Source organism: Sphingobium sp. EM0848 (genome assembly GCF_013375555.1).
GTDB lineage: Bacteria > Pseudomonadota > Alphaproteobacteria > Sphingomonadales > Sphingomonadaceae > Sphingobium.
The window spans coordinates 1,125,172-1,182,194 of sequence record NZ_JABXWB010000005.1 but is presented as its reverse complement, the minus strand read 5'-3'; the positions used below and the strand labels follow the sequence as shown (position 1 = coordinate 1,182,194).

At 61.0% G+C, this 57,023-nt stretch carries 55 protein-coding genes (2 of these 55 only partly in view); 28 read left to right on the top strand and 27 right to left on the bottom strand.

The genetic code is table 11. From position 1 onward, the window contains the following. A protein-coding gene (locus tag HUK73_RS23500; protein ID WP_176594188.1) for a LysR substrate-binding domain-containing protein crosses the window boundary here: on the top strand, positions 1-267 show its final stretch. The gene continues 741 nt to the left of window position 1, outside the view; the window shows 267 of its 1,008 coding nt (coding positions 742-1,008); its start codon lies beyond the left edge, outside the window; it ends in the stop codon at positions 265-267. Here HUK73_RS23500 and HUK73_RS23495 read toward each other — a convergent pair. Continuing rightward, positions 196-1,023, bottom strand: coding sequence for an SDR family oxidoreductase (locus HUK73_RS23495; protein ID WP_255326518.1), 828 nt, complete (start codon positions 1,021-1,023; stop codon positions 196-198). The two genes, HUK73_RS23500 and HUK73_RS23495, sit on opposite strands and share 72 nt — an antisense overlap. A gap of 273 nt (positions 1,024-1,296) precedes the next feature. On the opposite strand from HUK73_RS23495, the gene HUK73_RS23490 reads away from it, so the two are divergent. Continuing rightward, positions 1,297-2,328 (top strand): fumarylacetoacetate hydrolase family protein, encoded by a 1,032-nt coding sequence (locus HUK73_RS23490; RefSeq protein ID WP_255326517.1) that lies wholly within the window; start codon positions 1,297-1,299, stop codon positions 2,326-2,328. Positions 2,329-2,358: 30 nt separating this feature from the next. Here HUK73_RS23490 and HUK73_RS23485 read toward each other — a convergent pair whose 3' ends face one another. The 3 genes from HUK73_RS23485 to HUK73_RS23475 form a co-directional block, all read right to left on the bottom strand. Beyond that, a complete protein-coding gene (locus tag HUK73_RS23485) occupies positions 2,359-3,429 on the bottom strand; it encodes an amidohydrolase family protein (RefSeq protein ID WP_218036699.1) in 1,071 nt (356 codons plus the stop codon). Beyond that, positions 3,426-3,815 (bottom strand): nuclear transport factor 2 family protein, encoded by a 390-nt coding sequence (locus tag HUK73_RS23480; protein WP_176594186.1) that lies wholly within the window; start codon positions 3,813-3,815, stop codon positions 3,426-3,428. The genes HUK73_RS23485 and HUK73_RS23480 overlap by 4 nt, the downstream gene beginning before the upstream one ends. Before the next feature lie 64 nt (positions 3,816-3,879). After that, positions 3,880-6,093, bottom strand: a complete 2,214-nt coding sequence (locus tag HUK73_RS23475; RefSeq protein ID WP_255326516.1) for a TonB-dependent receptor — start codon at positions 6,091-6,093, stop codon at positions 3,880-3,882. A gap of 388 nt (positions 6,094-6,481) precedes the next feature. On the opposite strand from HUK73_RS23475, the gene HUK73_RS23470 reads away from it, so the two are divergent. Continuing rightward, entirely contained in the window at positions 6,482-7,600 is a 1,119-nt protein-coding gene (locus HUK73_RS23470; protein ID WP_176594185.1) for an FAD-dependent monooxygenase, read from the top strand. Between the two features lie 48 nt (positions 7,601-7,648). Beyond that, a complete protein-coding gene (locus HUK73_RS23465; protein WP_176594184.1) occupies positions 7,649-8,785 on the top strand; it encodes a S9 family peptidase in 1,137 nt (378 codons plus the stop codon). Between the two features lie 182 nt (positions 8,786-8,967). Here the strand turns inward: HUK73_RS23465 and HUK73_RS23460 are convergent, their stop codons facing one another. After that, positions 8,968-9,159, bottom strand: a complete 192-nt coding sequence (locus HUK73_RS23460) for a hypothetical protein (protein WP_176594183.1) — start codon at positions 9,157-9,159, stop codon at positions 8,968-8,970. Positions 9,160-9,185: 26 nt separating this feature from the next. On the opposite strand from HUK73_RS23460, the gene HUK73_RS23455 reads away from it, so the two are divergent. Further along, positions 9,186-9,518 carry a DUF4337 family protein gene (locus HUK73_RS23455; protein WP_369805626.1) on the top strand — a complete coding sequence of 111 codons (333 nt, stop codon included), beginning with the start codon at positions 9,186-9,188 and terminating at the stop codon, positions 9,516-9,518. 51 nt (positions 9,519-9,569) lie between these two features. Here HUK73_RS23455 and acs read toward each other — a convergent pair whose 3' ends face one another. The 8 genes from acs to HUK73_RS23415 all read right to left on the bottom strand — a co-directional run bounded on the left by acs (position 9,570) and on the right by HUK73_RS23415 (position 17,071). Next, positions 9,570-11,513, bottom strand: a complete 1,944-nt coding sequence (gene acs / locus HUK73_RS23450; RefSeq protein ID WP_176594798.1) for an acetate--CoA ligase — start codon at positions 11,511-11,513, stop codon at positions 9,570-9,572. Positions 11,514-11,543: 30 nt separating this feature from the next. Then, positions 11,544-11,981 (bottom strand): pseudoazurin, encoded by a 438-nt coding sequence (locus HUK73_RS23445; RefSeq protein ID WP_176594797.1) that lies wholly within the window; start codon positions 11,979-11,981, stop codon positions 11,544-11,546. A 400-nt stretch (positions 11,982-12,381) separates the two neighbouring features. After that, entirely contained in the window at positions 12,382-12,885 is a 504-nt protein-coding gene (locus tag HUK73_RS23440; RefSeq protein WP_218036698.1) for an SRPBCC domain-containing protein, read from the bottom strand. Continuing rightward, on the bottom strand, positions 12,872-13,228 hold the full coding sequence (locus HUK73_RS23435) for a helix-turn-helix transcriptional regulator (protein WP_176594182.1): 357 nt from the start codon (positions 13,226-13,228) through the stop codon (positions 12,872-12,874). Before HUK73_RS23435 ends, HUK73_RS23440 begins: the two co-directional genes overlap by 14 nt. A gap of 219 nt (positions 13,229-13,447) precedes the next feature. Beyond that, on the bottom strand, positions 13,448-13,966 hold the full coding sequence (locus tag HUK73_RS23430) for an OmpA family protein (RefSeq protein ID WP_255326514.1): 519 nt from the start codon (positions 13,964-13,966) through the stop codon (positions 13,448-13,450). Positions 13,967-13,970: 4 nt separating this feature from the next. Further along, positions 13,971-15,200 (bottom strand): diguanylate cyclase, encoded by a 1,230-nt coding sequence (locus HUK73_RS23425; RefSeq protein WP_218036697.1) that lies wholly within the window; start codon positions 15,198-15,200, stop codon positions 13,971-13,973. A 3-nt stretch (positions 15,201-15,203) separates the two neighbouring features. Beyond that, positions 15,204-15,761: a YfiR family protein gene (locus tag HUK73_RS23420; protein ID WP_176594181.1), complete on the bottom strand. Its 558-nt coding sequence runs from the start codon at positions 15,759-15,761 to the stop codon at positions 15,204-15,206. A 269-nt stretch (positions 15,762-16,030) separates the two neighbouring features. Next, a complete protein-coding gene (locus HUK73_RS23415) occupies positions 16,031-17,071 on the bottom strand; it encodes a hypothetical protein (protein ID WP_176594180.1) in 1,041 nt (346 codons plus the stop codon). Positions 17,072-17,431: 360 nt separating this feature from the next. On the opposite strand from HUK73_RS23415, the gene HUK73_RS23410 reads away from it, so the two are divergent. The 10 genes from HUK73_RS23410 (at position 17,432) to ccoS (ending at position 26,961) form a co-directional block, all read left to right on the top strand. Continuing rightward, positions 17,432-17,824 (top strand): hypothetical protein, encoded by a 393-nt coding sequence (locus HUK73_RS23410; RefSeq protein ID WP_176594179.1) that lies wholly within the window; start codon positions 17,432-17,434, stop codon positions 17,822-17,824. Between the two features lie 576 nt (positions 17,825-18,400). Next, positions 18,401-19,063, top strand: a complete 663-nt coding sequence (locus HUK73_RS23405) for an OmpW family protein (protein ID WP_176594178.1) — start codon at positions 18,401-18,403, stop codon at positions 19,061-19,063. A gap of 232 nt (positions 19,064-19,295) precedes the next feature. After that, positions 19,296-20,954 (top strand): cytochrome-c oxidase, cbb3-type subunit I, encoded by a 1,659-nt coding sequence (ccoN, locus tag HUK73_RS23400; protein WP_176594177.1) that lies wholly within the window; start codon positions 19,296-19,298, stop codon positions 20,952-20,954. Positions 20,955-20,967: 13 nt separating this feature from the next. Next, on the top strand, positions 20,968-21,714 hold the full coding sequence (gene ccoO / locus HUK73_RS23395; RefSeq protein ID WP_176594176.1) for a cytochrome-c oxidase, cbb3-type subunit II: 747 nt from the start codon (positions 20,968-20,970) through the stop codon (positions 21,712-21,714). Continuing rightward, entirely contained in the window at positions 21,711-21,875 is a 165-nt protein-coding gene (locus HUK73_RS23390) for a cbb3-type cytochrome c oxidase subunit 3 (RefSeq protein ID WP_176594175.1), read from the top strand. Before ccoO ends, HUK73_RS23390 begins: the two co-directional genes overlap by 4 nt. After that, positions 21,868-22,770, top strand: coding sequence for a cytochrome-c oxidase, cbb3-type subunit III (gene ccoP / locus HUK73_RS23385; RefSeq protein ID WP_176594174.1), 903 nt, complete (start codon positions 21,868-21,870; stop codon positions 22,768-22,770). The genes HUK73_RS23390 and ccoP overlap by 8 nt, the downstream gene beginning before the upstream one ends. A gap of 3 nt (positions 22,771-22,773) precedes the next feature. Further along, the gene (ccoG, locus tag HUK73_RS23380; protein WP_176594173.1) at positions 22,774-24,213 is read left to right on the top strand and encodes a cytochrome c oxidase accessory protein CcoG; all 1,440 of its coding nucleotides are present in this window, start codon (positions 22,774-22,776) and stop codon (positions 24,211-24,213) included. Further along, positions 24,210-24,686, top strand: coding sequence for a FixH family protein (locus HUK73_RS23375; protein ID WP_176594172.1), 477 nt, complete (start codon positions 24,210-24,212; stop codon positions 24,684-24,686). Before ccoG ends, HUK73_RS23375 begins: the two co-directional genes overlap by 4 nt. Next, positions 24,686-26,821, top strand: a complete 2,136-nt coding sequence (locus HUK73_RS23370) for a heavy metal translocating P-type ATPase (protein ID WP_176594171.1) — start codon at positions 24,686-24,688, stop codon at positions 26,819-26,821. The genes HUK73_RS23375 and HUK73_RS23370 overlap by 1 nt, the downstream gene beginning before the upstream one ends. Beyond that, on the top strand, positions 26,818-26,961 hold the full coding sequence (gene ccoS / locus HUK73_RS23365; RefSeq protein ID WP_176594170.1) for a cbb3-type cytochrome oxidase assembly protein CcoS: 144 nt from the start codon (positions 26,818-26,820) through the stop codon (positions 26,959-26,961). Before HUK73_RS23370 ends, ccoS begins: the two co-directional genes overlap by 4 nt. A 173-nt stretch (positions 26,962-27,134) precedes the next feature. On the opposite strand, the gene HUK73_RS23360 is transcribed toward ccoS, so the two are convergent. The 7 genes from HUK73_RS23360 to HUK73_RS23330 form a co-directional block, all read right to left on the bottom strand. Next, positions 27,135-28,220, bottom strand: coding sequence for a Rieske 2Fe-2S domain-containing protein (locus HUK73_RS23360; protein WP_176594169.1), 1,086 nt, complete (start codon positions 28,218-28,220; stop codon positions 27,135-27,137). A gap of 34 nt (positions 28,221-28,254) precedes the next feature. Next, positions 28,255-29,448 (bottom strand): flavin-dependent monooxygenase, encoded by a 1,194-nt coding sequence (locus tag HUK73_RS23355; RefSeq protein WP_176594168.1) that lies wholly within the window; start codon positions 29,446-29,448, stop codon positions 28,255-28,257. A 25-nt stretch (positions 29,449-29,473) separates the two neighbouring features. Further along, a complete protein-coding gene (locus HUK73_RS23350) occupies positions 29,474-30,388 on the bottom strand; it encodes a VOC family protein (RefSeq protein ID WP_176594167.1) in 915 nt (304 codons plus the stop codon). A gap of 458 nt (positions 30,389-30,846) precedes the next feature. Next, entirely contained in the window at positions 30,847-31,311 is a 465-nt protein-coding gene (locus HUK73_RS23345) for a MaoC family dehydratase (protein ID WP_176594166.1), read from the bottom strand. After that, on the bottom strand, positions 31,311-33,152 hold the full coding sequence (locus HUK73_RS23340) for an acetyl/propionyl/methylcrotonyl-CoA carboxylase subunit alpha (RefSeq protein WP_176594165.1): 1,842 nt from the start codon (positions 33,150-33,152) through the stop codon (positions 31,311-31,313). Before HUK73_RS23340 ends, HUK73_RS23345 begins: the two co-directional genes overlap by 1 nt. A gap of 5 nt (positions 33,153-33,157) precedes the next feature. Beyond that, positions 33,158-34,759, bottom strand: a complete 1,602-nt coding sequence (locus HUK73_RS23335; RefSeq protein WP_176594164.1) for a carboxyl transferase domain-containing protein — start codon at positions 34,757-34,759, stop codon at positions 33,158-33,160. Further along, on the bottom strand, positions 34,756-35,901 hold the full coding sequence (locus HUK73_RS23330) for an isovaleryl-CoA dehydrogenase (protein WP_176594163.1): 1,146 nt from the start codon (positions 35,899-35,901) through the stop codon (positions 34,756-34,758). Before HUK73_RS23330 ends, HUK73_RS23335 begins: the two co-directional genes overlap by 4 nt. A 142-nt stretch (positions 35,902-36,043) precedes the next feature. On the opposite strand from HUK73_RS23330, the gene HUK73_RS23325 reads away from it, so the two are divergent. Then, positions 36,044-36,958 (top strand): LysR family transcriptional regulator, encoded by a 915-nt coding sequence (locus HUK73_RS23325; protein WP_176594162.1) that lies wholly within the window; start codon positions 36,044-36,046, stop codon positions 36,956-36,958. A gap of 62 nt (positions 36,959-37,020) precedes the next feature. Here the strand turns inward: HUK73_RS23325 and HUK73_RS23320 are convergent, their stop codons facing one another. Then, positions 37,021-37,602 (bottom strand): hypothetical protein, encoded by a 582-nt coding sequence (locus tag HUK73_RS23320; RefSeq protein ID WP_176594161.1) that lies wholly within the window; start codon positions 37,600-37,602, stop codon positions 37,021-37,023. Between the two features lie 11 nt (positions 37,603-37,613). On the opposite strand from HUK73_RS23320, the gene HUK73_RS27000 reads away from it, so the two are divergent. Then, positions 37,614-37,745 carry a hypothetical protein gene (locus HUK73_RS27000; RefSeq protein WP_255326513.1) on the top strand — a complete coding sequence of 44 codons (132 nt, stop codon included), beginning with the start codon at positions 37,614-37,616 and terminating at the stop codon, positions 37,743-37,745. Between the two features lie 320 nt (positions 37,746-38,065). Continuing rightward, positions 38,066-38,542 carry a UPF0158 family protein gene (locus HUK73_RS23315; protein WP_176594160.1) on the top strand — a complete coding sequence of 159 codons (477 nt, stop codon included), beginning with the start codon at positions 38,066-38,068 and terminating at the stop codon, positions 38,540-38,542. A gap of 145 nt (positions 38,543-38,687) precedes the next feature. Here HUK73_RS23315 and HUK73_RS23310 read toward each other — a convergent pair whose 3' ends face one another. Continuing rightward, entirely contained in the window at positions 38,688-38,909 is a 222-nt protein-coding gene (locus tag HUK73_RS23310) for a hypothetical protein (RefSeq protein WP_176594159.1), read from the bottom strand. Here HUK73_RS23310 and HUK73_RS23305 point away from each other — a divergent pair. Further along, positions 38,901-39,131, top strand: a complete 231-nt coding sequence (locus tag HUK73_RS23305) for a hypothetical protein (protein WP_176594158.1) — start codon at positions 38,901-38,903, stop codon at positions 39,129-39,131. The genes HUK73_RS23310 and HUK73_RS23305 overlap by 9 nt on opposite strands. A gap of 342 nt (positions 39,132-39,473) precedes the next feature. Next, on the top strand, positions 39,474-40,505 hold the full coding sequence (locus HUK73_RS23300; RefSeq protein ID WP_176592052.1) for an IS110 family transposase: 1,032 nt from the start codon (positions 39,474-39,476) through the stop codon (positions 40,503-40,505). A gap of 640 nt (positions 40,506-41,145) precedes the next feature. Here the strand turns inward: HUK73_RS23300 and HUK73_RS23295 are convergent. Beyond that, the gene (locus HUK73_RS23295) at positions 41,146-44,007 is read right to left on the bottom strand and encodes a M10 family metallopeptidase C-terminal domain-containing protein (RefSeq protein ID WP_176594157.1); all 2,862 of its coding nucleotides are present in this window, start codon (positions 44,005-44,007) and stop codon (positions 41,146-41,148) included. Positions 44,008-44,741: 734 nt separating this feature from the next. On the opposite strand from HUK73_RS23295, the gene HUK73_RS23290 reads away from it, so the two are divergent. Next, positions 44,742-44,879, top strand: a complete 138-nt coding sequence (locus tag HUK73_RS23290) for a hypothetical protein (protein WP_176594156.1) — start codon at positions 44,742-44,744, stop codon at positions 44,877-44,879. 28 nt (positions 44,880-44,907) lie between these two features. On the opposite strand, the gene HUK73_RS23285 is transcribed toward HUK73_RS23290, so the two are convergent. After that, positions 44,908-45,582, bottom strand: coding sequence for a response regulator transcription factor (locus HUK73_RS23285; RefSeq protein ID WP_176594155.1), 675 nt, complete (start codon positions 45,580-45,582; stop codon positions 44,908-44,910). 284 nt (positions 45,583-45,866) lie between these two features. On the opposite strand from HUK73_RS23285, the gene HUK73_RS23280 reads away from it, so the two are divergent. From HUK73_RS23280 to HUK73_RS23265, 4 genes are all read left to right on the top strand, one after another. Next, positions 45,867-47,357, top strand: coding sequence for a DUF1800 domain-containing protein (locus HUK73_RS23280; RefSeq protein ID WP_176594154.1), 1,491 nt, complete (start codon positions 45,867-45,869; stop codon positions 47,355-47,357). 13 nt (positions 47,358-47,370) lie between these two features. Beyond that, positions 47,371-48,591, top strand: coding sequence for a DUF1501 domain-containing protein (locus HUK73_RS23275; RefSeq protein ID WP_218036696.1), 1,221 nt, complete (start codon positions 47,371-47,373; stop codon positions 48,589-48,591). Positions 48,592-48,884: 293 nt separating this feature from the next. After that, the gene (locus tag HUK73_RS23270) at positions 48,885-50,045 is read left to right on the top strand and encodes a glycosyltransferase family 2 protein (protein ID WP_176594153.1); all 1,161 of its coding nucleotides are present in this window, start codon (positions 48,885-48,887) and stop codon (positions 50,043-50,045) included. Then, complete coding sequence (locus HUK73_RS23265) at positions 50,000-51,538, top strand: glycosyltransferase family 39 protein (protein WP_176594152.1); 1,539 nt, start codon at positions 50,000-50,002, stop codon at positions 51,536-51,538. Before HUK73_RS23270 ends, HUK73_RS23265 begins: the two co-directional genes overlap by 46 nt. 277 nt (positions 51,539-51,815) lie before the next feature. Here the strand turns inward: HUK73_RS23265 and HUK73_RS23260 are convergent, their stop codons facing one another. Beyond that, positions 51,816-52,535: an anti-sigma factor gene (locus HUK73_RS23260; protein WP_176594151.1), complete on the bottom strand. Its 720-nt coding sequence runs from the start codon at positions 52,533-52,535 to the stop codon at positions 51,816-51,818. After that, the gene (locus HUK73_RS23255) at positions 52,532-53,164 is read right to left on the bottom strand and encodes an RNA polymerase sigma factor (protein ID WP_176594150.1); all 633 of its coding nucleotides are present in this window, start codon (positions 53,162-53,164) and stop codon (positions 52,532-52,534) included. The genes HUK73_RS23260 and HUK73_RS23255 overlap by 4 nt, the downstream gene beginning before the upstream one ends. Here HUK73_RS23255 and HUK73_RS23250 point away from each other — a divergent pair. From HUK73_RS23250 to HUK73_RS23240, 3 genes are all read left to right on the top strand, one after another. After that, positions 53,163-54,425 carry a S8 family serine peptidase gene (locus HUK73_RS23250; protein WP_176594149.1) on the top strand — a complete coding sequence of 421 codons (1,263 nt, stop codon included), beginning with the start codon at positions 53,163-53,165 and terminating at the stop codon, positions 54,423-54,425. The two genes, HUK73_RS23255 and HUK73_RS23250, sit on opposite strands and share 2 nt — an antisense overlap. Before the next feature lie 662 nt (positions 54,426-55,087). After that, complete coding sequence (locus tag HUK73_RS23245; protein ID WP_176594148.1) at positions 55,088-56,329, top strand: ammonium transporter; 1,242 nt, start codon at positions 55,088-55,090, stop codon at positions 56,327-56,329. Positions 56,330-56,407: 78 nt separating this feature from the next. Beyond that, positions 56,408-56,671, top strand: coding sequence for a universal stress protein (locus tag HUK73_RS23240; RefSeq protein ID WP_255326512.1), 264 nt, complete (start codon positions 56,408-56,410; stop codon positions 56,669-56,671). 219 nt (positions 56,672-56,890) lie between these two features. Here the strand turns inward: HUK73_RS23240 and HUK73_RS23235 are convergent, their stop codons facing one another. Continuing rightward, positions 56,891-57,023, bottom strand: partial view of an ABC transporter ATP-binding protein gene (locus HUK73_RS23235; RefSeq protein WP_176594146.1) — the 3' end only. The gene runs 560 nt beyond the window's last position; 133 of the gene's 693 nt are visible here — the last part of the coding sequence; the start codon falls outside the window, past its right edge; its stop codon occupies positions 56,891-56,893.

Below are 57,023 nucleotides of genomic sequence, written 5' to 3'. Positions count from 1 at the left end.
ATCACCATCGCTCCATCCCTGCTGGTCGAGCGCTATGGTCAGACGCTGCCACTGCGCAGCATGGAAGCGCCGCTGGAACTGCCTTCCCTTCCGGAACGGCTGTTCTGGCACCCCCGCAATGATTTCGACCCCGGCCATCGCTGGTTCCGTGACCTTGTAACGCAGGTGACTGCTGAGGTGGTGGGAGTCAATGATCTAGCGCCCGCCGGAACGGGCGATCTGGAGGCGGGCAAAGTCGAGGAAGGTGCCGGGCTCCCGACCCAATAGCCAGCGCAGCACATTGGCGTTCCCGTTGAGCCCGAAGCGGTCATAATAGAGGAACAGCCGCTCGATCGCGCTCGCGGTCCAGTCGATCGACACCGCGTCCGACGCCAGAACCGGCGCCAGCATCTGCACCAGCCGGTCGAGTGGAATCCGCACCGGGAGGACCTCCCGTCCCGCAAGCCGGGTCAGCATCATGCTCATCTCCATACCGGTCAGATGCTGCGGCCCGCACAGGTCATAGGTGGCATAATCATGCCCTTCCTCGGTCGCGACCCTTGCGACCACCTCGCCCACATCGGCCATGTCGACAAAACCCAGCGATTGTTCGACCGAATAGGTCAGTTGCATGCGCCCGGTCTCTATTGCCGCCGCAACGTCGATATTCTGGAAATAATGCATCGGTCGCAGAATGGTGAAGGGCAGGCCCGAACCGATCAGATAATCTTCCACCGCCAGCTTGGCGCGATGGTTCATCAGATATTCGATCTGGGGATGGATCACCGAAATATAGATGAAATGGCCGATCCCGGCACGGCGGGCGGCATCGACGGCGAACTGGCCCATCGCCACCTCCTTGTCCTGCAGGGCAGGCGCGACATGGATCACGGTAGCGGCTTCCTCCATGCCTTCCGCAAGCGCCTCAATATCGAGCATACTGCCCTCGATCACCTCGCTGGCACCCCGCGCTGCCATCGCCACCGGATCGAGCGAACGGCCATAAGCGCGGAACGCCGCCCCGCGCGCCTGCAACGCGTCCATGACAGCGCCCTGTGTGCGACTGCCTGCACAATTAAGGAAAATTGGGCCGCCTGTCATATGTGCCTCCTCCGACGTGGAGGGGTTTCCAGCCCCCTCCATCCTTACCTGCCCATGCTCTAGGCCCGGCTGGTACGCGATAGAAAACGCAAAATCGGATAGGACCTATAGGATGAGTTGATGGATCGGCCATCGGGCCCGCCAATGGTAGCCATCCCATCTGGTGATTGGTACGCCCTGCCCCGCCGCCCTAGCCATCGTGCAGGAGGAGGCATCATGACGAACATGCAATTTCCGGCCGTGGGCATCGGCCGCTTCGTACAAGAGGGCGCCGCCCCCTTCGTGGCGCTCGTGGTCGATGGCGCCGCCTATCCGATCGCCAGCGCAGGCAAGGCCGACACCGTCGATCTGTTCGAGCGCTGGACCGAGGTGTGGCCGGAGTTGGAGCAGCGTGTCGCCGCCATCCGCAGCAGCGGCGAACGGGGCATCGCGCTCTCCGGCCTGCGCACGCTGCCGCCGGTCCAACCGCGCCAGATATTATGCGCGGGCGCCAATTACCGGCGCCATGTCATCGACATCATGACCGATCATGAGGCGGGTAGCGAACCGGGCCTTGACGCGGCGGAGCGGCGCATACGGGCCACCCGACTGATGGACCATCGTGCCCAGGCCGGTTCGCCCTTCGCCTTTGTGAAGCCCATTTCGGCGCTCGCGGGGCCCTATGACCCCCTCACCATTCCCGCCGACAGCATCCAGACCGACTGGGAACTGGAACTTGCGGTGGTCATCGGCCGCCCGGCGCGCCGCGTGACGCGCGAACGGGCAATGGATCATGTCGCGGGCTATACGATCGCCAATGACATCAGCGCGCGCGATCATATCACGCGGCCGGATATTCCCGGCATGGGGCTGGATTTCATCGCGGGCAAATCCTGTCCCGGCTTCCTGCCGCTGGGTCCGCTCATCGTCCCCACAGCGCTGATCCCCGATCCGCACGACCTGCAAATCACGTTGCGGCTGGACGAGCAGGTGATGCAGGATGAAGCGAGCGCGGACATGATCTTCCGCATTCCCCGGCTGATCGAATTTCTTTCCACTCACATCCAGCTAATGCCCGGAGACATTATCTGCACAGGTTCGCCGGCAGGCAACGGAACCCATTATAACCGCTTCCTGCGCGACGGCGATGTAATGCGGGGAGCGATTCAGGGGCTGGGCGAGCAGATCGTGCCCTGCCGTGTGGAAAGGACGGACGAAGATGCGGTACTGCACCGCCCCTTCGCCCCGCTTGGAAAGCCGGAAGTCTAAGGGAGTACCCGAGCCTGCCCCCTCCCGCCTTTACAGGTTCAGCAAGGTCCGGGCATTCTCCCCCAGTATCCGGCGCTGATCCTCTTCTGCAAGGTCCGCCAGCAGGCCGGCCGGATCATAATCCCCCATGTCAAAGGGATAGTCGCTGCCCAGCACGACCCGGTCGATGCCCACCTCCTCGATCAGGCGCCGTAATTGCCGGGGATCGTAGACCAGACTGTCGAACCAGATGCGGCGCAATATGTCGGTGGGGCGGCAGGAGCAGCCCTGCGCCTCAGGCCGCACCGCATGGGCATGGTCCGATCGCCCGGCATAGGCAGGCAGATAGCCGCCGCCATGCGCGGCGATGATCTTCACGCCGGGATGGCGATCCAGCGTACCGCCGAAGATCAGCTTGGAAAGGCAGACCGTGGTTTCGAAAGGCTGGCCGATGGTGTTCATCAGATAATGATCGGCCAGCCGCGTGCCCAGCGTCGTGCCCCAGGGGTGGATGAACACCACCGCACCCAGTTCATCGGCCTTTTGCCAGAAAGGATCGAAGAAGCGATCGGCAATGTCGCGCCCGCCGGCGAGCGAGGAAATCTCCACGCCCTTGAAATCATGGTCGCGCATCGCGCTTTCCAGCTGCTGCGCGGCAAGCGAGGGATGCTGGAGCGCAACCGTGCCCAGCCCGACGAAGCGATCCGGGTGATCGGCGCACAGGGCCGCAATTCCATCATTGATCCTGCCGACGACGGTGCGTGCCAGATCCTTCTCGGCCCAATAATGATATTGCGTGGGCGAAGGGCTGATCGCCTGGATATCCACCCCCATCGCATCCATGTCGGCAAGCCGCACCGACACATCGGTCAGACGCGGCATCAGGTCGGCCATCATCGCGGCATTGACCGCCAGAGAAGCCGCGCCCATCGCTTCGGCTTCAGCCACCGCCCGCGCGGTCCGATCCGGATGGTTCGCCACCAGCGCTTCCACCGCTGGAACGGCGAGGTGGCAATGCAGGTCGATGGTCGTCCACGGCAGCCGCGTGACCGGCGTGCCCACACGAACGGGATAATCGGCCATGCCGCAACGGTGCAGCACCGCGCCGCCGATAGCGTTCATATCTGCGTTTCCGGCAGGCTAGTGGACTGAAAGGCTTCCTGTATCCAGCGCCCTCCCCGCCAGGCCCAGACCTGCAACACCAGAGAGCGGGACAATATGGGTTCGGCCCTACCCTTGAGCGACAGCAGATTGCTCATCTCCCCGCTCATCACCGCCGCATCCCCGAACAGGCGGACGTCGAGCGGCCCGCGCGTCACCTCCAAAAAGGTCAACTCTCCCTCAATGTAACAGAAATAGCTGTCGAAATCGTCAGTCACGCCGCGCGTGTGCGTATGCGTGACCGTGCGTGAGATCATCGCGCGCAGGCTGTCATAATCCTGCTGCACCAGCGCCTCGCCACGCCTCCGTTCCGCAGCGATCACGCCGTCGATGCTATATTCCTCCACCCGTTTTTCTCCTACGGCAACAGGAAGGCCGGGACATCATCCCGGCCTTCTTCATCCTTGTTGATCAGAACTTGTAGCCGACACGCACGCCGTAAAGCCGGGGCGGCTTGAACGATCCGTTGATCGCATAGCCCGTCAGCGCTGCGGCGACGAACTTGTTGCTGATGACCTTCTTGTTGGTCAGGTTCTTCACGAACAGGCTGGCGCTCCAGTGCTGATCGGCGCTCTCATATTGCAGCGAGGCGTCGATCAACGCCACCGCGCCTTGCGACAGCGCCTTTTCGTTGAATTCCGTGAAGTAGATGCGGCCGCTATAGGTCAGATCGCCCCGCAACGAGAACCGGCCCGGCACGTTCAGGGGCAGATCGACCTCTGCACCTGCATTGATCGCCACCTTGGGCGCGTTGACCAGTCGATTGCCCTTCAGATCGACATTGCCATTTTCCGGCCGCGCCGGATTTTGCGTAATGAAGGACACGAATTTCGTATCCAGAAAGGTCAACGCCGCATTCAAGTTCACGCCCGGCACCGGCTGCGCACGCGTTTCGAGTTCAAGGCCCTTGACCCGAGCGGCCGCCGCATTCTGGGTGATGATCGAATTGCCGACGATCTTGTTCACCTGAAGATCGGTATAGTCGTAATAGAAGGCGCTGCCGTTGAATTGCAGGCGGCGATCGAGCAACGTCGTCTTGAAGCCCGCTTCATAGGACCAGACATATTCAGGATTGACCGGCGGATTGGGATTGCCCGCCAGCAGCACACCGCTCTTGAAGCCGCGCGTGACCGAGGCATAGAGCATCACATCCTCGCTGGGCCTGTAGTCGATGCCGAATTTGGGCGTCAGCGCATCCCATTTCTTCTTCGCGTTCACCGGAATGACCAGATTGGCGCCATTGGGCGGCGGCATGAAATTGAACACGGTGAGCGACCCGTTGGAATCGCGCTTGTCCTCGCTGTAGCGCAGGCCCGCCGTCAACCGCAGCCCGTCCAGCACCTCATAGGTCCATTCGGAGAAAGCGGCATAGGATTTGATCCCGATATCGCCATTCTCATGATAGGCGGGGTTCGCGAAACCCAGCAGCCGCCCGATATAGGGCCAGGTCAGGTCCAGTTCGGCATGCAGCGGCTCGTCATAATAGAACAGGCCGAAAACACCCTTCAGCCGGTCGCTGCTGTAATTGAGTTGCAGTTCCTGGGAAAATTGCTTCGCACGTTCTATGGTAACGACCGGGGAGAAGGCATCGAAAGAGGTGGTTTCCGGGTCGTTGCTGCTCCATCGATCCGAATGACGGTATCCAGTGATCGACTGGATCGTCAAATGATCGGTCAGATCAATTGCAATCTTGCCGGAAAATCCCCAAAATTCTCGCCGGTTTCGGGTAGGCACCTCGCTGGTGATATCGCGACTATTGATCAAAATGGTACCACCATTGGCAAGGCCCGGCATCGTTACGTCGGATCGATATGGCCCAAAGGCGTGGAAGGCGTAATTATGGTCGCGCTCGCGCGCATAATCGCCGCTCAGCGTGACATGCACGCTATCGCTGAGGTCCGCCTCGATAGTGCCGCGAACGGCGGTGCTGTTTTGATTGTCGATCTGCTCACCCAGCGTCACATTGCGGCCATAGCCATCATGTTCGATATGCTGGAAGGCCAGCCGCGCACGCACATTCCCGCCCTTGTCCAGCGGGCCGCTGATCGCGCCGTCCACCGTCAGCGCATCGTAATTGCCGTAGGACAGATTGAGATAGCCGCTGAAGTCGCGGGTCGGCTTGCGGGTGATCAGGTTGACGCTGCCGCCGGTCGCGTTGCGGCCATAAAGCGTGCCCTGGGGCCCGCGCAGCACCTCCATCCGTTCGATGTCAAAGAAGGAAGCAAGCTGCGCCGAAGGGCGGCCGATCACCACGCCATCGACCTGAAAGGCAACGCTCGGGTCCTGTCCGTTGGAAATCGAGGTCAGGCCGATGCCGCGAATGAACAGCCGGTTATAGCCCGCATGCTGCGCCACGGAGACACCCGGCGACAACTTGGCCAGATCAGCGACCGAGCTGACCTGCCGGCGCTCCAATTCCTGGGCACCGATGGCTGACACGGCCATCGGCACGTCCTGCAGCTTTCCTTCGCGCTTCTGCGCGGTGACGACAATATCGGCGAGCCCGCCATTGGCCCCGTCGGCCTGTGCCGAGACGTCCTGATCCGCCGCCTCAGCAGCCAGTGCGGCAGTGGAGAAACTGACGGCCATCATGCAAGCCGAACTGAGCAACAACCCTAAACGCATCACAAATCCTCTCCCTCTCGGCGCCCCTCTCCTTCCATGGCTGGCGCCTGTTTGCGCCATGGCGTTTCATTTTCTTCTTCCATGATGGCAAAAGCAGGGGGTGCACCATCATGGGTCGATGCAGGCATGAGGGATGACAGCCGACCAACACAGTCACCAATATATTGTACCTATAGCTCGCATTCGCTCAGGCGATGCCAACGGCGGCAAAGTCGACGAAATTTCAATTTTATAGCTTAATATCAATATGTTAAATTATTAAAGATCATCAATTGCCAAACCCGATACCTCGCATTCCAAGCGTCTATTTCAGCGCGTCAGGCAACTGCCCTAGGCTCGCAGCAATAACTGATCAGGATAATCGGTCATTGGGTAGAGGAGAAATCAGGTGAGCAGTGTCGGCAAGGTTCTGGTGGTGGGCGGTGGGATCAGCGGACTTTCCGTCGCGATCGCATTGCGAAGACACGGCACAGAAGTGGATGTCGCGGAAAAATATCAGACCGATGCCGTGCTGGGAATCGGCATCATCCTGCAAGGTAATGCATTGCGTGCGCTCGACGCACTCGGCATTTTCGGGGAAATCCGCAAGAAAGGCTATGCCTATGACGGCTTCGCCTTCTTTGACTCGCAGGGGCAGAATCGCACTTTCCTGCAAGGCGATCTGATCGCGGGAGCAGACTACCCCTCGATGATGGGGATCACCCGGCCCGACTATGGCCGCATCCTCACCGAAGCCGCGGTCGGCGCAGGGGCGACCATCTGGAACAATTGCACTATCACCGATCTGGTTCAGGACGCAGACGGTGTGGACGTTATTTTCACCGATGGACGCAAGGGGCGCTATGATGCGGTGATCGGCGCCGACGGCATCCATTCTGTCACCCGCAAATTGCTGTTCGGAACCATCGCCGAACCCTATTATAGCGGCCAGGCGGCATGGCGCGTCAATTATCCCCGTCAGGTCGATGAACTGCAAAGCTATACCGGCGAGAATGGCGACCGGGCAGGCGTGGTGCCGCTCAGCGATACAGTCATGTACATGTATGTGACCGACAAGACCGAAACACCGGTTCGGCCAGCAGGCGACCTGCGTGAGGTGTTGCGGACCAAGCTCGCCGGCTATGGCGGGCTGATCGGCAAGTTGCGGGATGACCTTCCCCCTGCGGAAGAAATCGTCTGGAAACCCTTCCTGCTCGTCGACCTTCCGCCCCCCTGGCACAAGGGACGGGTCATCATCATCGGCGACGCTGCCCATGCCTCCAGCGCCCATCTGGGGCAAGGCGGGGCGATGGCGATAGAGGATGCCGTGGTGCTGGGCGAGGAACTCGGCAGGGATATCGACCTCGCCACTGCATTCCGGGCCTTCATGGATCGCCGCCTGCCCCGCGCCAGCAAGATCAAGCAATGGTCGGAACAGTTGTGCCGCTGGGAAATCGAACGATCCCCCAATGCCGACCACATCGGCGTCACCCGCGCGGCATTCGAACTGATACGCCAGCCGATCTGACAACCCGGCCCGGTTCGGTATTTCCCCTTTTCAACAGGAGCTATCATCATGTTCGAACCGTTTCCCGGCAATTATGTCTGGAATCTTTCGGTCAATATCTGCCTGGCCATGGGCGGCGCCATCGGCGAGATCGAGGAAGCCAATACCCCGGTGCGCAAGGCCGCCACGCAGGGCGAAGATGTCGGCACCGAGGCGTTTTTCAACGCCTGGATGGCTTTGGCCAAGCGTCTTGCGGAACAAGGCAAGGCGGCGGAGGCCGCTGGAAACGGCCTCACCGCCAGCGAAAAATACGGTCGCTCCCTAGCCTATTACATGACCGCCGAACGGATGCAGGCCCGCGACTATGAGCCCCGCAAACGGGCCTATGCCCAAATGCTGGAGGTCCGCGACGCCATGATCCGCACCGGGAACATTCCCTGCGAGGCCATGGATATCCCCTATGAAGGAAGCAGCCTGCCCGCCCTGTTCCTGCCCGGAGACGGTCCGGGACCCTGGCCCTGCCTGTTGTTCTGCAACGGCCTGGACAGCGTGAAGGAGATGATTTTCCTCGTCAACCGCCATGCCTTTGCCAGACGCGGCATCGCGCTGCTCATGATCGATCAACCGGGCACAGGGGGAGCCCTGCGATTCAACGGCCTGACCGCCATCCATGACAGTGAAAGATGGGCAGGCGCAGCGATCGACTATCTGGAATCGCGCCCCGATGTCGTGGCGAACCGGATCGGTATGGCGGGCTGGTCGCTGGGGGGCTATTATGCGCCGCGCGCGGCCTGCTACGAAAAGAGATTCAAGCTCTGCGTGGCTTGGGGCGCGAACCATGACTGGGGCGCGCTTCAGCATCGCCGCGCAGCGCGGGAAGGCGACCGTCCGGTCCCCCATTATTGGGACCATGTCGCCTGGGTCTGGGGAGAAGCCTCCGGCGAATTGCTGCTGGCCAATTGCAGCCACATCACCTTGCGCGGACATCTTCAGAACATGACCGTTCCTTTTCTCATCACCCATGGCGAGAACGATCGCCAGATTCCGCTGGAATATGCCTATGAAAGTTTTGAGGAAGCCGTGAACAGTCCAGAACGGGAACTGAAGGTCTTCACCCCCCATGAAGGCGGCATCGAACATACCGGCGTGGACAATATCGAACCGGTGCGCAGCTTCATTGCCGACTGGGTAGCGGCCCGATTATAGGAGCTCCTCCTATTTGACGGCCGCCCATGAAGCAATACTTCTCCCCGGCCTTCAAGGGCACGGGGGACGGCTTACGTTTTGCCAAGGGTGACCTTGGGAGATAGGAAGACCCCGCCGCTTTTCGGCAGGCGGAGCTTCGGTCGCTGGGGTTAGACGGTATTCCGGCGCATGCGCGTCTTCGCTTAGACCACTTGGTTGATGCACTCTTCGCGGGCGTTGGCGGCGACACGTCGTTCGATCTCGGCGTGGTCTTCCTGCGCCTCCTTGGCGGCACGGATATCAGCTTTGGTCTGCTCCATCGCCTTGCGCAAGCGGGGCTCCCGCTCGACCATCAGACGAAGCTCAAGGCGCTTCTCTTGCGACCACAGTTCCATGAACCCGTGATCATCGGACCAAGCACATTGTCCCTCCGATAGAGCAGGTAGAAGGCGACGGTAGCAAAGCGCGGGCCGCGCTCACCACACTCGACAGTGAAATCGCGAAATATCAGGCGGAAGCGCCCGGGCTGGAGCGACAGGCCAAGCAATATCGGCAGGATTATGATGCGCCCAACATCCATGACGACCAGTTCAACGCAAGCGACGCGCTGATCGCCACGGCCATATCGCTGCGCTGTGCGAGAGCATGGGGCTGCTGTTTGCAAGCTGGACCTTCGGCGCGTTCGGCCTGTTCATGGGGGTGTGCGGTTTTGCCGGGTGGGCCTTCCACCCGGACGTGCTTAGCAATTTCCTGAGATAACCAAGAACCCCGCCCCGAGCACTCTGAGGTTGAACGACATTCGGCCCTACCCCACCCGGTTCCGCACCAGTTCCACCACAATGCCCGGATCGGCCAGCGTCGACACATCCCCCAGTGCCTGCGCCGAAGTCTCCCCCTCTGCGATCTTGCGCAGGATGCGGCGCATGATCTTGCCCGATCGGGTCTTTGGCAGGCCCGGCGTGAACTGGATCGCGTCCGGCGTCGCGATCGGCCCGATCTCCTGCCGGACCCAGGCGACCAGCGCCTTGCGCAATGGCTCGCTCGCCTCCTCACCGCTGTTCAGCGTCACATAGGCATAGATGCCCTGCCCCTTGATATCATGCGGAAAGCCGACCACCGCCGCCTCCGCCACGCTTTCATGGGCGGCCAGCGCGCTTTCGACCTCCGCCGTACCCATGCGGTGGCCCGACACGTTGATCACATCGTCCACGCGCCCAGTGATCCAATAATCCCCACCCTCGTCACGCCGGCATCCGTCGCCAGTGAAATACAGCCCCGGATAGGTGGTGAAATAAGTCTGGAAAAAGCGGTCATGATCGCCCCAGACCGTCCGCGCCTGCCCCGGCCAGCTCCGCGCGATGCAGAGATTGCCCTCGCCCGCGCCCTCAACCGGCACGCCATTGCCATCCACCAACAGCGGTTCGACGCCGAAGAACGGCTTGGTCGCAGCACCCGGCTTCAGGTCCGTCGCTCCCGGCAAGGGCGTGATCATGTGCCCGCCCGTCTCCGTCTGCCACCAGGTATCGACGATGGGACAGCGCCCCTCGCCCACCACCTCATGATACCAGCGCCACGCCTCCGGATTGATCGGTTCCCCCACCGTGCCCATCAAGCGCAGCGACGCCCGGCTGGTAGAGCGTACATGATCGTCCCCCTCCTTCATCAGCGAACGTAGCGCGGTCGGCGCGGTATAAAGCGTCGTCACCTGATGCCGGTCGACCACTTCCCAGATGCGCGAGGGGGTCGGCCAGTTGGGCACCCCTTCGAACATCAGCGTCGTGCCCCCATTGGCCAGCGGCCCGTAGACGATATAGCTATGCCCCGTGACCCACCCGACATCGGCGGAGGACCAGAACACTTCGCCGGGCCGATGGTCAAAACTGATGTCGAAGGTCATCGCCGCCCACAGCAGATAGCCCCCACTCGAATGCAGCACGCCCTTGGGCTTGCCGGTCGAGCCGGAAGTATAAAGGAGGAACAGCGGGTCCTCCGCATTCATCGCCTCGGCCGGGCAGTCATCAGAAATATCGGCCGCCAGTTCGTCATAGAAGGCATCCCGCCCCGGCTGCATCGCCACATCGCCGCCGGTCGCCCGGACGACAATCACGCGGTCCAGCATCGGCGCCAGCGCTGCCGCCGCGTCGACATTGCGCTTCAGGGGAACGGTCTTGCCGCCGCGCCGCCCCTCATCGGCGGTGATGACGATCCTGCTATCGCAATCGCTGATCCGCCCCGCCAGAGCTTCGGGCGAAAAGCCGCCGAACACCACCGAATGGATCGCACCGATACGCGCGCAGGCAAGCATGGCAAAGGCCGCCTCCGGAATCATCGGCAGATAGAGCGTGACCCGATCCCCGCGCCCGACGCCGGCCCCCTTCAGCACATTGGCAAAGCGGCACACCTCGCCATGCAGCTGCCGATAGGTAAAGCGGCGTGGCGCTTCCGCCGGATCGTCCGGTTCCCAGATGATAGCAGCCTGATCCCCCCGATCGGCCAGATGCCGGTCAAGGCAATTGGCCGATACGTTCAGTACACCGTCGCTGAACCAGCTTATGCCGAAATCCGCTTCGGCAAAGCTGCTCTCATCGGCGCGGGTCGGTTCCCGCAGCCAGTTCAACCGCTGCGCCTGTTCCAACCAATAGGCATCGGCATCCTCGATAGAGCGGCGGTATCCCATGGCATATCCCGCCGCGTCAACCTTCGCCTCCGCCGCCCAATGGGACGGCACGGGGTAGAGATCATCGCCCATTTGCGCATGTATCGTCAACATCGGCTCGCCTCATTTCACTTGCGCGAGAGCAGCGGTCATCCGCTTGGCGGCAAAGGGCGGCAGCTTCACCGCTTTGGCTGCGGCGAGCTCGGCCGGCGTGACCTTGCCCACCTGCACCAAAGCGACCATGCCCATAGAATAATGCGGCATGCACTTGATGCCGTAGAGGCCGGGCCTGGTCACGGTCATCACCGCTTCCTTATTCATCGCGCCCTTCATCGGCGTCGCCCCGGCGGGCAGCATATTGGGCATGGTTTCGGCATTATGGCTGGGGTTGGTCGGCTGGAACCGGATGGTGTCGCCCACCGCCGCCTTCACGAAGGAAGGTTCGAACACCATGGCGCCGTCCGCCCCCTGATTCTTCATGTGGACGACGATGTCCTTGGCCTGTCCCGACAGCGGAACCAACGTCAGCAGCACGGCGGCGGCAACCCCACCCAGGGTCATGCGAATGTCGTTCAAGGCTCTCTCTCCCGGCAAATTTGGCTGGGACGAAAGATGACGCAGCGCAGCGCAGCCGCGCAATGGGCCTTTGGTCCTAGTGTGGTGAATTTGAAATACGCCTCATTATAGCGGCCAGGTGGGGAGCGTATTTCAAATCCATAAACCACACTAGAAACATATATTTGCTAGTGACCCTGATGAATCTGACGTTCGTTCAGCGCCTGCCCGATAGTGTGACGAACTTCAGATTCGGGTCACTAGGGTCGGCTGGGTGATCGGGACAGGCGCGTTACTGCCATGCCGCCCCAACCGAACGCCACCCATCCTCAGGCCGGAGAACGAGGGGCGTCGGCACCCTTTGCTCTCCAGTCTCGTACAAAGGGCGATCAAATTCGAACAATGGTCATGCATTCCCCGCCTTGGCACCGAGATCGGCGAGAAGCGCCTGCAATTGCTGGAACTGCTCGCCCCACCCGCTCGTGCTTCCGGAATCGATCGCTTCGTCGAGCGCTTCCTTCGAAGGATAAAGCTCGTGAACGTTGACCAGCGTCTCGCCGTCTCTTTCCTCGAAAGTCACGGTCGTGATGGGCCCGTCATCGTCGCCTTCCTCGTTGCTCCAGACGATGCGGGTGTGGGGTACGACCTCGATATACTTGCCGAAGAAAGTCATCGGCCGCTCCGAGGACGGGTGCCCCATCACGAGACGGTAGGAACCGCCAGTGCGGACATCGGCCTCGTAGGAGAGGATGGTCAACTGAAAGGACTTCGGCGCCCACCATCGCTGGAACAGCTCGGGCCTGGCCCATGCTTCGAACACCAGCCTCGCCGGCCCTCTCACGATTCGCGTGACGATCAACTCGCGTTCGGATGTTCGCTCCATGGCGGTTTCAGCATCATTCATGCGCATCGGCTTCCTCCTCCATCTTCAATTCCTTGACGATCTCGTCCAGGGCATCGAAGCGCGCCGCCCAAAGCCGGCGATACTCCTCGATCCAGGCCAGCTCCGCCTCCAGATCGCGGCGGCCCAGCCTGCAAGTCCGCACCCGCCCGACCTTCTCGGTCGTGACGAGTTCCGCCTGTTCCAGGACGCTGACATGCTTCTTCATGCCCGTCAGGCTCATGTCAAAGCTCGCGGCGAGAGTGGAGATCGACGCATCCGACCGCGCAAGCCGCGCAAGGACGCCCCGCCGCGTGGCGTCCGAAAGCGCGGCGAACGATATATCGAGAATTTCGATCTTACACTGAACCATATGGTTCAGTTAATAACCGGGATCGAGGAAGTCCGCAAGCGGCAACTTTTGAGATGCTGCATCAAGTGGCCGAGCGGTGGAGAAGTGTGGCCTGCGGACTGACGGCGCCGGGAAAGCACAGCACGATAGCGGTCATTTCACGTGACGGAAAAACAACCTCCCGTGACCGTCAAGGTAATGGAGACAGATATGCCTTTCATTCAGCATAAACCGAGTGACTCAATTCCCTACGATCGCCTCTGCATCGGCAGGCGATACGATAATGACCACCCGGCGGTTCTCGCGTCGTCCACTGACCGATCGGTTGCTTTCTATAGGAACGCGCGCGCCCATGCCGACGACTCGTATCGCTGCTGGCACCATACCGCCCTGGATCAAGGCATCGGCGACGGCCTGTGCGCGCCGTATCGACAATGCGTCGTTATAATCGGCCGTTCCGCTTGAATCGGTGTGCCCTTCCACGCGTCCGCCACGAATCCCGACTTTGACCAAGACCGATGAGATACGCCCAATGATAACCTTCTGATCCGGTATCAGGATGCTTTCATCGGTGGCGAACAGCAGGCGATCGGCCATGCCGAACTGCCAATTGTCACCCGCCTGCTCGAAACCCTGCTGTTTAAGTGCCGCCACCTGTTGGGGCGTGAATGCGCCGTGCCGTTGGCCTTGCACAGTCTGGCAGGCGGCGAGCAAAACGAAGGAAAGCAAAAGAAAGAAGTTACGCATCTTGATTTCCATGATGTCAATGATCCCGGGTTGCAGCGCGATGGCCTGCCTTGGCCGCATACATTGCGGCATCGGCAAAGCGCAGGAGATCGCGGGCATCGTCGCTGTCATCGGGATAGCAGGCACTCCCTATACTGAGCGACACATCGACATGTGCGCCATTGGGAAGCTGGACTGGCTGCATCATGCTGTCGGAAATCCGGCGTTCGATGGAGACGATCTCCGGGCGCGTGACACCTGGCACGAGAATGAGCGCGAACTCGTCGCCGCCCAGGCGGAAGGCCTGATCGCCGCGCCGCAATGCCGCCCGCAATCGGGCAGCGACCACGACCAGCATCGTATCGCCTCCATCATGGCCGTGCGTATCGTTGACCTGCTTGAAATGGTTAAGGTCGATATACACGATGGCAAAGGATAGCTGCTGCGCTTTTGCCATGGCGACAGTAGCTGGCAGCACCCGCTCGAACATCGCGCGATTGCCAAGGCCAGTCAGCGCATCGCTTGTCGCCTGCTGTTCGAGCATGCGATTATGCGACAGTACACCTCGATGCCAGTCGTGCAACTCGTCCAGCAGGGCATTGAAATCATGTCCAAGCTGGTCGACTTCCTGAATGTTGGAGGTCGGAACGCGGCGGTCGAACTGACGATCGGCACGGACCGCATGGGCGACCTCCGCAATGCTGGCAAGGGGTTCGGTCACGTCGCGTTGCAGACGCCTTGCCAACCTCCAGGTGGCCAATGAGGTAAGGACCAGACAGGCGAGCGCCGTCGCCAGTCCCGAAAGAATGAAGCGGCCCAGACCATCGGCGCCGCCATATATGCGGACCTTGGCCGCCAATGGGCCGACCCTGCGCACGTCGGCAAGAGCGGGCAAAGGCGCAACCAGTTCCCCGATGTTCCGTTCGACCATCGTCATGAAGCCATCTTTCGGCCGCTGCCACACGATCAGCACACGACCGGAACCATCGCTTATTTCAACGCGGTGGACGCTTTCCGATGACGCTACTGCTGCAATCCCGCGTTTTGCCGCCTCCATATCATCGAATACCAGCGCCGGCTCAACGGTATAGGCAACGGTACGGGCGATCAGGGTCAGATTGCGACCGGAATAACCGCGAATGACAAGCACGCCTGTAAGGATCAACGTCACCCCAGCCATCAAAACGGCGCAAAGGATGATACGAAGATGCATGCGCGCCAGCACCTGGCGTAAGGTCGGCATGGAGCTTTTGGTCTGAACCATCATGCCTCAATAGGCTCCCTGAGACAGGCGCAGTACCCGTGGATCAACCCGTACCGCCGACCGCGATACCGCATCGACGCTGAGTTGAAAGGAGATGGTGCGGGGCGTGAATATAAGGCAGAACATAGAACCGCTGCGGCATTCGGGATCGTCTTCAGCAATGGTCAGGACCGGCTTGCCGCGAACTCCCGCGATCAGTTGGCGCATCGCGGCTTCATCGACACGGCCAATGTAGAGCGCGTCGCATTTGACCAGGGGAAGAGATTTTTGCTCGCCAGCAGGCGATATTGCCAGCGTTGCGCCATTCGACAGCTGGATGTCCGTCAACCGTTCGGCATGTTGAGCCGTGCCGGCGATGCAAAGCTGGAGGTGAGGACGCGCGATTGGCCAGTGGGCATATTCCAGAATCGCCCCAACCATCTTCGCTGTACCGATCGCTGCCGCATCCGAAGCGTCGTGTAGACGCATCATGGCCGGTTGCATTGCGGCTTGCCCAAAAGCGGGCACTGTCATCGATAACAGAATGCAGGCTAACAGATAACGCAAACTGGACACCATCGCCATTCGATGGCCTATAGTTTATCGATAGTAAACTTTAAAATGCATGGAAAACTGCCGGCCAGTCAGGTGCGGCATCATCAACTGTCCGCACTTTCGTGACCGAGTTTCGATTGCCAATGCTGTCTCTCATCGCATCTGATTTTGGGCGTGGCGTTTTTCCCAGCCAATGCCTGTTTGTAGTCGAAAATGACATTTTCTCCGCCATCCCAGACCAATCCCCGGGCTGACATTTTGCGCATCAACTCAACTATCAACCGTTTCCAGCCATGCTCTCAGCTCTTCGCCGCGATCAGTGCCTGATCCAGCAGCGTGGCAAAATCCCCAGCCGGACTCCCGCCCGGAATTGCGGCCATCGCCTTTGCCAGAGCCTCCGGGTCGGCGGACCCCGGCGGTCCAGTCAGCATGTCGAACACCGCCGCCGTCTTCCCCCCCCGGAAACTCGCCTCATAGCGTCCGCGCAGCGCAGCAAGCGCACCTTCTCGCCCCAGCATGGCAAGCGAAATGGCGTGGCGCAGCACGACCGCCTGATCAACCTCGCTCAACCCCTTACCGCGCGGCAGGCCCCCTGCCGTCTCTGCAACCAGGCCGTTCCAGTCGCGCTTCTTCCACAGGATTTCGGCCCGCAGCGCTGGTGATCCTGGCACATCCTGCAACACGGCGAGCGCCTCGGGCACCCGGCCGATCTGCGTCAGGGCCGCCGCCTCCACCCGCTTGCGTGCAAAGATCATGGCATCGGGAAAGCTGGGGTCGTTGGACCGCTTGAGCAGATCGAGCGCCCGGTCCGGCCGCCCGGCCAATATGGGCAACCCTGAGACCCGCGCCGACAGCGGCCCACGCGCCAGATCGCCGGCACGGTTGAACAGCTGATATTCGAGCAGGTCCGCAGCACGGCCATAAATGCCCGCCGTCTGCAACCGTTCGGCAAGGCGACTGACCAGCAGATCCCCCTCCGCGCCGCTGGGGGACAGATCGCGATAGTCCCAATACAGCCCCGCCGCCTGCTCCAGCGGCAGTTTGCGCGCGGGGTCGAGCGCCTCGGCCAGCTTCGCCTGAAGCGTGGGCAGGAAGTCAGCGCCGCGTTTCGTACTGTCGAAGAAACGGAACAGCGTCACACCCGTCGCCATAGTTCCGCGCAGATCACCCTGTTCCGTGCTCAGGCGATAGCTGAGTTGCAGCGCGCGTTCCTCAATGACGTCGCCGCGCCAGGCGTAACGCAGGGCCGTGAGGCGTTTCAGCGCCGCATCACCGCGCAGGGAACCATTGGCGACTTCCGCCTCGATGTCACTGAGCCGGGCGTCCATCCGCAGGGCCATGCCGCCCGATTGTTCGAAGCGGGCAAAGCCTGATCAGGATGGCCCAGCGCCAGTTCGGCGCGACCACGATAGAGATTGGCGGCCGGATCGCGATCCGGCACGCCCTGTAACCAGCGCAGGGCATCGGCGGGCTGGCGCGGGCGCCGCTTCTACCGGATCGCCGCGACGGCGGGCCTGACTGGGCGCCGGAACGGGCACAGCCGCCACGCTGGAGGAAAAGACCCGGACCTTTGCGGGCCGCTGATCGCTGCTCATCTGCATCTGCCTCAAGATATTTCCCTCTATTATAGAAGGAGAAGTGCGCCGACGCGGTCGAACGGACCGTGCAAATATGATGCGGCGCCCGATCCGGAGACAATCATGACCCGTTCCACCCTGACCATGAGCGCCATCACGGCCGCGTCGCTTGCAGCTTTGCCCGCGTATGCGCAGGAAATGCCGGGCGCGACCTTCGTCGTCATGGAGGAAATCAGCGCCCCCATCGTCGATGCCAGTCGTGTCGACGGCCTGCTGCGCGTCTCCCTGGTATTGCAGGTGCGCGATGCCCATGGGGCGGCGCGCCTTGCGCGGCGGATGCCGGAATTGCGGGCGGCGGGGCTGGCCGCCGCAATCGAGCTTGCCAGGCTTCACGGCTCCCCCTTCACCGCGGTCGATGCCAACAGGCTGACGGCTGCATTGACGCCTGTCCTGCAGCGCGTCGACGGCCGCATTACGAAGGTGTTGATCGTCAAGCTGTCAGCCATGCCTACCTGATTTTTGGGCCGGATCACATAAAAAGGGCCGCTCTGCTGGACCGCGTCCTGTCCTCGTATCGGACCAGTGGTTTATCGGCGGTTTGAAGCGAGTTTCGATCTGAGGCGGCGATGCGCCCACGAACTTACTCACCCACCACCACCCAGTTTTCGGCGAGCAAAAGACCGTGAGCTTCGCCTGAGCTTTGGCCTGTCGCACATGATGAGATGACATGGCATATTCTCGCCGTCTGGCAGGACGGGCTTACGTTCCCATGGCGGGGTCCAGCCGATGAGCGATGCCCCACAAGCAAAGGGGGACGGCGCTGTGAATTTCACGGCCCCAGCCAACGGCAGACTTGCGTAGCCAAGAACCGTCAGCATCAACAAGCTATACCGCATGACTGAAATGCCCGGGGGCATCATCGGGCAGTGCGAAGTAATCGCAGATTGGGATAATTGGCTCACATGCCGCTGATCGCATGAAGCGCCGCACATGGCCTTGCGCGAGGTCAAATTGCGCCTTGCGCCCGATCAATGTCCTGCATGGACCGGGACGGCAGGAAGATGTCTCCGATAATAGGGAAGGAGACATGTGATGACGTTAAAGAGCCTGCTGATGGGCGCGACGGCAGCCGGCGCGATGCTTGCGGGGTCGGCACAAGCTGCTGAGGGAGACGTACTCTTGCGGCTGCGCGGCATCCTCGTCGCCCCCAACGAGAAGAGCGGCAGCGTGTTGCCCGCCTTTCCGGGCGAGAAGGTGAAGGTCGACAACAGCATCATGCCCGAGGTCGACATTACATATATGGCGACGAACCATATCGGCTTCGAGTTGATCGCAGCCACCACAAAGCATAACGCCAGCGGGCGAACCGGGACGACAGGCGCGCTTGGCAAGCTTGCATCGACCTGGGTGTTGCCCCCGACGCTGACCGCGCAATATCATTTCCTGCCGGAAAGCCATATCCGTCCCTATGTCGGCGCAGGCGTGAACTATACGCTGTTCTACAATGAGAAGGCTTCGGGCGCGCTGGAGGGGGCGGTCGGCGCGACACGCGTCCATATGTCCGACAGCTTCGGCTGGGCAGGACAGGCCGGGGTGGATATAGACCTGAACGAGCGGATGTTCCTGAATTTCGATGTCAAATATATCGATATCGACACGACCGCACGGCTTTCCACAACCGCGGCTGGCGTCCAGCGTGTGAAGCTGAATCTTGATCCCTTCGTCTTTGGCGTGGGCGTCGGCATGAAGTTCTGAGAGCCTGTCTGGAAATCCGGTTGAAGCCGGATTTGCGGCACCGGCCCTCTCCCCCACCTGGCCATCCAACGGCAGTATCTTATGGGTGGCCGGCTGGCGCCGCGCCGAAAATGCGCTTCTGCGCATTTCCCAAGACGAAGCCACAGGCGGGCCTTTCGTTTTTGAGGGAGATCAATGCACGGGCGCGCCTCCTGGATGATGGAGACGGCAAGACCTTTGACGGGGAAATCCGATGGATCAATTGGTGTGGAAGACGGGCGGCTGGTTCGTGCTCGCTACGCTGGCGTTTCTGGGCATGCTGGCGGCGGCGGACTTTGGCTTTGCCGTGCATATGGGGATCGCCTGCGCTGCGGCGCTGACCGGGGCGGTGCTGACAATGCGCCACGCCGACTATGAGGCGATTGCGCGCGGGCTGCTGAAAATGCCCGTGGATCAGGGGAAATATGATGACGATCCGATTCGCTGGGGCGTCATCGCCACCGTCTTCTGGGGGCTGGCCGGATTTCTCGCCGGCCTCTACATCGCGCTTCAACTGGCCTTCCCCGCACTCAATCTGGGCATCGAATATACAAGTTTCGGGCGGCTGCGGCCGCTCCACACCTCCGCCGTCATTTTCGCCTTCGGCGGTAATGCGCTGATCGCCACCAGCTTCTATGTCGTGCAGCGCACCTGCCGGGCGCGCCTGGCCTTTCCGGCGCTCGCCCGTTTCGTCTTCTGGGGCTATCAGCTTTTCATCGTGCTGGCGGCGACCGGCTATCTGCTCGGCATCACCGAGGGCAGGGAATATGCCGAGCCGGAATGGTATGTCGACCTGTGGCTGACGATCGTCTGGGTCGCCTATCTGCTGGTTTTCGGCGGCACCATCCTGAAGCGGAGTGAACCGCATATCTATGTGGCGAACTGGTTTTACTTAAGCTTCATCCTGACGATCGCGATGCTGCACATCGTCAACAACCTGTCGGTGCCGGTCAGTTGGGTCGGTTCCAAGAGTTATAGCGCCTTTGCGGGCGTGCAGGATGCGCTGACCCAATGGTGGTACGGGCATAATGCGGTCGGTTTTTTCCTGACCGCCGGTTTCCTCGCCATGATGTATTATTTCGTGCCCAAACAGGCGGAGCGGCCGGTCTACAGCTACCGGCTGTCGATCATCCACTTCTGGTCGCTGATCTTCCTCTATATCTGGGCAGGGCCGCATCACCTGCATTACACCGCGCTGCCCGACTGGGCGCAGACACTGGGCATGGTCTTTTCGATCATGCTGTGGATGCCAAGCTGGGGCGGGATGATCAACGGCCTGATGACGCTGAACGGCGCGTGGGACCGCATCCGTACAGATCCGATCATCCGCATGATGGTGATGGCGCTGGCCTTTTACGGCATGTCGACCTTTGAGGGGCCGATGATGTCGATCAAGGCGGTCAACAGCCTGTCGCATTATACGGACTGGACCATCGGCCATGTTCATTCGGGCGCGCTGGGATGGAACGGTCTCATCACCTTTGCCTGCCTTTATTACCTCACCCCGCGCCTCTGGAAGCGGGAACGTCTCTATTCGCTGCGCCTGGTGAACTGGCACTTCTGGCTCGCGACGCTGGGGATCGTGCTCTACGCCGCGGCGATGTGGGTCGCAGGCATCATGCAGGGGCTGATGTGGCGCGAATATGGCAGTGACGGCTATCTGGTCTACGCCTTTTCCGAAGTCGTGAGCGCCATGTTCCCCATGTATCTGATCCGGGCGGTGGGGGGGCTCATGTACCTCAGCGGCGCAATCATCATGGCGTGGAACATCGGCAAGACCATCGCGGGCAGCCCGCTGCGCGCAGAAAAGCCGATGAATGATGCCGCCTATGACGGGGCGGCCGATCGCCCCCTCGTCAGCCAGCCAGCTTGAGGAGCGTCCAGACATGACAACCAAACCCAAGGGCAAATTCTTCGACCATGGCAGGCTGGAGCGGAATGTATCGCTGCTGGGCATTGCCTCTCTTATCGTCGTCGCCATCGGCGGCATTGTGGAGATCGCGCCGCTCTTCTGGATCGACAACACGATCGAGAAGGTGGAGGGCATGCGCCCCTACACTCCGCTGGAGCTGGCGGGACGCAATATCTACATCCGCGAAGGCTGCTACAATTGCCATAGCCAGATGATCCGTCCCTTCCGCGATGAGACGGAACGCTATGGCCATTACAGCCTGGCGGCCGAGAGCATGTATGATCACCCCTTCCAATGGGGATCGAAGCGCACCGGGCCGGATCTGGCCCGCGTCGGGGGCAAATATTCCGATGAATGGCATGTCCAGCATCTGAACGACCCCCGCGCCGTCGTACCGGAATCGATCATGCCGACCTATGCCTTCCTGAACGAGCGGGAACTGAAGGCGGGCGACATGCGCAAGGACCTGACGGCACTCGCCGATGTCGGCGTTCCCTATAGCAAGGAGGATGTTGCCCGGGCCAATGACGACCTGAAGGTTCAGGCCGATCCCGATGCGGACGCCAGCGATCTGCTGAAACGCTACCCCAAGGCGCAGGCACGCGATTTTGACGGCAAGCCGGGCAAGCTGACCGAGATGGATGCGCTGGTCGCCTATCTCCAGATGCTGGGCACGCTGGTCGATGTGGAAAGCGCAAAGCCGCAGGAGGTCGAACGGTGAGCTATAACGACCTGCGGCATTTCGCGGACAGTTGGGGGCTGGTGTTCATGGGGATGACCTATCTCATCCTGATCGGCTGGCACTTCCTGCCCAAGGGGCGTGAGCGGAGTGCGGAAGCCGCGCTCGCCATTTTCGAACAAGAGGAAGCCGATCATGGCTGACGAAAAGCGCGTCGATCCGGCGACCGGCACCGAGATAAAGCATCATGAATGGGACGGCATCCAGGAACTGGACACGCCGTTGCCCCGCTGGTGGCTGTGGACCTTCTACGCGACCATCCTGTTCGCGATCGGCTATACGATTGCCTATCCCGCATGGCCGATGATCGACAGGGCAACCGGCGGCATGCTCGGCTGGTCGAGCCGGGGAGCATTGGAAAAGGAACTGGAGGCGCGGGAAAGGCAGATGGCGCCGATCCGTCTGGCGATTGCGGAGACACCGATCACAGCTTTGCCGGGCCGCCCGCAATTGATGCAGGCGGCTGTTGAAGGTGGGCGCGCGGCGTTCAGGGTGCATTGCGTGCAATGCCATGGATCGGGCGCGGCGGGTTCCAGAGGCTATCCCAACCTGAATGACGATGACTGGCTCTGGGGCGGCGATCTTATAGCGATTGAAAAGACCATCACCGACGGCGTGCGGAATCCGGACCATGCCGCGACGCGCACATCCCTGATGCCCGCTTTCGGAAAGGACCAGTTGTTGACCCTCGAGCAGATCGATGATGTCGTCGCGCACGTCCGGGTGATCAGCGGGCAGGACAAGCGCAGCGCAGCAGCGCAGCGCGGCGCCAGAGTCTTTGCCGACAATTGCGCGGTTTGCCACGGCCCTGCAGGGGAAGGAAACCGGGCCGTCGGCGCGCCCAGACTGACGGACGCCATCTGGCTCTATGGTGGCGACGCGGACACGATCCGGGAGACTGTCTGGAACAGCCGCCACGGGGTGATGCCGCGTTGGAACGACAAGCTGGACAAGGCGACTATTCGCATGCTGGCGGCCTATGTACACAGCCTTGGCGGAGGAGATGCCGTACCTTCGGTGGCCGGGGGCGGGCGCTGAATCATGCTCGCGCCCACCGCTCCCCCCTCCCTCTATGCCAAGCGCAAGGGCGTCTATCCCAAGGCGGTGAACGGTTTCTACCGCCGCCTGAAATGGGCGGTGATGGCCATGACGCTCGCCATTTACTGGGGGACGCCGTGGATCCGCTGGGACCGGGGCCCCTATGCGCCCGATCAGGCGGTACTGATCGACCTGGCGCACCGGCGCTTCTACATGTTCGCGATCGAGATCTGGCCGCAGGAATTCTATTATGTGGCGGGGCTGCTCATCATGGCAGGGATCGGACTGTTCCTCGTCACGTCGGCGGTGGGGCGGGCATGGTGCGGCTATGCCTGTCCGCAGACGGTGTGGACTGACCTCTACCAGCATGTCGAACGCTTCATCGATGGCGATCGCAACGCGCAGCTGAAACTGGCCAAGGCGCCGTGGGGCGTTCGCAAGCTCGCCCGGCGCCTTGTCAAATGGGCGGTGTGGCTGGGCATCGCGTTCATAACCGGAGGGGCATGGATATTCTACTTCGCCGATGCTCCGACACTTCAGCATGCCTTCTGGATCGGGACAGCCCCGCCCGTCACCTATGCGACCGTGGCGATACTGACCGCGACCACCTTTGTGCTGGGTGGCTTCATGCGCGAGCAGGTGTGTATCTACATGTGCCCCTGGCCCCGCATCCAGACGGCGATGCTGGATGAAAAATCGCTGGTCGTCACGTACAAGGACTGGCGCGGCGAACAGCGCGGCAGTCTGAAAAAGGCCGAGGCACGGCCGGGCTCCTATGGCGACTGCCTGGATTGCAACCAGTGCGTGGCGGTATGCCCGACCGGCATCGATATTCGCGAAGGGCCTCAGATCGGGTGCATCACCTGCGCCCTGTGCATCGACGCCTGCGACAAGGTGATGGCGCAGGTAGGCAGGCCAAGGGGCTTGATCGACTATTGCACCGAGGAAAGCGCGCAGGCCGAGCGCAACGGCGCGGAGCCACAACCAGCGATCAGGACGCTGCTGCGCGCCCGGACCATCGCCTATTTCTGCATCTGGAGCAGCGTGGGCCTCGCCATGCTGTTCGCGCTGGGTGTACGCAGCCGGCTGGACATCAGCGCACAGCAGGATCGCAATCCCATTTTCGTGCGCCTTTCGGACGGGGCCATCCGCAACGCCTATACGGTCAAGCTACGCAATATGGAGGCGCGGCCACGGACGATGGAGATCGGTATCGCTGGCGCGCCCGCTGGCCGCTTGTGGACCGAAGGCGGCACGCGCGAGACGGCCGGTGCGACCTTGCGCACCAGCGTCCCGGCAGACAGCGTCGCCAGGCTCCGCGTCTTTCTGCTACTGCCGTCCGCCGGTCCCGCCCGGCAGGATTTCGACTTCACCGTGCGCGCGACCGACCGCGAAGGCGGCAGCGCCCGCGAACCCGCGCGTTTTGAAAGGCCCCCCGCATGACCCCGCCTCCTCGCCCTGCCCGCCGCTTCACCGGTTGGCACATGACAGCGATCCTGGTCGCCTTCTTCGCCGTGGTGATCACGGTCAACATGTTGATGGCGACCGTTGCGGTGCGATCCTTCGGTGGGACCGTGGTGGAAAACAGCTATGTCGCGAGCCAGAAGTTCAACGGCTGGCTCGCTACGGCGCGGGCGCAGCGACAGCTGGGCTGGCAGGACCGGGTGACGCTGGACGCCGGGCGCCATGTGCGCATCGCCATTTCGGGCGCGCGCGGCACACCAGTCAATCTGGCCAGTGTCCGTGCGGTCGCACGGCATCCGCTGGGCCGAGCGCCGGACGTGATGCTGGGTTTCCATGCGACGCAGCCCGGACAATATGTGAGTGACAGACCGCTGCCGGCTGGCCGCTGGCAGGTCCATTTCGCTCTGCGCGCCAGGGGACAGGAAGAAGTTTTGCTGCGGGAGGTTCGCTGATGGCTTCGCAAGCCTTGAAGGTTGATTTTCCGGCTTCCACCGAAGCGCGGGAAACCCTGTTCGCCGTGCCCGGCATCCATTGCGCCAGTTGCATCGTCAAGATCGAAAACGGCCTGCCCGCCACGACCGGCATCCTGTCGGCACGCGTCAATGTCAGCGCAAAGCAGGTGGCCATCCGGCACGATTCCACGCTCGCTCCACCTGACCTGAAGGCGGCAATCGCGCGGCTGGGATTCAATGCGGAGCCGCTGGCCGACCCGGCGGCCGAAACAGCGGCGGACGAAGACAAGGCGCTGGTTCGCGCTCTGGCCGTCGCAGGCTTCGCGGCGATGAACGTCATGCTGCTTTCCGTTTCTATCTGGTCCGGTGCGCAAGGGCCCACGCGGGAAATGTTTCACTGGCTGTCCGCGCTGATTGCGCTGCCCACAGTCGCCTATGCGGGACAACCCTTTTTCCGGTCGGCCTGGGCGGCGCTGCGGCATGGGCGGACCAATATGGACGTGCCGATCAGCATCGGCGTGCTGCTGACGACGGGCATGAGCCTGTATGAAACCGTGACAGGCGGGCACCATGCCTGGTTCGACGGAGCGGTCATGCTGCTGTTCTTCCTGCTTGCGGGGCGCTGCCTCGACAGCATGATGCGCAGCCGGGCACGCGCGGGTGTCGCGGCGCTGTTGAAGCAGACAGCGTCCGGCGCGCTGGTGCTGGATGAGAAAGGACGCAGCCGCTGGCAACCGGCAAAGGACCTGCGGCCGGGGATGAAGATGATCGTGGCGGCGGGCGAGCGGCTGGCCGCGGACGGGCGCGTCACGGAAGGGACCAGCGGCGTCGACATCGCCTTCCTGACCGGGGAAAGCGAGCCGGTCCGGGTTCGACCCGGCGATGTGGTGCAGGCCGGGGCGATGAATGTCGACGGGCCACTGACCATAGAAGTCACGGCGGCGGGCGCGGACACGGTGATCGCCGACATCGCCCGTCTGATGGAGCAGGCAGCGCAGGGCAAGTCGCGCTATGTACGGCTGGCCGACCGGGCCGCGCGCTATTATGCGCCCTGCGTGCACCTGCTGGCGGCGCTGTCCTTCGCCGGGTGGATGCTGGCGGGCGCAGGCGTCCACCAGGCGTTGCTGATCGCGGTGGCGGTACTGCTCATCACATGCCCCTGTGCGCTCGGCCTCGCGGTGCCGGCGGCGCAGATTGTCGCCTGCGGAGCGTTGATGCGCAAGGGCGTGCTGGTGAAGGACGGTTCGGCGCTGGAGCGGCTTTCCGAAGTCACGGAGGCGGTGTTCGACAAGACGGGCACGTTGACGCTGGGGCGGCCCGTGCCACTGGGGCTTGACCAGCTTTTGGAGGACGACCGGGCGATCCTGCTGGGCCTGGCTCGGGCCAGCCGCCATCCGCTCAGTGCGGCGCTGCGACAATCGCTCGAGGCAAGCGAGGTTGCGGCTGTTTCGCTCGACCAAATCCATGAAGCGCCCGGCGAAGGGATATTTGCCAAATATCAGGGCATATCCGTGTCCTTGGCTCGGCCGCGCAGCCTGATCAACCTCTTCGGTCTGGCCAGCGAATATCGGCGAGGCGATCAGGCAACGCTGATCGGCTTCGCCGATGCGCTGCGACCCGATGCAGGCGAAACACTGGACGTATTGCGTGAAATGGGCATCCGGATTCTCATCGCGAGCGGCGACCGGCCGGAAGCATTGAACGACATCGCCCGCGCGACGCATGCGACCGCGGTCGGGCATCTGCGTCCCGCCGACAAGCTGGCGCTGATCAACCGGCTGAAGGCCAAGGGAGAAAAGGTGCTGATGGTGGGCGATGGCCTGAATGACAGCCCGGCTCTGGCCGCCGGTCACGCCAGCATGGCGCCTGCCTCTGCCAGCGATGCGAGCCAACTGACAGCCGACGCAGTGTTTCTGGGCGACCGGCTGGCGCCGGTAGCGCTCACCGTTCGGGCGGCACGGCGGACAATCGCGGTGGTGCAACAGAATTTCACGCTGGCGATTGGCTATAATATGTTGGCCGTGCCTCTGGCCATCGCCGGGAAAGTGACGCCGCTGGTGGCGGCGGTGGCCATGTCGACATCATCGCTGATCGTCATCGCCAACGCCTTGCGCCTGAAGGGAGCCGCGAAATGACCGGTCTCACCCTGCTCATCCCGATCGCCCTTGTCATGGGTCTGCTGGGGCTGGCCGCCTTCTTCTGGGCACTGCGATCGGGGCAGTTCGAGGATAGCGACGGCGCGGCGATGCGTATCCTGATCAATGATGAGGAATGAGGTGAGCACGAGCGCCAGATAGGGTCGGGCGATGGACGGCAGTCGCAGGGGCACCGCCACAGTAGCATCCCGAGCCCCACGCGTGGCAAGGAAGCTGTTTTCATCGACGCCATGCTACCGGCGCGGTCAATAGTCCACCGCGCCGGTACATATCCGATTACAGTCTTCCCCCTTTACGCCGCTTTCGACTTTGCCCCCATACGCCTGTCGATGGTAACATGGACGCCGTTGACGCGGCGGTGATAATCGGCCGCCTTTTCCCTTGGACTGTAGAATTGGCGGTGCCAGATGCGACCCTTGTGGAACGGTCCGTCATCCTGGATCTGGAGGATATTGAGGGCTGGTTCCTTGTTCTGCCATATCTCGAAATCCTGCGCGAAAGCCTCCAGCGCCACATCCTGATAGGATCGGGCCATGGCAATGCCGGCGCTGTCTGCGTGGCCCGTCGATACCTTGACCATCAGCGCATACCAGACGCGCACCACGCCATCCTCGACCGGCGTGTTGCAGATCATGATGACGGAGGGGTGCTCGCCTTCCATGCGTGACAACAGAATACCCGGCCCGGTATACCAGGTATCAGTAACCAGCAGATCGTCCGACCCCGATACCAGCGTCCGATGACCGGCACCAAAGCGCTGATAGATCTTGTGATCGCGAAACTCATTTTCGAAATAGACGATATCGCGGCTACCGTGCACAGGAATGAAGTGCGCGATATCAGTCATGTTATCGAGTATCTCTTGCGGATGGACCGGCAAGGTGCCGAGTTCATCGATCCGCCAGCGGACCCAGCCCTGATCCTCCATGTCCCATTCGGCGAAATCGGGCAGGTCGAAATCGGGCGCGCCGCCTTCCTCGTCATGCCACATCCAGATGCATCCGGCCTTCTCCACGACGGGGAAAGTACGGATGCAGGCAGCCTTGGGGATGCCGTGCGTCGAATAGGGGATGTCATCGCATTGCCCGTCCGGCCCGAAACGCCAGCCATGCCCCGGACAGCGGATCGATTCCCCCTGCACCTGCTGCCCGTCGCGCACGACATAGGATGTCGTGTTGCGGGCAAGGTGGATACGCATGTGGGGGCAATAGGCATCGACCAGATAGACCTTGCCGCTCTCGCCGCGATAGGCGACGAATTCCCGGCCGAAGAAGCGCAGCGGAATCGGCTTGTCGGTCACTTCTGAGGATTGGGCGATCATGAACCAGCCGCGCGGGTAGGTTAGCGGCCCCAGTCCATATTCAGCAGCTTTTGCCATTGGTGGGAGTTCCTCTCTTTTTGGGGCGCGTGCGTCAGATGAAGGTGTCGGCATTGGGCTTGCCAAGCATGACGCCGCCGAAATTCCGCCCGGTCTTGGTAAAATTGTTGGCGACGTGGGTCCGCCCGCAATGAATGTCGACGAAGGCCCGCCCGATCGGCCGGTCGAGATAGATGCCGTCGGCCCCGCTGGCATAGAACATACGGGTGATCAGCTGGGCACAACGGTCGACGACCTGCGCCGACTGGTGGCGGTAGAGCAAGCGGTCATCCAGCCGATAATCTGCGCTCGATCTGGCGGCATCGATCAACGCCGCGAAATTGCGGTTCAGGATCGTCTTCATCTCGTCAATGGCGCAGGCCGTATCGGACAGGATGATCGTCACGTCCGGGTCATCCGCCAGCCGGGAAAAATCATTGTTGCTGACGCGCTTGTTCGCATAGGCGGTGAAATCGTTGAGCGCGCCCTGCAACGCCCCGATCGCGGACGAGGATACGGCGCGCACGAAAATCTGGCCGAAGGGCAGCCTGTAGAGCGGCGCATCGTTGATCTTCAATCCGGGGCTACCGGCGTGGAACCCGTCCTTGGAACGATGCGTGCGATAGGCGGGAATGAACGCATCCTTGACGATCACATCCTGGCTACCAGTACCCCGCAAGCCCAGCGTGTCCCAGACATGATCGATTTCCCAGTCCGACCGCGGCACCAGAAAGGTGCGGTAATCCGGCGCTCCGCCTTCCGGGTCGGGCACCAATCCGCCGAGGAAGACCCATTGGCAATGCTCGACGCCGGATGAAAATCCCCAGCGACCCGAAATGCGATAACCACCCTCTACCGGCGTCACGACTGCCTTGGGCATGTAGCTCGACGAAATCAGGGTACCCGCGTCCGGTTCCCACACATCTGCCTGCGCCTGAGGATCGAACAGCGCAAGCTGCCAGTTATGAACCGCGACGACACCCAGAACCCAGGCCGACGACATGCAGCCTTCGGCGACGATCATCTGTACGGCATAAAATATCTGCGGATCGAGTTCGAACCCGCCATAGCGCTTGGGCTGGAGTATCTTGAAAAAGCCTGCCTCGCGGAAATCCGCGATGGTTTCGTCGGGCACCTTGCAATCCTTTTCGCACTGCAGTGCCCTCTCCCGCAGGGTCGGTATCATTGCTCTGGCACGATCGATCAGGGCCAGACCAATGTCGCCCTGCGCTGCGCTTGACTGTTGCATGTCTTTCTCTCCCGTCAGATATTGGTCAGGCTGCATCGACCAGATGCCTCTGTTCATCGGCACCGAAGCCGACGCTGAAATCATGGCCCCAAAGGCTCACGGACGTGCTTTCGAAAACGCTGTGCCTGTCCCAGTCGACAGCACGGCCGCCAAAGCCATATTCGATCGCGAAGCCGCCCGGCGACGCGAAATAGAAGCTGGTGACATGGTCGTTGCTATGCTTGCCCAGAGTGGCCATCAGCCGCACGCCCTGCTGCACCATCCGATCATAGGCACGCCCAACTTCATCGAGGCTTTCAACCTCGACCATCAGATGCACGCACCCCGCCGGAACAGGCCCTTCGAACAGCGCAAGACTGTGGTGCCGGGCATTGCCGCAATGCATGAAATCGATCCGCTGCTCGATTCCGGGCGCCGGCCGATGCACCAATATGTCCGCCAGCCCGAAACCCAGAATATTCGTCAGGAAATCGCGGGTTTCATGGATATTCGGCGCGGGCAACACAGCATGGCCAAGGCCCAGATCGCCGGTAACGAAGCCCGATACGCCGACGGGCGAGACAAAGCGTTCGAAATCGCTCACATAGCCATAGGCAAGCTCATGCCGGTTCCCGGCTGGATCATGGAACCAGACCATATCGAAGACATGGCGAAGGTCACGTTCCGCCTGCGTCGCCTGATGACAGGTGACGCCATGACGAGCCAACGTCTCCTTCGCGGCATGAAATGCCCCGGCGGAGTGCAACTCCCAACCTGACGCGAAATAGCGATCCTCCTCGCCTTTCTCGACGAACAGACGGCCCGCGCGCTCATCCATCCGCAGCGCCAGACCGCCGGCGACATCCTGTGCCCTCATACCGAGCACCTGTTGCCCAAAGACACGCCATGCTTCGATCTCACGGGCCTTTATGACCACATAGGACAGAGCATTTGGCTGCATTCCGGATACTCCTTCGTTTCCAGAAATGCAGCTTATCGAACGTCATGGCCGGACGTAATTGACCGAAATCAAACAGGAGCCAATTTTCGTACAATAATTCAATATTTTTTGATATTTTACGAAATTATATCCATTTATATTTTTCATTTGCGTAGATTTTATATCATACCATAACGCAAATTATCATAGCAGATGCAAATTGATCCGCCCCTTCCGGGACATCAGGAATCAATGATATAAAAAATATGCAAAATTGGCCGCGACGCGATTTGGATGCCAGAGCTTAGGTTGCGGCCACCGCTCGCCTTGCCATCAGGCGAAACGCAGGGGTGCGCGCACGCCAATCGACTTTCTTGACGGGGCCGCTCGAAGGCAAAATCAATTGAATGAGATTGTTGATAAACACCGGCCAAGGCGCCTGAAAACGGGGTATTGGATCAAGAGCAGCGAGCGCAATTTCACGCGTGCATTTCCTTTGGGCTGCCCTTGATCAGCGCCATGCGCAGGCACTGACACACCACCTCGTCCCGCTGGTTAATCAGGCGATGGGTGAAGGTGACGATGCCCGCACCGGGCCGCGACTTGCTGGGTTTGAGATCTGTCACCTCGCTTTCGGCGCGCAGTGTGTCACCGATGAAGACGGGCTTGGGCATGACCAGCTTGTCATAGCCCAGATTGGCGACCAGCGTGCCCAGCGTCGTGTCGCCCACCGACAGGCCGATCATCAGCGAGAAGGTGAAGGTACCGTTGACCAGTATTTGCCCAAATTCGCTCGCCTTCGCCGCTTCAAGATCGATGTGCAAAGGTTGCGGATTATGGGTCATGGTCGAGAAGAGAAGATTGTCCGTCTCCGTCACCGTCCGGCGGATTTCGTGGGCCAGCGTCTCGCCAACTGTCCACTGGTCAAAAAACTTCCCCGCCATCAGGCCGCATCCCCCTTCTCGATCTTTGCCAGCAGGGCGCCTTCGCTCACCTGACCTCCCTCACTGGCGTTCAGTTCAGCGACGCTGCCATCAAAGGGCGCGAGCAAGCTGTGTTCCATCTTCATGGCTTCCAGCGTCAGCAGTTTCTGCCCCTTCGCCACCGTCTCGCCAGCGACGACAGACACGGCGATGATGCGTCCGGGCATGGGCGAAAGGATCGCGCCATCCGACGCATCGGCTCCACCCGCCCCGCCTGCGCGCCACGGCAGCAACTGCCACACCTGCCCGCCTTCGGACAGGATGGCGTTTGCCGCTCCCTCAGTCGCTGCGGACGGTTGCACCGATATCGCCACCGGCGTGCCGTCAAGGAGGAAGTGGCCTTCATGGCGGGCAGGCGCGTTCAGGCGGAAGCCGCCCAGCGGGCCCGGCGCGGCGATGGTGGCAGCCCCCTTGGCCAGCGTGGCGTCCGATGGCGACGCGTCAGGCAGCAGCGCATCACCTTCCCGCGCGATGAGGCCCGTGTCGAGCCGCGCCTGCGCAAAGGCGGGATGATGCAGCGCCTTCACGAGGAAGCCCGCATTGGTCTTGAGCGGCCAGATCGTGGTCTGCTCCAACGTCTGCGCCAGCTTTCGGCGCGCGGCATCGCGGTCTGGTCCCCAGGCGATCAGCTTGGCGATCATCGGATCGTAGAAGGGCGAAATCTCCGAGCCCTGCTCGACGCCCGTGTCAGTGCGATAGGACGGGCCGATGTCGAACCGGTCGAGCGTGCCGATGCTGGGCAGGAAGCCCTTGACCGGGTCCTCGGCATAAAGGCGCGCTTCCATCGCCCAGCCGTTGATCGACAATTCCTCCTGGCGTTTCGGCAACTTTTCGCCCGACGCCACCCGTAACTGCCATTCAACCAGATCCTGCCCCGTAATTTCTTCGGTCACGGGATGTTCGACCTGAAGGCGGGTATTCATCTCCATGAACCAGATGCGGTCGGCGCGAAGGCCTTCCGATCCATCAGCGATGAACTCGATCGTACCGGCACCGACATAGTCGACCGCCCTGGCCGCATTGACCGCCGCCTGGCATACCGCCGCACGTGTCTCCGCATCCATGCCCGGCGCAGGCGCTTCCTCGATCACCTTCTGGTGGCGGCGCTGGAGCGAGCAATCGCGTTCAAAGAGATGGACCACATTGCCATGCTTGTCGCCGAAGACCTGTACCTCGATATGGCGCGGATTGGTGACCCATTTTTCGAGCAGCACCGACGAGTTGCCAAAGCTCGAAGCCGCCTCACGCTGGCAGGACAGCAGAGCGTCAGAGAAATCGGCCGCACTGTCCACCTTGCGCATGCCCTTGCCGCCGCCGCCCGCGACCGCCTTGATGAGCACCGGATAGCCGATACTGTCGGCCTCCGACTTCAGCCGCTCAGGGCTCTGGTCATCGCCCAGATAGCCGGGCGTCGTCGGAACCCCGGCATCCTGCATCAGCTTCTTGGCCGCATCCTTAAGGCCCATGGCGGTGATCGAGGAGGGATTGGGACCGACCCAGATCAGGCCCGCGTCCATGACCGCCTGGGCGAACTCGGCATTTTCGGAAAGGAAACCATAGCCCGGATGGATTGCCTCCACTCCGGTCTGTCTGGCAGCCGCGATGATCCTGTCGCCCAAGAGATAAGACTCCCGGACCGGCGAAGGCCCGATATGCACGGCTTCATCCGCCGAACGAACATGCAGTGCGTCCGCATCCGCATCCGAATAGACAGCCACGGTGCGGATACCCAGCTGCCGCGCGGTGCGAATGATCCGGCATGCGATTTCGCCACGATTGGCGATGAGAAGAGACTGGATCATTACGTTCACATCCTGAAAATACCGAACTGCGGGCGGTCGGCAACCGGCGCGTTCAGCGTGGCGGCGAAGGCAAGTCCCAGCACATCGCGGGTCTGCGCGGGATCGATGATGCCATCGTCCCACAGACGCGCCGTGGCATAATAGGGATTGCCCTCATGCTCATATTTCTCGCGGATCGGCGCCTTGAAGGCCTCGGCCTCTTCCGGCGTCCATTTCCTGGCGTCGCGGTGGACCGTCGCCAGCACCGAAGCCGCCTGCTCGCCGCCCATCACCGAGATACGGGCATTGGGCCAGGTGAAGAGGAAGCGCGGCTGATAGGCACGCCCACACATGCCATAATTGCCCGCGCCGAAGCTGCCGCCGATCAGTACGGTGATCTTGGGCACGCTTGCCGTCGCCACCGCCGTCACCAGCTTCGCGCCGTTCTTGGCGATACCCTCAGCTTCATATTTCCCGCCGACCATGAAGCCGGAGATATTCTGGAGGAAGAGCAGCGGAGTGCGCCGCTGGCAGGCCAGTTCGATGAAATGCGCGCCCTTGACCGCGCTTTCCGAGAACAGCACGCCATTATTGGCAAGGATCGCCACCGGCATCCCCCATATATGGGCGAAACCGCAAACCAGCGTCGTGCCGTAAAGCGCCTTGAACTCGTGAAACTCGGAGCCATCGACGATGCGGGCAATCACCTCGCGGACATCATAGGGCGCACGTACATCCTGCGGGATGATCCCGTAAAGCTCGGAAGCCTCGAACTTCGGCGGCACCGGCGTGCGGAGATTGAGGTCGGAATTGAGGTCCGGTTGCAGCGTCGAGACGATGTCGCGCACGATCGAGAGCGCATGCTCGTCATTCTCCGCGACATGGTCGACCACGCCGGACTTGCGACCATGCAGGTCGCCGCCGCCCAGATCCTCTGCGCTGATGACCTCGCCCGTCGCCGCCTGTACCAACGGCGGCCCAGCGAGGAAGATCGTGCCCTGATTGCGCACGATCACCGTCTCGTCCGACATGGCCGGCACATAGGCACCACCGGCGGTGCACGAACCCATCACGCATGCGATCTGGGGAATGCCGCGCGCACTCATGTTCGCCTGATTATAAAAGATGCGGCCGAAATGTTCGCGGTCAGGGAACACCTCCGCCTGATTGGGCAGGTTGGCTCCGCCGCTGTCGACCAGATAGACGCAGGGCAGCCGGTTCTCCAGCGCAATCTCCTGCGCGCGCAGATGCTTCTTGACGCTGACGGGATAATAGGTCCCGCCCTTCACCGTCGCGTCATTGCAGGCGATCATCACCTGCCGGCCGGAAACACGGCCGATGCCGGCGATGATGCCCGCACCCGGCACCTCATTATGATAGAGGCCGTTGGCGGCGAGCTGGCCAATCTCCAGGAAAGGCGAGCCGGGATCGAGCAACCGCTCGACGCGGTCGCGTGGCAGCAGCTTGCCGCGGGCCATGTGCTTGGCGCGCGCGCTTTCGGAACCACCCTGCGCGGCGTCCGCAACCTTGGCGCGCAGTTCCTCGACCAGCGCAGCATTGTGCGAGGCGTTGGCACGGAAGGTCTCGTTCTGGGGCGAGAGCTTGGTGTCGAGGACAGGCCCGCTCATGCCCCAATCAACTCCCGGCCGATCAGCATGCGGCGGATTTCGTTGGTGCCCGCCCCGATGTCGAGCAGTTTGGCGTCACGCATGTAGCGCTCCACCGGCCAGTCCTTGGTGTAACCCGCGCCGCCCAGCGCCTGCACCGCCTCCAGCGCCGTCTTCATGGCATTTTCCGACGCCAGCAGGATTGCGCCAGCGGCGTCGAAGCGCGTCGTCCTGCCCGCGTCGCACGCCTTGGCAACGGCATAAACATAGGCACGGGCAGAGTTCAGCGCGACATACATGTCCGCGATCTTCGCCTGCATCAGTTGGAAGGCGCCGATCGGCTTGCCGAACTGCCTGCGCTCCCGAACATAGGGCAGGACGACATCGAGACATGCCTGCATGATGCCAAGCTGGATGCCCGAAAGGACCGTCCGTTCATAGTCGAGGCCCGACATCAGCACCCCCGCCCCGCCATTGAGCGGACCCATGATATTCTCTTGCGGAACCTCGCAATCCTCGAACACCAGTTCGGCGGTGGGCGAACCGCGCATGCCGACCTTCGCGATCTTCTGGCCGATGGAAAAGCCCTTCATATCCTTTTCGATGAGGAAGGTGGTGATGCCCTTCGATCCCTCGCCGGTCTTGGCGTAGACGACCAGCGTGTCGGCATAGGTCGCGTTGGTGATCCAGAATTTCGTGCCGTTGAGGACGTAGCGATCGCCCTTCTTCTCGGCCTTGAGCTTCATCGACACGACGTCGGAACCCGCACCCGCCTCCGACATGGCGAGGGAGCCAACATGCTCGCCCGAAATCAGCTTGGGCAGATATTTCGCCTTCTGTTCCGCATTGCCCCAGCGACGGATCTGGTTGACGCAAAGATTGGAGTGCGCACCATAGCTGAGGCCAATGGACGCCGACGCACGGGCTACTTCCTCCTGCGCGACGACATGCTCCAGATAGCCAAGGCCCAGGCCCCCATCCTCTTCCGGCACGGTAATGCCGTGGAGGCCAAGGTCGCCCATCGCCGGCCACAATTCACGCGGGAACCAGTCCTTTTCGTCAATCTCCGCTGCCAGCGGCGCGATCTTGTCGGCGGAAAAGCGGGCCGCGCTCTCGCGGATCATGTCGGCATTGTCGCCAAGCGCAAAATCGAAATCGGTCATGAAGGGCTCTCCTGTCGGGAGACGTTCTAGCGTAGCACGACCCCAAGGAAAAATTGAACTTTCCCTAACAACGCCATTAACGGTATCTATGCACAAACCCGGCCCCGTAAACGACGCCGATGCCCAGACTACAGGAATTTCGATGCTGGACCGCTATCTTCTGCGCTATTTCCTCGCTGTCGTCGACCAGGGCAATTTCTCACGCGCGGCAAGCCATTGCAACGTCTCGCAGCCCACACTCTCCGTGGGCATCGCCAAACTGGAGCGCACGCTGGGTATCCAGCTATTCGTGCGGTCAAACCAGCGGGTGGAGTTGACGGCTGGCGGCACGCGGTTCCTGACCCATGCGCGACGGATAGAGCGGGAGTTCCATCTGGCCACGCAAATGATGAGCGTGACTGAAGCGCTTCCCTCGCTTCGACTGGGCATTCTGTCCAGCATTCCGGGTGACATCATTGCAACATCGATTGCGCGCACACGCCCTGAACGGCAACATCGGTTCGAACTTCTATTCGGAACCGAACGGGAATTGACCGGACATCTCGCCAAGGGGCGGATCGACATTGCGCTGACACTCGTCGGCCGTGGCGGCGAGCGTTTCCTCGAGCAGGCGATCTGTACCGAAGGCTATGCGCTGGCAATGGCGACCGATCATCCGCTTGCAGCCAACGCCGAGATCGGCGCCAGTCGGCTCGCCAATGAGGTCATGATCGTCCGGCGTCATTGCGAGGCGCTGTCAGATACGAGCCGTTTCTTCACGGAGCGCGGCGTCAGACCGCATTTCGCGCTACGATCGACCAACGATGAACGCGTCTTGCAAATGGTAGGTGCCGGACTGGGAATCACTGTCATGCCCCAATGTTACCGCGCGGACGGCGTGGCGCGCCCCAGACTGACAGGATTTGACCTGACCCGTACGTTGGGCTGGGCGGCGACGCAGGATACAGAACTAATGCTCCGCGAGCCACTGCCCCTGATGACGGAAATCGGCAAGCAATTGGCCGACAGGGGCCAAGAACGCATGAATTTCCGTAATATGTCCACAGAACAGCTATAGCCAAGCCTTGCGATAGGTCCCTATGATCGGTTAACCTTACGGCTCCCCACTCTTTATCTTGGCTACATCACAAACCAAGCCCTGAGCGATGTCTGTCTCTGTGGGTGTGAGGCTGAATATCTCCGCCAGGCTGTGACGGACATTGGCATCTGGACCGTGCATGCTGTCCTCTCGCATGTAGACCAGAACGACGCCTTGCTCATCCGGTCAAAATAGTTCGTCACGGTGGGCCGCCACCATGAAGCGACGTCGATTTCGAGCTTCTGTCCGAGATGAGCGACGAAGCGGCTCCCGGTGCGACCGGCGGGTATGGCTTGCATCGTTCGGGCAATCGACCAGCCGAACCAGGCGGCACGGACTTCCTCGGCCAGCGCACAGAAGGCGTCATAGTGGTCCCGCTCATGGGCATGTTCGGTCCAGCTGCGATCGATGCCGGCGTCGAACTTCATCCAATCCTCGGCCGCCGGCGTCCCGTTCTTATAGCCGGTGAGCCGGGAATCAGGCGCATTGGCACGCAGTTCGGTGGCAAGGTCGAGTGCGACGCGGAGATCGCTGGCGACATGGACGCGGAGCAGTTCGGCCTTCATCTCGCCCTGTTCATCAGCCAGACGCTGGCTGATGCGCGGTTGATCGGCATCTGTCACGCCTCGCCCTTATGACATGGCGGAACGGCCCGGTCTGGTCAGTCCGTCCGACCAAAGGCGCCATGAACGCGCTCATCGAGGCGCGCGAAGCGATGCTCACCACGATGATCGGCGACATGCCCGATACGCACCGGCATTTTTGATCGCATTCAAACAGGGCTCACCGGATTGGTCGTAACTGGACGTGCCCAACGCTTCGACGCTGCCAGCAGTGAACTGGAAGATGCACAATCTCGGAGAACTCTCCCTCGAACGGCGCAACGCCCTCGTAGATAGCCTGCGAATCGTGTTGTTTCCCGAGTGAATGCCGTCCACGGCATGCCGAAGAAGGGTGAAATTGGCGCCGCCCGCAGCTCCATACAGCTTGTACCTCAAGCTTGCCTAAGCTGGCTTTGTTCTCCATGATGCGTCACCATTTCCCGGAGAGAAAATGGTCCCGGTCTTTGATAGGCGAGTCGTGCGCATGACACCGGAAGATCGTCAGACAGTGCCCATTCTGTTGAGGGACCTCGTCGACGCACTCGAGTTTGTCTGCGCTTCCCAATATGACGAACATCAGGCCTATATTTGCAGGCAATCGGGTCGCATTCTCTTTCTGGCCGACAGCGTCGATATGGACGATGCTGAGGAGCTGCCTGACGATCCGGAGGCAGCAGGCTATATCCTGGTGCCCCATCGCCGCGATCTCGATCTTGGGAAAAAGCTGGCGCTCGCATTCGTCGCCGAGGAACTGCCAGAAGCAGGGGCTGAGGCACGGGACATCTTCACCCGGAGAGGGGCCTACAGGCGTTTCAAACATCTGCTTGAGGCGAAGGGAGCGCTTGAAAGATGGTATGCCTATGAGGAGCGCGCGGTCGAGGCAGCTATGTGCCGATGGTGCGACGATGTTGGCTTGGCCTGGACGCGCGACCCCCATCCAGATGCGAGAGGCAGGAGTTGAGCGGAGAATGACGCCGCACATATCATGCGACAAATGCCATAGCGGCGTTCCAGAATTCGAGATAACGCACTTCGGGAGCCTTGAGACAGGATACCGGGATCTTTGCAGCCGCTGCTATAACGAGGAGATCGCCCGCCGGAGCGGGTTAACGTTCACCCATATCGCCTTCCTGCCAATGGAATTGCCCGATGCGAACCGGGCCACGCATCGGTTCCATTTTGTGCTGCGGCTCCTCGGCACGAGGCTGTCGCTTGAGGCTGTCGAGGTCAAAGCCGGAGAACGGGAAGGCTACGAATTCCAGGTGCATGGCGCTGCGAACGCGGATCCGTTTGATCTCATGACGCGCCTGCTCGAACAGATGCGGCATGATCTTGCCACGACCTATCTGGTCGAAGGCGATTTGGGGTTGGCCATTTCGGGAACGACAGTTCGAGGCCAACTCACCTGCGACCCTGAATCCGCCGATTATATGCCGCTGCTGGTCATCGATGGGCGGGAGGTGAGTTGGGAGCAATTTGGTCGCATGCTCATGACCTTCGAGGGGTGGCGGATCCATCTCGAAATCCAGGACCCGAGCGAGGAAGTCTGAGGGCGTAGGCGAGGACGCGTACATCATCGCACAGAACGAAAATTCTGCGGGTTTTGGTCTCATGATTGGCGCGCCCGGCGCCTTGGCCAATAGTCGAGCGAAGCAGAATGGACTTCCTGCGGTCGATAAAGCATCCTTCCATAAATTATAATTTGTGCCTAGAGCCCCGAGCCTAAAATCTGATAAAATCTGAATCGAGGGATTGAACGAACATGACGTAATCGCGGGAGCACCGGCCGCGGGCCAGGAGCACGAGATTACTGGAAGGTTGGTTGCCCCCCGATAAGATGAAGAACGGGCTCACGATTTTGGACCGGGCCCAGCATCAGACGGAGGACAACCGTGGATCAGTATATCGGACTCGACGTTTCTCTAAAAGACACTTCGCTATCGGTTCGTCAGGATGGCAAGCGCGTTTGGCGCGGCAAGTGTGCCTCCGATCCCAAACTGCTTGCCGAAGTGATCCGCAAACGCGCGCCGAATGCAAAGCGCGTGGTATTTGAGACCGGACCGTTGTCGGTTTGGTTTTACCATGCGCTTACTGCGGAGGGTTTGCCCGCGATCTGTATAGACGCGCGCCATGCAAAGGCCGCCCTCGATATGGCTGCCAACAAGACCGATGCAAACGACGCCGACGGTCTGGCTCATTTGGCTGAGGTGGGCTTTTATCGGGAGGTGCGCGTCAAAGGCTTTGACAGCATGTTGATGAGGACGCTGATCAGCGCCCGACGCCAACTGATGAAGATGCGGGTACAGATGTCGAACCAGATACGCGGGCTGATGAAGACATTCGGGCTTGTCATACCCAAAGGCACCGGCAGCGTTTTTGAGCGCAACGTCGTTACGCTTCTGGAAGGCGAAGACAATCTGTCGCGCATCATCCTACCGCTGCTTAAGGCCTGGAGCGATATTCGGCTTCGGGTGGCGGAGTTGACCAAGCAGCTGGTTGCGATGGCTGGCACGGATCCACGCTGCCGTCTGCTCACCTCGGTGCCTGGCGTGGGCACGGTCACCGCTACCGCCTTTGCAGCAGCAGTGGAGGATTCGATCAACTTCAAGAACTCCCGCGCTGTCGGGGCGTGGGTCGGGCTCACCCCAAAGCGATATCAATCGGGGGAAGTTGATTATGAAGGCCACATCTCGCGCCGTGGCGACCCTAAGTTACGGACGCTGTTGTACGAGGCGGCCGCGGTCATATTGAACAGATCAACGGAGACGAACACGTTACGCACTTGGGCGCTGGCGTTAAAAGAGCGGCTTGGTTTCAAGCGAGCGGCTGTAGCTCTTGCCCGCAAATTAGCGGTGATCATGCACGCGATGCTGAAGACGGGCGAACTGTTCGATCCAAACGCCGGGACCACCGTATCAGTCTGACCCAATAAACCAACGCCATTAACAGAACACTCATCGTTTCACTGATAACGCCCTTTCAGGGCGTGCCGAGCCGTCCCTGCCGGGACGCGGCCGAGATCATTCCGCGAAGCGGGAAGCAACTGTCCTCATAAGCAGATTGCGTCACGAACATAGGAAGATCTTGCCTACGGAACCCATCCTGCGGCGATCAACTTGCATCGACCGCGTAGACGACCCTGTACCCGGCATACGCATGGCAACAGTTATGAACGAATGATTTTGCTGGCTTGACAGAGGGGCGATTAGACGACTCGCTGACGCTCGACTGGCGCCTTGGGGCTGGCGGGAATGCCCCCTAGTGGGAGGATTTGGTTACTGAAGCCCAACCCCTCACCAGGAGTTCACCCCCATGACAGAAGTCACAGTACCGGTCAGCCAGCTGCGCCGTCGCATGATCGACGACATGAGCTTGCGCAACCTGCCCCCTGTATCTCGTTGAGGCCCGTCAAGCTGTAAGCTGCGGATGGGCCAGCCTACCGGGAGCTACCATTCGCACGCAGTGACCAAGTTCAGTCGCTATTTCGGGCGGTCGCCGGATCGCCTGAGGCTTGAAGATGCCCGGTTGGTTAACAAGCGAGCGCACCGCAGAGCACGCCCGCCGCTAAAGCACAAAATCATGCGTTGTCAGCGCGTGAATACCCAGCAGTTCGATGCGAAATTCCGTTGTCAGCGGATTGCCGTCCGTATTACCCTCGACGAACGTATTGGTACCGTCATTATAGACATGCAGTTGTCCAGCGGCGCTAAAACTTGCTCCGCCGATGAAAGTGAACGCCTGAGTTCCGGGCAATGTCGAATTGGCATCGATAGCGGACAGATCGATCTTGTCGGTGCCGTCCTGGAAATTGGTGATCGTGTCCATCGCAAGGGGCGTGCTGTCGCTTACTGAGTTGAAGATGAACGTATCTGCCCCGGCAGTACCCGTCAGAATTTCGCCGCTGCCGCTGGCGGTAATCAAATTCGACGCAGCCCCGCTATGCGCCCCATGCTGATGTTGATAATGCACCCCCACATTGTGCAGCCCGTCGGCGCCAAGATCCAGAGTCCAGACATCACCGACCTGACTGATGACCTTTGCGCCGGACACAACAACCTTGTCGGTTCCAGGCGTGGCGATATCGACCACAACATCCCCAGAGCCCTGCACGGAAAAGCTGAGATTATGGCCATCGCCCGTCAGGCTCATCAACACAGACCGCATCGGCAATTGAGTGATATGGGTCACATCGTCGGGCGCGACACCCATGGTGATAGTGAATTTTCCGCCATTCTGGGGCATGAAAACCTTGCTGTTGTCATAGGCATACCAGCCGCTCACATTCTGGATCACCAGCGATCCCTGCCGGTCGACATCGAGCGAAAGATTGCCCAGATTGCTGCCGGTGACGGTGGCGGTGATGACGTTGCCGTTGACCGTTTGCGTCACATTCGCCGCGTTCAATGCCTCCATCCGATGGGCCAGATCGTCCATCGCGACGAATTCCATGTTATCCGCTGCGGCCCGCGCAATCCATTGCGTGTACATGTCGGTCGTATAGGGGCTGGCCGCGCCCGTGCCGCTCGTATCCCATGCCGCCGCGCCATAGTCGTGGAAAGGCCATACGATCACCGGCGTATCCGCATTGGCGATGATCTTGTTATATTCCGCCGCCCATTCGGCCTCCGCCTGAGCGACCGTCAAGTGCTGGAATTCGATCAGCGTGAAATCGAAGACGGTATTGGGGGCAAAGTAGATTTTGCTCTGGTCGCTCGGCGTCAGATAGCCGAACGCATTGGGATAGCCCGCCCCCTGCCCTGCATAGCCGCCCGTCAGATAGGTGGCGGCATATTGCATGATGGCTTCGGACGTGGCCAATGTTTCCGGCATACCCGGAACCGCAATGCCCTGAATCGGAGGAACGCCGACGGTCGCGAGTTCCTGATTCAGCAATGTTGTGCTTTGACCGAATTCGAACTGAAGCTGGGCAGCCGTCAGCGTGTTGGTGTTTTCAGGATGGGTATAGCTATGATTGCCGATCTCACTGCCAAGCGCAGTAATCGCCTGATAATAGGGTAGGGACACTTTCCAATTGGTTGTCTGGTCGGGCGGGTTATTGCCGATATTGACGAAGAAGCTGCCGACGAAATCATATTGGTTCTTCCACTGGGTCAGGATCGGCAGCAGCTTGTCGTAAATGCCGGGCTGACCATTGCCGGGGCTGACATCGCTGGTTTCCTGGCTCTGGTCCATGTCGACGCGGGCGGCGACGATACCCGTATCGCGCGACAGGTGCAGGCCGACAGACATGCCGGTGCCGTTAACGGCATAATCGATCGCCTTTTGCAGCATATTGGCGTCCGCCATGACGCCATCGCTGGAAAAGAGGACGTTGCGCGCACCGGTCTGCGTCGCCAGTGCAGCAGCATAGCTGGTCGTGCCATTAATGGTTTCGGTGGCGATCTGCTGTCCGGTGCCACTGACACTCGCAAAAGCGTTCCAGCCGACATTGGTGTAATTGTTGACCACCTGCCCGTTGGTATAACCTGTAAGGACAGTCTGAGTGGGGTCCGTCGCCGTGATCGTCACATTGCCGGTGCCGCCGGTCACGCGCGTGGCATCGAACAGCGTCTTCATCTGGAGATAGGGATCGCCCGGCAATGGATTATTATTGGCGTCGTCCGTCATGAACTCGCTCGAGGCGATCAGGCTGACGCCGAACAGCTTGCTGGCCTCTTGCAAGGTGTGAGAGATCGCCTCCACCTGGGACGCCTGCACATTGCGGAAATCCGGAAAGACCAGCGCCTTGTACTGAGACAGTTTGCTGAGGTTGGTGAGGTCGGATTCCGTCAATATGTCATAAGCGACCCCCGCCTGTTGTGCCTGCTCCTGCGCCGACATGAAGAGCTGGGAATAAGCGGTCGTGCTGAAGTAATTGGCAGCGGTCGTCGCCGAATAGACGATACCGATACGCTCGTTCGGGGTGGATGGAGCCGTGCTCTGGTTGAAAACGGCGAATTCCTGCCCGGAAAAATAATTGGTCGGCAGATAAGCCTGATTGTTGAAATCATAGGCAGTGTACATCACCTGAGGACTGCCGACGAGCGAGGCAGGCAGGCGAAATTCCACTGTCGTCTTGTCTGCCGACCAGGCCTCCTGCAGATTGGCCTGGACCAGGGTCGGTGTCGTACTCCCCGCTACATATTGATAAAGGCTGAGTTGGCCACTGGCGTCGACGGCGATACTATATTCCGCGCCGATCGTGGATCCGAAGACCTGATAGCCGGTTGCCGCCTTCCCGTCGGTGTTCAGCCAGATGGTCGTTCCCGTGCCGATCGCCACAGGGGCGCTCAAGGCGAAGACGAAATCGCCATTATTGACTGTCGAATAGACCTGATAGCCTGGAACACTGTTATCATCCACCCTGTCGGTGCTGAGCCAGTCGTTAAGAGAGCCATCCAATGTAATGCTGTGTCCAAGATACATGGCACTTCCCCAGACTTATATACATCAATCTCCATTTCATAAATTTGCGACCACGAATTGATTTTATAAAATATGAGAAATGATCGGTCCGGCCGTTATTATAGTACAATTCAGCAATATGATAATTATCGAATTATAAAAATCTGATCGCACAAGAAGATTTTCTTGCACGAGATTAGAACAGTCAAATGAACGGTCGAACTGAAGGCTATGGAAGCAGATCGTTTTGCCTCGAAACTCGCCCCACCTTGAGGGAGATGGCAAGAAACTCCCATTAAACCGCCCACCTCCAACGGGACGACTCATATTCTGACTCAAATTTCAACGCCAAAATCCATGACTAATTTTGCCAGTGCCCTGTGCATAGTGTCAACTATAACTGCCAATTTTCACGAAAATCTCTTTCGATTATCCTTACAAATTGTAATATTAATCTCGAAAGAAGATAGGTATATTTTTAGAAATATATCTCTCATTATAGAGAAACAGCCTCATTGCCGGAAATCAATTTCATTCCATTCTGGCGTCAACATTATTCGCCCAACAGCCACACAGAGCCGGAAACGGGGTGTCGGGGTCTGTAAGTCGTTCTGACTCTGCCTGCTCCCAACTGCCACCAAACAGATCAAGCCTATAGCCAATGCTGATCTGCCCGATTTACAGGCCATAATCGAACATCATTTCGTTCGGCGTCAACTCGGCAATAACCCCGATCGCCATTTCGGCAAACTCAAGTGGAACTGCCCACGCAGCATTTCCCGCTCGACGGCGGCCAAGCTGTTCTGCAACACGGACCGGGCAAGCAGCGGCAACAGCAGGCAGACCGCGAGGATGGTCAGCATTCCGACCAGCAGGATGCGTGTGAGCAGTGAGCCGGCGACCTTTCGAACTGTTCACAGATCATGAGCAGGGCCGCAGCACATAGCCCAAACCACGCAGCGTAACGATTTCCGCGCGACTGCCCGCAGCTTCCAGCTTGTGCCGCAGACGGTGGATATAAACTTCGATGGCGTTCGATCCGAGCGGCTCGCCGGCGCTTAACAGCTGATCTTCGGCAAGGCGTTTCGTCACCACCAGCCCCACCCGGCGTAACAGGAGGCGGAGCAAACATGTTTCGCGTTGCGACAGAATGACGATCCCACCATCAATTCTGAGGACCAGATTCTCGATATCGAAGACAAGATTGGCGCAAATAATCTCACGCTCTTGATAGGCGCCGTTGCGGCGCAGCACCGCCCGAAGCCGCGCGGCCAGTTCGTCCGGTGAGAAGGGCTTGGCGAGATAATCATCGGCGCCCGCATCTAGGCCGGCGATGCGCGAAGCAATCTCACCCCGGGCAGTAAGGACGATCACGGACAGCGTATCTCGCTGCGCGCGGAGCGATTGCAACAGCTCGATGCCATCGCCATCGGGCAAACCGCGATCAAGTATCAACGCCGCATACCGGCTAGTAGCCAGCATCAATGCGGCATCCTCGAGGCTCCCCGCGCGTTCCAGTGCGAAGCCGCGCAGGCTGAAATGATCGATCAAGGCCGCAGCGAGGGCATCGTCATCCTCGACGAGTAATATGCGCATCGGCCACAACCCTCATCACACCGTCAGGCAGTACCGATTTATAAATTGACCCAAGGAGAAACAAAAGACCGGAGCTTCAAATGGATCAAACCGCAATCGATGGATGAAATCGCCTGGGAGCGGCCGATTGCGCCCGCGCACTTTCGATGTCAAGCCCGTCTCCAAATTGTAAGGTGCAGGCGATAGCCGTTCACTAACGGGTAATTTCGATCGGATTATCCTGCGTCCTTCAGCATCCATTGAGGTTCGGCATGCGGCATATCAGCGCAAGATACTGTAGCCTGATGCTCGTCCCCCTGATCCTTGGGGGCACCGTCGCCAGCGCCAACGGCAGCGATGTCGCCAGGCCGGAGATCGACCAGGAACAGATCGCGGCTGCGAACCGGGCCAGCTGGGGGATCAACATGGCGTCGCTCGACGCCAGCCACCCGGACGAGGAACCATCCGCTGCCGAGGCGGACCGGATGCTGCCTGCCGCCGCTGCCGAACAGATGGCGGCCATGCGCATCACTCGCGAGCCGCTGACGCAGTTGGCCATCGAGATGAACGCGCAGCAAAAAGCCGCTAACGCCCTGACCGATCCGACCCAGAAACAGGCAGCGCGACAGGCCTGGCAGCAGGCGATGAACGACCTTGCCCACGAATCTGCGACCCGGTCCATCCTGCGCGATCTCTATTCGCCCGCCCAGCTTCGTGAGCAGATGACATGGTTCTGGTTCAACCATTTCAACGTTCATGCCAGCAAGCGCGACATCCGCGCCATGGTCGGCGATTATGAGGACCATATCCGCTCCCATGCGCTCGGCCGGTTCCGTGACCTGCTGGAAACGACGCTGCGGCACCCGGCGATGCTGCGCTATCTCGATAATGACCAGAATGCTGTGGGCCACATCAACGAAAATTATGCGCGGGAGATCATGGAGTTGCACTCCATGGGCGTAGGTTCAGGCTATACGCAGAAGGATGTGCAGGAACTGGCGCGTATCCTGACCGGCGTGGGTGTCAGCCTCAACCCCGATCCGCCACGGCTGAAACCCGTCCTGCAACCATTGCTCATTCGCGAAGGACTGTTCGAATTCAATCCGAACCGCCATGATTTCGGCCCGAAGCAGTTTCTGGGCCACGCTATCGAAGGCAGCGGCTTTCATGAGGTGGAACAGGCGCTGGACCTGATCGCCGCCTCCCCCGCGACCGCCCACCATGTCTCCAGCCAGATCGCCATCTATTTCATGGGAGATAATCCGCCACCACCGCTGGTGGACCGCATGGCCACGGCCTGGCGCAGCAGCGACGGCGACATCTCCACCGTGCTGCGCACGCTGTTCCAGTCGCACGAATATCGGGCTTCGCTGGGCCAGACCTTCAAGGATCCGGTCCACTATGTGATTTCCGCCGTGCGCTATGCCTATGACGGGCGCGTGATCCTGAACGCCGATCCGATGATCAACTGGCTCAACCGCATGGGCGAAGGCCTCTATAATCACGAAACGCCCGACGGCTATCCGATGAGTGCCAGCGCCTGGACCGGGCCGGGCCAGATGGAAACGCGCTTCGAGATCGCCCGCACCATCGGCAACGGCGCGGCGGGGCTGTTCCGCCCGCGCGGTCCGGGGACGGCCGACCGGCCCGCCTTCCCTCAATTGCAGAATGCGCTCTATTATGACGGACTGGCCCAGACGCTGTCCCCCGCCACGCGCACGGTACTCGATCAGGCGAACAGCCCGCAGCAATGGAACATGCTGTTCCTCGCCTCCCCCGATTTCATGCGCCGCTGAAAAGGGCATAGTCATGCACCCCATCGACCGCCGACAGATGTTGAAATCCGCCGCCGTGGCGGCTCCGTTGCTACTCGCCGGGCGCGCCTTTGCCGCCCCCGCGGCGGCGGGCAACCGGCTGCTGCTAGTGTTCCTGCGGGGCGCTTACGACGCCATCAACATCGTCGCTCCGACCTCCAGCGATTTCTATCATCAGTCCCGCCCCAATATCGGCCTTGGCAAGCCGGACCCGGCCAATCCGGATGCGCCCATCCCTCTCGATGCCGACTGGAGCCTGCATCCAGCGCTCAAGGACAGTATCCTGCCGCTCTGGAGGGCAAGGCAGGTCGCCTTCATACCTTTTGCGGGAACCGACGACATGAGCCGCAGCCATTTCGAAACGCAGGACAGCATCGAACTGGGCCAGCCCATTGGCGGGCATCGCGACTATGGGTCAGGCTTCATGGGCCGCCTGGCAGCCGCGCTGGGCCATGACGCGCCCATCGCCTTTACCCAGCAATTGCCGCTATGCTTCCGTGGCGGTCCGGTGGTGCCGAACATCGCGCTCTCCAACGCCAGCGGCAAGCCGCCGCTCGACCCGCAGGAAACCGGCCTCATCACCGCCATGTACAAGGGCCAACGCATCGGCGGCGTTGATCTGGAAAAGGCGGTGACGGAAGGTTTCGCGGTGCGCGAAACCGTGTTCAAATCCATTCAGGATGAAATGACGCAGGCCAGCCGGGGCGCGGTGACACCCAAGGGCTTCGAGCTCTCCGCGCGGCGCATCGGCCATCTGATGCGCGACCAGTTCAACCTCGCCTTTGTCGATGTCGGCGGCTGGGACACCCATGTCAATCAAGGTGGCGCTCAGGGCTATCTCGCGAACCGGATCGGCGAGTTGGGTCGCGCTCTGGCGGGTTTTGCCGATGAGATCGGACCAGAAGCCTGGCGCAGCACGACTGTCGTGGTGATTTCCGAATTCGGCCGCACCTTCCGGGAAAATGGTAACCGGGGCACCGACCATGGACATGGCAGCGTCTATTGGGTGCTGGGCGGCAATGTGCAGGGCGGACGCGTCGCCGGACCACAGGTCAGGCTGGCGCCCGACATGCTGAACCAGGCGCGCGATCTACCCGTGCTGACCGATTATCGCGCGCTGATCGGCGGCATTGTCGCACGGCAATTCGCGCTGTCGCCCAACCGGTTGCAAACTGTGTTTCCCGCAGTGCCGGCGGCCAATCTGGGTCTCGTCTGAAAAATATCCGGCAAGGGCGGCGGCCCTGCCGCGGCAGGGCCTACTCTTCAGTCAGGTGAGGCAGCGCCGTTGCCGCCGCTCCAGGACAGTCAGACGGCGGGGGTTTTCGCCGTAACCCACGGAAGGCGAGATTTACCGCCAATATCAGGTGGCAGGATGCGGGATGACCGCATGGATGCAGTCGTCGGACGACTACCCTTCCGTGCCAATATTTCCACAGCCGGCGTGACGGGACCTATGCCTTGGCGGCGTCACAGCGGGCACGAACCATCCTCTTCGTTCCAGGAGCAACGATGCCTTCTGCCGCTTCGTTCATTGACAGGTCGCTAGCCAGAAAATTTCTGCCCGATCCTGTCGCCCGACCGGAATTCGCCGTGGTCATCCCCACGCTGAACGAGGCCCCCAACATACCGGTCATCATCGCGGCACTGGACCGCACGTTGGCGCAATTCGACTATGAACTGATTTTTGTCGACGACTGGTCCAGCGATGGAACCCGCGAAACCATCGCCCGCGAGGCGGAGGCCCGGGCCGATACCGGACCCACGATCCGCGTCCTGTCGCGCTATGGGCGCAAGGGCCTGTCGTCAGCCGTGATCGAAGGCGCCCTGTCAACGTTCGCACCCATGATCGTGGTGATGGACGCAGACATGCAGCATGACGAACGGCTGCTGCCCGACATGGTGCACGCCCTGCTGTCCGATCAGGCCGATATCGTCATCGGCTCACGCTATTGCGCCAATGGATCCACCGGAGACTGGAATATCGATCGGCAGCGCGCCAGCCGCTTTGCGACCGGCATCGCCAACCAGCTGCTCGATATCCCGATCAGCGATCCGATGAGCGGCTTTTTCGCGTTCCGGCGTCGTCATCTGGAACAGATGGTGCCGCGGCTGTCGCAGCTTGGGTTCAAGGTGCTGCTGGACATATTGCTGTCGAGCGATCGCGGCACCCGCGTGATCGAACTGCCCTATCATTTCCGCAACCGGAATGCGGGCGAGAGTAAGCTCGGCTTCCGGGTGCTGTTCGATTTTCTGCTGATGGTCGTCAACAAGCGGCTGGAGCGGTTGTTGCCGCCGCGCCTGCTTCTGTTCGGGCTGGTCGGCCTGTTGGGGCTGGCGGTGCATCTGGCCACCCTGTCGGCTGGATTGTCGATACTGAAACTGCCGTTCGGCGCGGCGCAGACTCTGGCGGTCGGCGTAGCCATCGGTTTCAATTTCCTGCTGAACAACGCCATCACCTATCGTGACCGGCGCCTCAAGGGATGGCGCATGATACAGGGCATGGCGTCCTTCTACGCCATATGCGGCCTGGGGGCGCTGGCCAATGTGGGAGTCGGAATGCTGGCCTTCGCCGAACGGCCAAACTGGTGGCTCGCCGGGATAGCGGGGGCGGTCGTCGGAGCGGCATGGAATTTTCTGGCATCCCGCTGGCTGACATGGCGGGACAAATAAACCCGACGCTGCCCCTTTCGCACGGGCGGTCGTCTTTTCCATCCTCGCTGGCACGGCTGTCGCCACTGCTGCTGCTGCTTGGCTGCGTGGCAATTGCGGCGCGGATAGCCTCTTGCGGCAATCCGCTGATCCAGGTCGACGAGCAATTCTATCTGCTCGTCGCGCGCGCCATGGTCCAAGGCCAGCATCTTTATGTCGATATCTGGGATCGCAAGCCGATCGGCCTGTTCCTGCTCTATTGGCCGGCCGCCCTGCTCCCTGCGCAAGCCGCCATTATAGCCTATCAGGCGATGGCGACCGCTTTCGTCATCGGAACCGCGCTGGCGATCCGCCAGATCGCGCGGCAGGCTGGCTGGACCAGCGGCGCCACGGCAGCGGCGATATTCTACATCCTCTGGTTGAATGTGGCCGACGGGCAAGGCGGCCAATCGCCGGTCTTCTACAATCTGCTGATGGCAGGCGCGGTACTGGCGATCCTGCGCACCATCCGGGCCAGTCCCGGCAACCGGCAACGGCGGAACGCCGGGCTGGGCGCCATGGCGCTGGTCGGCGTCGCAATCCAGATCAAATATAATGTCCTGTTCGAAGGCATGCTGTTTGGCCTGTGGCTTTGTTACGAGGAATGGCGCGCCCATCGCCGGCTGAAACCCGTCATTGGCCTTGGCCTGTCGCTGATCGGCATTGCTCTGGCTCCCACCATCGCCGCCGGGCTCTATTATCTGGCCATCGGCCATTTTCCCGAGTTTTTCTTCGCCAATTTCGTGTCGATCTTCCATCGCAGCGGGTCCGTGCCAGATCTTGGCCACAATGCGATCATACTCACGCTGATCCTCGCGCCGGGCATCGCTCTGGCGTTCTGGCCAGTCCCGCGCGACACATCGTCAGCATCCGCCGATCGGCAGGTACGAACCGCCCTTTTCCTCCGGCTCTGGCTGATCGTCGCGGTTATGGCGGTCGTTCTGTTCGGGACGTATTTCGAGCATTATGGCCTTCCCGTCATGCTTCCCGCAGCCTGTTGCTCAGCCCGTTTTCTGGGATCGTACAGGCGCATCGGCGCCTCCTTCCTGATCCTGCTCGCCATCGGGGGGCAGTTCGTCATTTACCAGAATGACCGACGTTTCGGAACCGGCCGCACGCTGCAACCCATTGTCGACACCATCGGCAAGGGATCAGGCCGACTTTATGTCTATTCCGGTCCGCCAGCGCTCTATCTGCTGACCGGCCGGCCACCGGCTTCACCCTGGGCCTTTCCCGATCACCTCATGCGGATCACCGAAGCGCAAGCGGTTGGCGTTGACACAGCAAAGGAAGTGGATCGCATCCTTGCCTCCCGCCCGGAATGGATCGTGACGATGCCGCTAAAAAATGGCGAAAGCCTGCCGATTCGGGCCAAGATCTATCGGGCCGTTGATCGCGATTATCATGCCGTGGGCGACTTTCCCCTTGGACGGCGGCCGCTCACCCTGTTCCGTCGCAACGGAGCAAACGGCTAAGGTTCATGCCAGCTCTGGGCAGCAAACGCCGAACCATGGAGCCAGGCAGCTTTCACATCATGGTGATATCGCCTGATCCTCGCCTGCAAAGCCAGAGCGATTTCCAGTCAGATGGCATCATCTGGCGGTTAAGAAATCGCGGCGAAACAAAGCAATAGATCGGTCGATCTGATTCGATCAGATCGCAAACCGCTCTAGTCTTCGAGATTGTCGAGACGATCGGTCATCAGTGTGAACACCCCACCTGCGGTGTGACTAACCGGATGTCAGCCACAGCTCAACGCCAGTTCCTTCGGCGCGCCTCATCAACCTGAACGGGGGTCAGCGGAGAGCCGGCGATGCGGGCATCGACCTCCTGCATGACCGCTGGCGGGAAATCACCGCCAGCCAGCTCAAAGTCCGGGGAAGAAGGCGAAGAGGCTGAAGACCGGACCAGCACGGGAACCTGCCAGCGATCGTCGGACCTACAACCGATCCCCGCATAGCCGTTGTCCAGCCGGAAGGTCCGGCACAGCCCCGCCTCACCGCGAAAGCTCAACCCGATACGAACGGCACCCTTGCCACCATCGGGCATGGCATCAAGCGCTCTGTCCAGTTCGGCGGAGGCCAGCAACTCGTCGTTCCGTTGCGTGACGAAGCCCTGTTCGCGGAAGGCCAGACGCCCGACCGCAATGCCGCCCACCAGCGATGCCGCCATCGCGACCCATGCAATCGCTCTCCAACCTCTTTGCCCCGTTTTCGCGGCGCGTGCGTGGCTCAGGTCGATCACAGGGGAGGAGTCCAGCAAGTCCAGAGCGGCAAGTTCCTGATCGTCAAAGCTTTTGTCGGGACCAGCCGGATAGGCTCGCTGCAATTGGCTCAAAAGCTGCCGATGGTCGGCGACCGCTGCCTCCAGTACCGGGTCTGCCTGTATCCGCGCCTCCAAGGCCTGCCGCGCCGCGGCCGGCATTTCGCCGTCCAGATAAGCCACTATGTCTTGTTCAATTTGATCGGTCATGGTCGGCCTTCAGCGATCAGGCGTGACAAGGCGGAGCGCCCCCTTACGAGACGGCTTGTCAATGTGCCTTCCGGTATTTCAAGGATTGCAGCGGCTTCAGAGTAGGAAAGTTCGTTGAGGACGACGAGCTTGACGGCCAGCCGCTGTTCTTCCGGCAGCGCTTCCACCAGATTACGCACCCGACGGTCTTCGGCAGCGCGTTCAAGGTCGCTCGCGACATCACCGCCATCGGACAGCAGATCCGCGTCAGGCATCGATTCGACCAGCCGCGCCCAGCGCGTCCGCATGCGCAGTTCATCCAGCCAGATATTCTTCATGATCCGCGCCGCCCATAAATCGAGACGAGTCCCCGGTTCCCAACCGGTTTCCCGCTCCAGCATCCGCGCGACGGTCTTCTGAAACAGGTCGTCGCCGTCCTGACCGTTGCGCACGATCACGCCCGCCAAGCGATGCAGGCGGGGCAGCACCGCAATCAGTTGGCTACGCAGATCGGACAAATTAAGCTTCCCTATGGATGAAACGTCCGGGGTGAGACGTTTAATCCCGAGAGGGTGTATGAAAGCAAAAAAAATTTTCGCGCTGGCCTTGGCGGGGACCATGGCCGCCGGTGGAGCGATGTTCCCGATCATGATGGCATCCGCCCAGATGCGGGGCGGTCCATCGCGCGAATTGCCGATGTCGCACATTCCGTCCATCGAAGATCGCGGCCGCCCGGATGGAGTCGGCCGGCCGGCCGATCCCGGCGCCAACGGGCTTGCGCGCGCGGAGCAGGCGCAGTCCGAGCGTCTGTCGCATGTCCAGCGGGACAAGGCAGAGGCGCTCGCCCGCCAATATCCCGATGATTATGAACTGGACCGCAACGGAGCGCTCGCCATTCGCGGCGAAGTTCTGGTGATCGGACTGTCGGACAAGGCATTGGCGGCGGCGCAAAAAACCGGGTTTTCCGTCGTGAGCCGGGATGTGGTGGACGGGCTGGATCTGCCCATGGCCGTCCTGTCCCGCTCCGGTTGGCCGTTGACGAAGATGATCGACAGGCTGCGTGATATCGCTCCCGACTCCATGGTCGAGGCCGATCATGTCTTCTCCATGTCCGGCGCCGCCTGGCCCATGGGCGGGTCGGGTGCGCCGGATGCCAACCCCGGCCGTGCGGCTGGCTGGCGGGTCGGCATGATCGACACCGGATCAACCCCGCTACCATCGACCGGCGCGCGCATTCATATGGTGCAGCAGGGCTTTGCACCGGGCGGCATCGTGCCGCATGACCATGGTACGGCGGTCGCCAGCATCATCGCTCGTCCCGCGCTGGACGATCAGGCCAATGGCCCGTCCGGAACGCTGTTTGCGGCGGATATCTTCGGCAGCGGGCGCCGCGGAGGAACAGCCGAGTTGATGGTAAGGGCGCTGGGCTGGATGGCACGACAGCAGGTCCCGGTCGTCAACATCAGCATGGTCGGGCCATATAACGGCGTGGTTGCGGCCGCCATTGCCGTGCTCGTGAAGCGCGGCACCCTGATTGTCGCGCCTGTGGGTAATGATGGTCCGTCGGCGCGATTGCTCTATCCGGCATCGCTGAAGGGCGTGATCGCCGTGACAGGCGTCGACACAAAGGGGCAACTGCTGCCGGAGGCCAGTCAGGTATCCAGGGTCGACTTTGCCGGTCCGGCGGTCACTGCCGTTCGGGGCATATCGGGTCGGACAGTGGAAATGCGGGGCACCTCCTTCGCTTCGCCGGTCATCGCGCATCATCTGGCCGAACTGCTGTCGGCGCCCGATCCGCGCGGCGCCCGGCAAGCGGTGCAGAAGCTGGCCGGGGCGGCCTGGAAACCGAAAAAAGGCAAATCGGGGCTGGGCAGCGGAATCATCGGCTTGGCCCCTATGACTTCACGCTGAGTCTGCCCTTCGCCCTACCGTTGGAGATTTTCAACGGCAGGCGGGAAGAAGGGCCCCGGTCAGACGTTTCATATTCCTTGGGGCCGCATGACATGTGTGTCACTTGATGGGAGTCTATGATGAGAGGAAAGCGATCTTTGCCGTGAGCGCCCTTGCGCTGGCGAGGCCGCCAAGGCGCAGACGAGCAATAGCCCGACAAAGCCCAGCAGGGGCTGTGCACCGATGTTTCGGCTATGGCCAAGGCGCAGAAAGACGCGACAACCAAGGGCATTGGCGCGGATGTGTCGGCGATGGTTCGGGCGGCCTTAGTAAAAGCACGCCGGACTATAGCGTGGGATCGATGATGAGCGTCAAATTCTGATCGCCATAAGGCGGCGGTCGCGGTGACATCTGTTCCTGAAATCGCCGCCGGCCCCTTGCCCGTGATGCAAATCCAGCCGTTGGGCCGCTCACCTTGCTGGTATGAATGGCAGCGCTGAAGCTGAATATCCTGTGTCGAAGAAGGCACCTTTTCCGCACCCCGAAGGATGTTACCCGTTGCGCGCCGCGGGCCAGGACGCTAGCTGGCGCACGAACGAGATGTTGGGTGGCAGGAAAGAGTTCTTATGTTGCGGGGTATATATCGCCTTGGCGTAATTTGTTGCGCAGCCTCCTGCGCGAGCATGGCCCAGGCAGCTCCTGCCGTCGGCGGTATCGACAAGGCCGACACGCTGCTGCTGATCGTCGGCGCAGCGCTTGTCCTGTTCATGACATTGCCGGGATTGGCACTTTTCTATGGTGGGCTGGTTCGCGCCAAGAATTTCCTTTCAGTGCTGATGCACTGCTTCGCGCTTGCGGCGCTGGCCTCGATCCTTTGGTTCCTTCTGGTCTACAGTCTCGTTTTCCGGGGCGATAACCCGTTCATCGGCGATCTGTCCGCAATCGGGCTGAACGGCCTCAGCGCCGTCCGCCGGGGTCTGACCATGCCGGAGAATGTTTTCGCGCTCTATCAGATGACGTTCGCGATCATCACGCCGGCGCTCATCGTAGGCGCATTCCCGGAGCGGGTCCGATTCGGCTGGCTGATGCTTTTTTCGGGACTCTGGCTTGTGCTGGTCTATGCCCCGGTCGCCCACTGGCTGTGGGATGGCGGCTGGCTGGCACAACGCGGCGCTCGTGATTTTGCAGGTGGTATCGTGGTCCACACCACTGCGGGCATGGCGGCGCTTGCGCTGGCAATCCTGATCGGGCCGAGAAAGGGCTTCCCGCACGCGATGATCCCACCGCACAGTCCGGCAATGACGATGATCGGCGCGGGTATGCTGTGGGTAGGCTGGTTCGGGTTCAATGGCGGATCGGCTCTCGTCGCCGACCAGTCCGCTGGCGCCGCAATCATCGCAACGCATCTGGCAGCTTGCTCGGCGGCACTCACCTGGGCGGCAGCCGAGCATCTGAAGATTGGCAAGCCGACCTCGATCGGTGTCGTGACGGGGGCGGTCGCGGGCCTTGCGACGATCACGCCCGCCGCCGGATATGTTTCACCCACTGGCGCGGTCATCATCGGGATTTTGGGTTCGCTCGTCTGCTTTGCGGCAGTGCTGACAGTGAAGCATCGCTGGAAGGTTGACGATAGCCTTGACGTGTTCGCCGTACATGGCGTCGGCGGAATGTTGGGCTCAATCCTGGTGGCGATCTTCGCCAGCAACGCGCTTGGCGGAACCGGGATGGCCACTGGTCTGAGCATTACAACTCAGTTGCTCGTGCAGGCAGCAGCTGTCCTGATCGTGGCGATCTGGTCGGTGGTAATGACCCTGATTGCGGCGCGTGCGGCGGCTCTGCTGCTACCGACGCGGGTGAATGCCGAGCAGGAACATGACGGTCTCGATCTTAGCCTTCATGGTGAAAGGGCATATGAGTTCGATTAAGCGAATTCCGAGAGTCCCCCCTCCCGCTATCGCCGGCTCCCCCTTTTGCCGGCGGTGGATGTAGGCCAGGAAGCCCGTTTGCAGACGGCGCTTGACCTGACGCGCGCCCGGGAAGCAGCCGCCTATCTTTCGCGCCATGGCGTCCATGCGCTCATTCGGCTCGAAAAACTGAATGGCCGGTCGACCGGAGATATCCTCATGGCCGAGATCAGGTATCGCAACAGCGACTATCTCGTCATGGGTGGGTTCGGGCATCGCCGGTTCGTCAAAGCGCTATTTGGCGGCGTGACCCGCACACTCTTGGGCAAGAGTCCCGTGCCGCTCTTCCTTGCCCACGGCTGATGGGAAGGCGGTCGGCAAAAATTCTGACCTATACCGTGAACCAGCCAGACTGGCACCGGCCGCAGCCAAAGCGGCGAGCAACGGCATGGCGGCCCGCATGCCGCCATGTCCCCCGCGCCGCCCAGAAACAGTCCAGCGGTCCGATCATCGAGCAGATCAGGCCACCGGCAGACCGCGTTCATCTTCACCGGGTTTGTGAGACCGAGCGACATTGCCTGTTCATCTTGCCCGGATGTCGGTTTCGCTGATCCGGCCATCCAGCATCGAAATCTGCACATCGGCGGCGGCGGCGATATCGGGGTCATGGGTCACGCACACAACCGCGCGCCCTTGACCATGGGCGAGAGTGTGA

What these genes read in the sequence shown, in the direction of transcription:
- HUK73_RS23280 (WP_176594154.1), top strand. Translation starts at nt 45,867, where the DNA reads ATGCTCGTCCCCCTGATCCTTGGGGGCACCGTCGCCAGCGCCAACGGC.
- HUK73_RS23465 (WP_176594184.1), top strand. Translation starts at nt 7,649, where the DNA reads ATGTTCGAACCGTTTCCCGGCAATTATGTCTGGAATCTTTCGGTCAAT.
- ccoS (WP_176594170.1), top strand. Translation starts at nt 26,818, where the DNA reads ATGACCGGTCTCACCCTGCTCATCCCGATCGCCCTTGTCATGGGTCTG.
- HUK73_RS23460 (WP_176594183.1), bottom strand. Translation starts at nt 9,159, where the DNA reads ATGGAACTGTGGTCGCAAGAGAAGCGCCTTGAGCTTCGTCTGATGGTC.
- HUK73_RS23360 (WP_176594169.1), bottom strand. Translation starts at nt 28,220, where the DNA reads ATGGCAAAAGCTGCTGAATATGGACTGGGGCCGCTAACCTACCCGCGC.
- HUK73_RS27000 (WP_255326513.1), top strand. Translation starts at nt 37,614, where the DNA reads ATGACATGGCGGAACGGCCCGGTCTGGTCAGTCCGTCCGACCAAAGGC.
- HUK73_RS23445 (WP_176594797.1), bottom strand. Translation starts at nt 11,981, where the DNA reads ATGACCCTGGGTGGGGTTGCCGCCGCCGTGCTGCTGACGTTGGTTCCG.
- HUK73_RS23245 (WP_176594148.1), top strand. Translation starts at nt 55,088, where the DNA reads ATGGCCCAGGCAGCTCCTGCCGTCGGCGGTATCGACAAGGCCGACACG.
- ccoO (WP_176594176.1), top strand. Translation starts at nt 20,968, where the DNA reads ATGACAACCAAACCCAAGGGCAAATTCTTCGACCATGGCAGGCTGGAG.
- HUK73_RS23250 (WP_176594149.1), top strand. Translation starts at nt 53,163, where the DNA reads ATGATGGCATCCGCCCAGATGCGGGGCGGTCCATCGCGCGAATTGCCG.
- HUK73_RS23260 (WP_176594151.1), bottom strand. Translation starts at nt 52,535, where the DNA reads ATGACCGATCAAATTGAACAAGACATAGTGGCTTATCTGGACGGCGAA.
- HUK73_RS23285 (WP_176594155.1), bottom strand. Translation starts at nt 45,582, where the DNA reads ATGCGCATATTACTCGTCGAGGATGACGATGCCCTCGCTGCGGCCTTG.
- HUK73_RS23265 (WP_176594152.1), top strand. Translation starts at nt 50,000, where the DNA reads ATGGAATTTTCTGGCATCCCGCTGGCTGACATGGCGGGACAAATAAAC.
- HUK73_RS23275 (WP_218036696.1), top strand. Translation starts at nt 47,371, where the DNA reads ATGCACCCCATCGACCGCCGACAGATGTTGAAATCCGCCGCCGTGGCG.
- HUK73_RS23415 (WP_176594180.1), bottom strand. Translation starts at nt 17,071, where the DNA reads ATGGCCCTGCGGATGGACGCCCGGCTCAGTGACATCGAGGCGGAAGTC.
- ccoG (WP_176594173.1), top strand. Translation starts at nt 22,774, where the DNA reads ATGCTCGCGCCCACCGCTCCCCCCTCCCTCTATGCCAAGCGCAAGGGC.
- HUK73_RS23325 (WP_176594162.1), top strand. Translation starts at nt 36,044, where the DNA reads ATGCTGGACCGCTATCTTCTGCGCTATTTCCTCGCTGTCGTCGACCAG.
- HUK73_RS23375 (WP_176594172.1), top strand. Translation starts at nt 24,210, where the DNA reads ATGACCCCGCCTCCTCGCCCTGCCCGCCGCTTCACCGGTTGGCACATG.
- HUK73_RS23255 (WP_176594150.1), bottom strand. Translation starts at nt 53,164, where the DNA reads ATGATCGGGAACATCGCTCCACCGGCGGCCATGGTCCCCGCCAAGGCC.
- HUK73_RS23405 (WP_176594178.1), top strand. Translation starts at nt 18,401, where the DNA reads ATGACGTTAAAGAGCCTGCTGATGGGCGCGACGGCAGCCGGCGCGATG.
- HUK73_RS23495 (WP_255326518.1), bottom strand. Translation starts at nt 1,023, where the DNA reads ATGGACGCGTTGCAGGCGCGCGGGGCGGCGTTCCGCGCTTATGGCCGT.
- HUK73_RS23440 (WP_218036698.1), bottom strand. Translation starts at nt 12,885, where the DNA reads ATGCGCATGAATGATGCTGAAACCGCCATGGAGCGAACATCCGAACGC.
- ccoP (WP_176594174.1), top strand. Translation starts at nt 21,868, where the DNA reads ATGGCTGACGAAAAGCGCGTCGATCCGGCGACCGGCACCGAGATAAAG.
- HUK73_RS23370 (WP_176594171.1), top strand. Translation starts at nt 24,686, where the DNA reads ATGGCTTCGCAAGCCTTGAAGGTTGATTTTCCGGCTTCCACCGAAGCG.
- HUK73_RS23420 (WP_176594181.1), bottom strand. Translation starts at nt 15,761, where the DNA reads ATGGCGATGGTGTCCAGTTTGCGTTATCTGTTAGCCTGCATTCTGTTA.
- HUK73_RS23425 (WP_218036697.1), bottom strand. Translation starts at nt 15,200, where the DNA reads ATGATGGTTCAGACCAAAAGCTCCATGCCGACCTTACGCCAGGTGCTG.
- HUK73_RS23410 (WP_176594179.1), top strand. Translation starts at nt 17,432, where the DNA reads ATGACCCGTTCCACCCTGACCATGAGCGCCATCACGGCCGCGTCGCTT.
- HUK73_RS23430 (WP_255326514.1), bottom strand. Translation starts at nt 13,966, where the DNA reads ATGGAAATCAAGATGCGTAACTTCTTTCTTTTGCTTTCCTTCGTTTTG.
- HUK73_RS23345 (WP_176594166.1), bottom strand. Translation starts at nt 31,311, where the DNA reads ATGGCGGGGAAGTTTTTTGACCAGTGGACAGTTGGCGAGACGCTGGCC.
- HUK73_RS23350 (WP_176594167.1), bottom strand. Translation starts at nt 30,388, where the DNA reads ATGCAGCCAAATGCTCTGTCCTATGTGGTCATAAAGGCCCGTGAGATC.
- HUK73_RS23310 (WP_176594159.1), bottom strand. Translation starts at nt 38,909, where the DNA reads ATGCCGCATCTGTTCGAGCAGGCGCGTCATGAGATCAAACGGATCCGC.
- HUK73_RS23355 (WP_176594168.1), bottom strand. Translation starts at nt 29,448, where the DNA reads ATGCAACAGTCAAGCGCAGCGCAGGGCGACATTGGTCTGGCCCTGATC.
- HUK73_RS23305 (WP_176594158.1), top strand. Translation starts at nt 38,901, where the DNA reads ATGCGGCATGATCTTGCCACGACCTATCTGGTCGAAGGCGATTTGGGG.
- HUK73_RS23330 (WP_176594163.1), bottom strand. Translation starts at nt 35,901, where the DNA reads ATGACCGATTTCGATTTTGCGCTTGGCGACAATGCCGACATGATCCGC.
- HUK73_RS23340 (WP_176594165.1), bottom strand. Translation starts at nt 33,152, where the DNA reads ATGATCCAGTCTCTTCTCATCGCCAATCGTGGCGAAATCGCATGCCGG.
- HUK73_RS23485 (WP_218036699.1), bottom strand. Translation starts at nt 3,429, where the DNA reads ATGAACGCTATCGGCGGCGCGGTGCTGCACCGTTGCGGCATGGCCGAT.
- ccoN (WP_176594177.1), top strand. Translation starts at nt 19,296, where the DNA reads ATGGATCAATTGGTGTGGAAGACGGGCGGCTGGTTCGTGCTCGCTACG.
- HUK73_RS23270 (WP_176594153.1), top strand. Translation starts at nt 48,885, where the DNA reads ATGCCTTCTGCCGCTTCGTTCATTGACAGGTCGCTAGCCAGAAAATTT.
- HUK73_RS23335 (WP_176594164.1), bottom strand. Translation starts at nt 34,759, where the DNA reads ATGAGCGGGCCTGTCCTCGACACCAAGCTCTCGCCCCAGAACGAGACC.
- acs (WP_176594798.1), bottom strand. Translation starts at nt 11,513, where the DNA reads ATGGGCGATGATCTCTACCCCGTGCCGTCCCATTGGGCGGCGGAGGCG.
- HUK73_RS23295 (WP_176594157.1), bottom strand. Translation starts at nt 44,007, where the DNA reads ATGTATCTTGGACACAGCATTACATTGGATGGCTCTCTTAACGACTGG.
- HUK73_RS23435 (WP_176594182.1), bottom strand. Translation starts at nt 13,228, where the DNA reads ATGGTTCAGTGTAAGATCGAAATTCTCGATATATCGTTCGCCGCGCTT.
- HUK73_RS23490 (WP_255326517.1), top strand. Translation starts at nt 1,297, where the DNA reads ATGACGAACATGCAATTTCCGGCCGTGGGCATCGGCCGCTTCGTACAA.
- HUK73_RS23475 (WP_255326516.1), bottom strand. Translation starts at nt 6,093, where the DNA reads ATGCGTTTAGGGTTGTTGCTCAGTTCGGCTTGCATGATGGCCGTCAGT.
- HUK73_RS23315 (WP_176594160.1), top strand. Translation starts at nt 38,066, where the DNA reads ATGACACCGGAAGATCGTCAGACAGTGCCCATTCTGTTGAGGGACCTC.